Source organism: Salinicola sp. MH3R3-1 (genome assembly GCF_001937155.1).
Taxonomy (GTDB): domain Bacteria; phylum Pseudomonadota; class Gammaproteobacteria; order Pseudomonadales; family Halomonadaceae; genus Salinicola; species Salinicola halophyticus.
Map to the genome: position 1 here is coordinate 1 of NZ_MSDP01000014.1, position 57,133 is coordinate 57,133.

Genomic DNA, 57,133 nt, shown 5'->3' on the forward strand with positions numbered 1-57,133 from the left:
ACTAGCTACGAGCTACGAGCTACGAGCTACGAGCTACGAGCTACGAGCTACGAAAAGGGCCAGCGACTGACGTCGCTGGCCCTTTTCTCGCAATAAGCCCATTTTGGCTTTCGCGGCTCGCCGCCCATCACTCCAGATAGGTATAGCCGCTCAAGCCTTCCGACAGCTCGTTCACGAACAGCTCGCGCTCTTCGACGGTCAGGGGGCTGGCGATCAGCTGTTCGGTGAGCTTGCGCTTGAGTGCCACGGCGTCGAAGTTAACGTAGCCGAGCACGTCCGCCACCGCATCGCCCTGCTGGACGTGGGAAAGGCGCCATTCGCCGTTCTCGTCGAGAGCGACGTCGACCGAATCGGTGTCGCCGAACAGGTTGTGCAGGTCGCCGAGAATCTCCTGATAGGCGCCGACCAGAAACAGCCCGATCAGTTTGTCATCGTCATCGTCCCACTCCGGTAGCGGCAGGGTGCTCTCGAGCCCCTGGCCGTCGACGTAGAGATCGATCCGGCCGTCGGAGTCGCAGGTAATGTCCTGAATCACGCCGCGCCGGGTCGGTTCGCGATCCAGACCGGTCAGCGGCAGCACCGGGAAGACCTGATCGATCCCCCATACGTCCGGCAGCGACTGGAACAGCGAGAAGTTGGCGAACAGCTTGTCGGCGAGCTTTTCGGCCAGTTCGTCGGCGATCTCGCGATGGGCGCGATTGCGATTGTCGAGCCGCTTGTGAAGGCGCTGGCAGGCGGCGAAGTAGACCGACTCGCCCTCCGCGCGGGCCTGCATGTTGGCCAGCCCCAGCACGAAACGATCCTGCAGTTCGCCCACCGCCTGGACCACATCGTGGTAGGCCTCGACCAGGTCGCGGGGTTCGCGCATTCCCTCGAGCCGGTCATAGACGCGCCACAGTTCGGCCACGTGGGCGTCGCCCTCGACCCGGCGTTCCGGCTCGATGTGGCCCAGGCGCTCTTCGCCGATCACGTTGGTGACCAGCACCGCGTGATGCGCGGTCAGCGCGCGGCCGGATTCCGAGATTAGCTGCGGATGCGGCAGGTTGTGGGTCTCGCAGATCTGACGGAACGCCCACACCACGTTGGTGGCGTACTCCTGCATCGAATAGTTGATCGAGCAGAAGCTCTGCGAGCGGGTGCCTTCGTAGTCGACGCCCAGGCCGCCGCCGACGTCCACCGTGTCGATCGGCGCGCCGAGATCGCGCAGGCTGTGATAGAAGCGGGCGCATTCGCGCAGGCCACGCTGGATGTCGCGAATGTTGGCGATCTGCGAACCGAGGTGGAAGTGCACCAGCTGCAGGCTGTCCAGCGCATCCGCGTCACGCAGCCGTTCGGTGATGGCCAGCAACTGGCTGGCGGTCAGCCCGAACTTGGATTTCTCGCCACCGGTATCCTGCCACTTGCCCTTGCCCACCGAGGAGAGCCGCGCGCGCAGGCCGATGCGCGGTTTCACCTTGAGGTTTTCGGCCTCTTCCAGGATCAGGCTCAGCTCCGAGTACTTCTCGACCACCAGGTAGACCTTGTGGCCGAGCTTTTCGCCCATCAGGGCCAGGCGAATGTACTCGCGATCCTTGTACCCGTTGCAGACGATCAGCGACGAACCCTCGTCGCCGGAAAGGGCGAGTACCGCCATCAGTTCCGGCTTGCTGCCCGCTTCCAGCCCGACCCGGCCTCGGCCGCGCTCCTGGGTGGCGAGAATCTCCTCCACCACGCGACGCTGCTGGTTGACCTTGATCGGATAGACCGCGGTGTAGCTGGCCTGGTAATCCTCCTCCTTCATCGCGTTGTCGAAGGCCATGCAGAGCTGCTCGACGCGATCGTGGAGGATATCGATGAAACGCACCAGCACCGGCAGCCGTAGCCCGGCATCGCGCAGCCGGTCGACCAGGGTGTCGAGCACCAGCGTGGGTCCGGGAATTTCACTGCCCAGCGGACGGACCAGCGTGCGGCCCTCGTCATCGACATCGAAATAGCCGCTGCCCCACTGATCGATATTGTAGGTACGGCGAGCTCGTGCAGCGGGTGAAGGATTCGTCATGACGCTCTCCGGTCGGCCGGCAACAAAACAGAAAACAAGTAGCCCCCGGCGTGAATGGTGACGAAAAGGCCGGGAACGCGAATGGCGCGCATTATGACGGCGCGGGAACGCGACGACCACTGAATGTCAGGGAAAAACTAGTCGAAAGTCGCTATCGGCACAGCCTTTTAGGCGAAAATCGTGATTCATTCGGCGGCGATTGGCAGCGTCGGCACGGCACCTTCGAGACGTCTGCCCAGCAGGGTGCGAAAGCGCGCCGGGTCGTGGGGCGTGATGTCGTGGGCCGGCGGATCGACGTGGATCACCAGCAGTCGCGACAGCCAGTAGCGCAGCGCCGTCAGCCGCAGCATGGTCGGCCACAGCTCGCGCTCCTGCTCGGTCAGCGGGCGATGCGCGAGATAGGCGCCGAGGATGGCGGCGTAGCGCGCCTCGTCGATGTCGCCGGCATCGTCACTGGTCCAGTCGTTGATCACGATCGCCAGATCGAACAGCAGCTCGCCGCTGCAGCCGTTGTAGAAGTCGATGATGCCGCCGAGGCGGTCGCCGTCATAAAGCGTGTTGTCACGGAACAGGTCGCCGTGGATGGCGCCCTGTGGCAGCCCGACATCCGCGAATGCCTGGGCATAGTCGGCAATCTCGCGGCTCATCAAGGCCTGGTCGTCCTCCGACAGGAACGGCAGCACTTCGCGATGACGGCGCTGGAGCCAGGCGAGATCGCGCGGATTGGCGCGTTCGCCGGTAAAGTCCTGCGAGGCCTGATGCATCCGTCCCAAGGCATCGCCGAGCGCGGCGCACTGGGTGAGATTGGGGGCGCTGGGGTGGCTGCCCGGCATCCGCGGAAACAGCAGCGCGGGGCGCCCGGCCAGGCGCTGCAGCGCGACGCCGTCGCGATCATGAACCGGGCCCGGCACCGGCAGTTGCCGTGCGGCCAGGTAATCCAGCAGATCGACGAAGAACGGCAGATCCTCGAATCCCCCCTGCTCGAACAGTGTCAGAACCCACTCGTCCTGCTCGGTGGTGACGAAGAAGGTGCTGTTCTCGGTGCCGTGCGGCACGCCCTTGAGCGTCTGCAGGCGGCCGACAGAGTAGCGTTCGAGAAACTCGGCGACCTGATCGTCGCTCAACGGGGTGAATACGGCCATGGGATCTCGGAATCGGGGGCGGACATTAGGGGTAAAGAACCGCTGATGAAAAACCGCAGGATAAAAGACAGCGCGCATTGTAGCGGCTAGCGGGGCGCTCTCCTACCGGCTGTCGGGCGCCAGCAATAAGCGACGAGCGGCACCGGCCGTGATGGAACTGTCGAACGGCGCCGAATCTCGCTTCAATCGATCAACGCAATCGATCAAAGCAACCGATCAACACGATCGATCACTCGTTCTGGACCCATTTCGGCACCGGCACGCTGGGCGCGTCGACGCGCTTGAAGTCGCCGTCGCCATTGTCGTCGTAGAGAAAATAGATGGCGCCCTTGTCGTTGCCACCGCCGGGGACGATACGAATCGCATAGAGCTTGCCGTTGACGCGGTACTCGTCGATCGTGCGCTGACCGTCGTGGTGGGAGGTAATGCTGGGCTGAACCGCGGACTGCGCCAGGGCGGGCAGCGATACTCCCCCGATCAGCAGCGCCGCCAGCAGGGCGGGCAGCCACGTCTTCATTCGCGCCCATGAGGTCATTCGCGACCCAATTCTCATCGCAGACTCCTTCGCTCGCTGTGGGTTGCGGATTCACCGGTATCTGACCGGTATCTGAATCGTCCCATTGTATCGCTTTCCGCCATCCGGACGCATGGGGCCAGCTTGGAGTCGCGAGGCGGATGCCCTGACGCCGAGCCGTGGCTTGCGTATCATGAGGGCATCGAAAGCCAGCCACGGATCACGCAGCTCATGGCAGATGCCCCCATCGTCCTCGTCGACGGATCGTCCTACCTCTATCGTGCTTTCCATGCATTGCCGCCGTTATCGACCTCCGACGGCCAGCCCACCGGCGCCGTGCGCGGCGTGCTGTCGATGCTCAAGAGCCTGATCAAGCAGTACCCGCAGAGTCCCATGGCGGTGGTGTTCGACGCCAAGGGCAAGACCTTCCGCGACGAGATCTACGCCGAGTACAAGGCCCACCGGCCGCCGATGCCGGACGACCTTCGCCCGCAGGTCGAGCCGCTGCACGACTGCGTCCGCGCGCTCGGCCTGCCGCTTCTGTGCATCGAAGGCGTCGAGGCGGATGACGTGATCGGCACGCTGGCACGACTGGCCACCGAATCCGGCCGCGATGCGGTGATCTCCACCGGCGACAAGGACATGGCCCAGCTGGTCAACCAGCACATCACCCTGGTCAACACTATGAAGAACGAGACGCTGGACGTGGCCGGCGTCGAGGCCAAGTTCGGCATTCCGCCCTCGTTGATCATCGATTATCTGGCGCTGATGGGCGACAAGGTCGACAACATTCCCGGCGTGCCCGGCGTCGGCGGCAAGACGGCGCTGGGACTGCTGCAGGGCATCGGCGGCGGACTGGATGCGATCTACGCCGACCTGGAGAAGGTCACGACGTTGAGTTTCCGCGGCGCCAAGACGATGCCCAAGAAGCTCGAGGAAAACCGCGAACAGGCGTTCCTCTCCTACCAGCTGGCGACGATCAAGACCGACTGCGAGCTGCCGGTGGGGCTCGACGATCTGCATCTGGCCGAACCCGACCGCGAGGCGCTGAAGGCGCTCTATCAGCGGCTCGAGTTCAAGAACTGGCTGACCGAACTGCTCGAGGGCCGGGACGAGGGCGTCGACGATGTGGGCGCCGAGAACGCCGGCAAATCGGAAATCGACGAAGACGTGACGCTGACCAAACCGGCGCGTCATGACCAGACGCTGCTGACCCAGGCGGAATTCGACGCCTGGCTCGAGCGGCTGAAAACCAGCGAGGCGTTCTGTTTCGATCTCGAGACCACCAGCCTCAACTACATGGAAGCCGATATCGTGGGTATCGGCCTGTCGCTGGAACCTGGCGAGGCGGCCTACATCCCGGTCGGCCACGACTACCTCGACGCCCCGGCGCAGCTCGACCGTACGGCGGTGCTGGCGGCGCTCAAGCCGCTGCTGGAAAACCCCGGGATCGGCAAGATCGGCCAGAATCTCAAGTACGATATCTCGGTGCTGGCGCGCTATCAGATTCGGGTCGCCGGGGCGCTTAACGACACCATGCTCGAATCCTACGTGCTGAACTCCATCGCCACCCGGCATGACATGGATTCGCTGGCGCTCAAATATCTCGGCGAGAAGACCATCAGTTTTCAGGATATCGCCGGCAAGGGCGTCAAGCAGTTGACCTTCAACCAGATCGCCCTCGAAGAGGCCGTTCCTTACGCCTGCGAGGACGTCGATATCACCCTGCGCCTGCACCAGGCCTTGCGGCCCAAGGTGGAAGAAGCCGGGCGGCTGGCCGAGGTGCTCGATACCCTCGAGCGGCCGCTGATTCCGGTGCTGTCGCACATGGAGCGTGGCGGCGTAGCATTGGACGCCACGCGCCTGCATACCCAGAGCCAGGAGCTGGAAGGGCGGATCCGCGAGCTGGAGCGTGAGGCGTTCGAGCTCGCCGGCAAGGAGTTCAACCTCGGTTCGCCCAAGCAGCTGGCGGAGATTCTGTTCGAGGAGCAGAAGATCCCGGTGATCAAGAAGACGCCCAAGGGCGCGCCGAGCACGGCGGAAGCGGTGCTCGAAGAGCTGGCATTGGACTTCCCGCTGCCCAAGCTGATCATGGCGCATCGCGGCATGACCAAGCTCAAGTCGACCTATACCGACAAGCTGCCGCGGCTGGTCAATCCGATGACCGGCCGGCTGCACACCAGCTATCACCAGGCGGTGACGGCGACCGGGCGGCTGTCGTCTTCCGATCCCAACCTGCAGAACATCCCGATCCGGACGGAAGAGGGGCGCAAGATCCGTCAGGCGTTCGTGGCTCGCGAGGGCTACCGGATTGTCGCGGCGGACTACTCGCAGATCGAGCTGCGGATCATGGCGCATCTCTCCGACGACAAGGGCCTGCTGGACGCTTTCGCCAACGATCGCGACATTCACGCCGCCACCGCCGCCGAAGTCTTCGGTGTTGAGCTGGACAAGGTCACGACCGATCAGCGCCGCAGCGCCAAGGCGATCAACTTCGGCCTGATCTACGGCATGAGCGCCTGGGGCCTTTCCAGGCAGCTGCACATCGAAGCCAAGCAGGCCAAGGTCTACATCGACCGCTACTTCGATCGTTATCCGGGCGTGGCCAAGTTCATGGACAACATTCGCGCCCAGGCCGGCGAGGATGGCTTCGTCGAGACCGTGTTCGGTCGCCGGCTCTATCTGCCGGAGATCAAGGCCCAGAACCATGCCCGGCGTCAGGCAGCGGAACGCACCGCGATCAACGCGCCGATGCAGGGTACCGCCGCCGATATCATCAAGCTGGCGATGATCGATGTGCACCACTGGCTCAACCCGGTCAAGGAAGAGGCGGAGTTCGATGCCTGGATGGTGATGCAGGTTCACGACGAACTGGTGTTCGAGGTCAAGGAGAGTCAGACCCAGGACTTCCTCGGCGCCATCAGTGGGCGGATGCAGAACGCTGCCCAGCTCAATGTGCCGCTGATCGTGGAGGCCAATAGTGGGGCCAATTGGGACGAAGCCCACTAGGAAACACCGAATACATGTCTGCGCGGGCAATACGCTGCGTTGTGCGGTGCCGGGGCGCCGGTCCGATCGGAATCCTCACCTATACCCCATAGGCTCCGGTTCCTGTGCTCCGTACGCCTTGCGTCTTACTCCGCTCGACGATGTCTTCAGCGCTTCCCGCCTCGCAGCGTGAAATCGGAAGATCGGACGCGATTCGGATGATTCGCGTCTGTGGCTTACACTATCGTTATCGTTTATCGCCGCGTGACGGCTTTATTTTCGCAAGGAGCACAAGATCATGGCCAAACAGCAAATCGGTGTCGTCGGCATGGCCGTCATGGGCCGCAATCTGGCGCTCAACATCGAGAGCCGGGATTACACGGTGTCGATCTTCAACCGCTCGCGGGAGAAGACCGATGAAGTCATGCAGGAAAATCCTGACAGTAAGTTGGTGCCGTTCTACAGCGTCGAGGAGTTCGTCGCGTCTCTCGAGACGCCGCGGCGCATTCTGCTGATGGTCAAGGCGGGCGACGCCACCGACAAGACGATCGAGTCGCTCAAGCCGCATCTGGACAAGGGCGATATCCTGATCGACGGCGGCAACACGCCGTTCGAGGACACCATTCGGCGCAACAAGGAGCTCTCGGAAGCGGGCTTCAACTTCATCGGCACCGGCGTCTCCGGAGGCGAAGAGGGCGCGCTGAAAGGCCCGTCGATCATGCCGGGCGGCCAGAAAGAAGCCTACGACATGGTCGCGCCGATCCTCGAGAAGATCGCCGCGCGCGCCGACGACGGCGAGCCGTGTGTCACCTATGTCGGCCCGGACGGCGCCGGCCATTACGTCAAGATGGTCCACAACGGCATCGAGTACGGCGACATGCAGCTGATCGCCGAAGCCTATTCGATTCTCAAGGGTTCGTTGGGGCTCTCGAACGCCGAGCTGGCCGACATCTTCAGCGAGTGGAACGAAGGCGAACTCGACAGCTACCTGATCGACATCACCGCCAGGATCTTCACCAAGAAGGATGACCAGAGCGACCAGGACGTGGTCGACATCATTCTCGATTCCGCAGGTCAGAAGGGCACCGGTAAGTGGACCAGCAAGAGCGCCATGGATCTCGGCGTGCCGCTGCCGCTGATCACTGAGTCGGTCTTCGCGCGCTTCATCTCGGCGCTGAAAGACGAGCGCGTCGAAGCCTCCAAGGTGCTCACCGGCCCCAAGGAAACGCCGCTCCAGGGCGACAAGCAGGAATTCATCGAAAAAGTGCGCAAGGCGCTATTCTTCAGCAAGATCGCCTCCTACGCCCAGGGCTTTGCCCAGATGCGCGCCGCTTCCGAGCACTACGACTGGAACCTGAACTACGGCGAAGTCGCCAAGCTGTTCCGCGCCGGCTGCATCATTCGCGCCCGCTTCCTGCAGAAGATCACCGACGCCTATAAAGAGAATCCCGAGCTCAAGAACCTGCTGATGGCGCCGTACTTCGGCGAGATCGCCGGCAACTATCAATCGGCGCTTCGGGACGTGATTTCCCATGCCGTCCAGAACGGCATACCGGTGCCGACCTTCTCCTCGGCGATCGCCTACTACGACAGCTATCGCAGCGAGAAACTGCCGGCCAATCTGATCCAGGCCCAGCGCGACTTCTTCGGCGCACACACCTACAAGCGTGTCGATCGGGAAGGGACGTTCCACACCGAGTGGCTGCAGGACTGACGGAGACGGATCGATGGCGGAATTGGAGCGGGATCGGGTTCGCGAGCACTTGGCGGGTAACACGCCGCCTGTGCTCGACGAGAGCGCCAAGGCGCACTATCGGGAGCGTATCGCGGCGCAGTTGAAGGCCCGCAACGCGGTACTGGTCGCGCACTATTACACCGATCCCGAAATCCAGGCGCTGGCGGAAGCGACCGGCGGCTGTGTGGCCGATTCGCTGGAAATGGCGCGCTTCGGCAAGGATCATCCGGCGATGACGCTGATCGTCGCCGGCGTGCGCTTCATGGGCGAGACCGCCAAGATCCTGAGCCCGGAGAAGCGGGTCTTCATGCCGACGCTGGAAGCGACCTGCTCGCTGGATATCGGCTGCCCGGCGGACGCTTTCTCCGCCTTCTGCGATCAGCATCCGGACCGCACCGTGGTGGTCTACGCCAATACTTCGGCGGCAGTGAAAGCCCGCGCCGACTGGGTGGTGACGTCTTCCATCGCGGTCGAACTGATCGATCATCTCGATCGGCAGGGCGAGAAGATCCTGTGGGCGCCGGATCGCCACTTGGGCAACTATGTCCGCGAGCGAACCGGAGCCGACGTGCTCTGCTGGGACGGCGAGTGCATCGTCCATGACGAGTTCAAGGCCAAGGGCATTGTCGATCTCAAGGCGCTGCATCCAGAAGCGGCGGTACTCGTGCACCCGGAGTCTCCGGCGTCGGTGGTGGAAATCGCCGACGTGGTCGGCTCGACGTCGCAACTGATCGCGGCGGCGCAGCAGCTCGACAATCCCAGCTTCATCGTCGCCACCGATCGCGGCATCTTCTACAAGATGCAGCAGCTGATGCCCGACAAGACCTTCATGGCTGCGCCCACGGCAGGCAACGGTTCGACGTGTCGCAGTTGCGCCAACTGCCCGTGGATGGCGATGAACGGGCTGGAGAACACGCTGGCGGTACTCGAAGACGCCAACGGCTGCGGTCAGGAGATCCACGTCGATCCGGCGATTGCCGCGCGTGCGCTGGTGCCACTGGATCGGATGCTGGAGTTCGGGGCCGAACTCAAACGCCGTTAGGTTTTTCCCACTTCTTTCTCCAAGAAACGACAGCGCCCGCCCCGGCTGACACCGGGGCGGGCGCTTTTACGTCTCTATGTTTTACGTTTCTGTGATTTATATCTCTACGACTTAAAAGTGATAATTGACGAAAGCACCCGCCCGCCACTGGGTCGCATCGCCCTCATCATCGACGATCGAGCTGTCCGCGGCATCGCCGGTCAGGCGCGAGACGCCGACCAGGCCGGTGATCGACCACTGCCGCGTGAGATAATAGCTGAGCGAGGCGTCGCCACCGATGGCGAAATAGCCGTCGTCCGGATCGTAAGCGTCGATACCTGAACGCGCGCTCTCGCGATTCGAGACGCCGAACATGTCGTCGGTCCAGGCGGCGCTGGTGTACTCGAAGCGCGGCCCGATGGTAAAGACCGCGCGCTCGCCGAGCTTGGTGATATGAGTCGCCTTAAACTTGACGCGGTAGCCGTCGATGTCGCCGCTGAACGGCGTTTCCGCGGCGCCACTGTAGCGCCACGCCTGATCGACATAGCTGACCCGCAGCCCGCCGGTGACGCCGCCGTCGACCTGGTCGAGATCGTCGATGTCGCCGGTATCGTCACGGCCGAAGGTGTAGCCGATGAACGGCGCGACCCGCCAGTTATCCTGCTTGATCACGTTCCAGCCGATGCCGTCGGTGACGCTGACGAAGAACGTATCGCCGTAAGTGGCATCCAGTGACGGCCAGGCGTTCCATTCGTAATCGTCGCTGCCCAGATAGTCCGGGCTGTAGATCGCCCCGGCTCCGACGGTGCCCTCCCACTCGGGCTGTGCGGCGAAGACCGCCGAGCTGATAGCGACACTGCCTGCGGCAAGCGCGAACTGCCAGGCCAATTTCCGTGAATCGATCATGTCATTCATCCTTGCGGCGGACTCGGGAGATGGCGAAAACATACGGCAGGCTCGGGCAAAAGGCCAGCTCAGGCAAGGCTGGAGGACGCCGAGCCCCGACGTCTTGCCAGCCACTGGTAGCCCAACAAGGCAATGACGATAGCAGAACCCACGAGAGTTCCTGTCATCCCGGGTACCAGAATGGTGATGGCGGCTAACACCATCAGGAGACGTATCGGCCAACGGGTTCGGCAAAAACCCTGTCCGACCATGGCGATGTTGAGTGCGATCATCGCCAGTACGCTCACCGCCGTCACCCAGATCTGGTCAAGTAGACTTCCCTCGATCAACAATAATTCCGGCCGTGCCACGAACAGAAAAGGCAGGAAAAAGCCGGGAAGACCGAGTTTGACGGCCTGCATCGACGTCGCGAAATAAGGTGCCTCGGCAATTCTTGCGGCGATCAGAGAGGCGACGGCTACAGGGGGCGTCAGCGCCGAGAAGATCGCGAAGTAAAGCACGAACATGTGCGCAGCCATGGTACTCAGGCCCATATCGATCAGTGCCGGTGCGGTAAGCAGTGCCACCAGAATGTAGGCGGCCGAAGTCGGTAACCCTAGGCCGAAGGCCAGGCAGGCGAGGGCAGCTATCACCAGCATGATGGCTACATTGCCGTTGGCGACACCGAGCATCAGATAGGAGAGTTTCTGGGCAAAGCCGGTGGCGGTCAGTACCTCTACGAAGATACCGATGACAGCGACGATCACGGAAATTGTTGCGCCGCTGAAGCCGCCTTCACGGAGGCCATCTACGACACGGATCGCGGCGGCTTTGAGCCCTTGCAGAGGGATTCGACGATCTCGGATGAGCGTGCTGATCAGTTCGAGGGCGATGATCGCCACGCAGCCATAGGCGGCAGCGTATGCCGGCGGCATCTGGGTCACCAGCAGATAGACGAGCACCGCTATCGCGATCAACAAATGACCGTAGCGTGCCAGCAGTGTCTTGGACGGCGGAATATCGATGATCTTTTCGGTCGAAACCTGGTCCTGATCGCGGACCGCCTGCAGATGGATCGAAAACAGCAGGTAGAAGTAATACAGGGCGGCGGGAATGGTCGCGGCGAGAATGACTTCGTCATAGGGAATGCCGGTGACACCCACCATCAGGAACGCCGTCAGCCCCATTACCGGTGGTGTCATTTGTCCACCAGTAGAGGCCACCGCCTCGACGGCGCCTGCAAACGGGGCTTTGAACCCTGTTCGTTTCATCAGCGGGATAGTCATGGTGCCGGTACTGGCGATGTTGGCGACGGTACTGCCCGAGATCATTCCCATGAAGGCGCTGGAAAGCACTGCTATCTTGGCTTGTCCTCCGCGCGAATTGCCCGCCAGCTTGGTGGCGAAGCCCATGATGAAATCGATGCCGCCGGTCGATTTCAGCAGACCGGCAAAGACCATGAAAACGAAGATCGTACTGGCGGAAAGAGCGGTCAGAGAGCCGAGCACGCCCTGAAAGTTGGGAATCGAGGCGTAGGAAATCAGACGCTCGAAGCCGAGACCCGAATGGTGTAGAACCTCGGTCGGCATCAGATTACCGTAATACCCGTAAAGTAGCCCCAGTACTCCGATGATAGGAATCGTCGCGCCCCACTGCTGCCAGGCGGCCGCCAGACAGACGGCGATTAGCGCGCATCCGGCGATCACATCCGATGGTTCCGGCCCGAATACGCGCTCGGTAATCAGACCCTGATATTCGACCAGTACGTAGCCCGTGCTGCCCCCAGCGACGAGAAACAGAAGCGTAAAGCCAAGCCGCCCCAGCACATGACGTGCCTGACTCATGGCGTAAGCGAAGACGATCAGTAGCGAGAGGCCCAGATGCAAAGCCTTGAATTGCCCTGAGGGCAGATAAAACAGGAAGGTCTGCGCCAGGTGAGTGGCGACCATGAACAGCGTCAGCACCAGCACGAGATTGTGCGCGTTGCAGTAGCCGCGTTCGGCGCGAAGTATTTGTGGATTCATGAGCGTCGGTCGTTCCAAGGGAGAGAACGGCGCCATCGACCGGCCGGGGCGGGCAATGGCGCCAAGATCAGGCGGTGACGGGATCGGCGATCGTCAGATCGTCACGCCATACCCCACGCTCCTTGAAATAGCGTGCCGCGCCGGCATTGATCGGATAGTTCGACATCAGGTATTGCGCCGCGAAGTCGGCACTGACATCGCGGAGCTGGCTGCCAACCTTGCGGACTTCCTCGCTGTTATCGAAGATCGCTTTGCAAACGGTATAGGCTTCGTCGTCGGTTACGCTTGGACTGGCCGCCAGGACGCCTGAAATGGCGGGAATCAGCATTTCACCGTCGATCTTCGCCCACTGGTCATGGCTGACCGTACTGTCCAGCAGGCCGCCATTGATGGTCTTGGCCTCGTCCAGTGTGGCTTGCTCGATGGGCAGGACCCGGAATGGCGTCGAGGTACCAATTTCTTCCAACGACGGTGATGCGCGTCCATTGGTGAGTACGGCGGGTATGGCATCGACCGCGCCGGACTTGAACGCGTTGAAGGTGTCGTTCCAGGAGCCATAGGTCCAGTCGATGCTGTCGGCGACACCGGCCGCCTGCAGCAGCGCCTGATACATGATGGCCGTCGCGCCCCCCGCGGAGGAGGGCATGATGCGTTTGCCGGCGAGATCGGCATAGCTCTGGATGTCGGAATCGGCGCGCACGATGAGTGGAATGTTCCAGACGGTATAGGCGCAGATCTGTCTGGCATCCACCGGCTCCCGGAACGGTTTCTTGCCCTGGGTCGCAACCGGCCAGTCGGTGGAAGTGGTCTGGCCGAAATCGATCTCGCCGCGCTGAATCAACGCCATGTTCTCGGCGCCGCCGGAAGTGGAGAGCGTCGAAGTGGGAATGTCGCTATGGCGTTGCACCGTCTGGGCCAGCGCTTCGATGATGATGTAACCGGTGGAGCCGAGCGATGCCGACCCCCATTTCATTTCCCGCTGATTGCTGGCGGCCCTCACCAGGCCCGGGAACATCATGACACCAGCACCGGCGAGACTGAGCTTGAGAAGCTGCCGTCGCTGCAGGTTGGTCAGATTGCCCTGAGACGTGGTTCGTTGAAACATGGTTCGTTGAGACATGGTTCGTTTACCTCTGCATTGTTGTTGCTGGATATGAGGTTTGCCGGATGTCAGCGGTCGAGTTGGGTTTTCAGCTCGATCGGCCGATGTCCAGGCTGTAACTCGAAGCATTGAAACGTGGCGGGTTTTCCCTCTCGCGTATAACCGTGGACCCGCCACTGCATCCCAGCCGTCGTTTGGTCATCGAGGTTGAGGGCTCGGCGGGCGGCATTGCTGAATTCACCGACATTGAGATGGTGATCGAAACGTGTCGTGAGTAGTTGGCGCGAGCGGTGCAGATATTCGTGAATCGAGAAGCCGTCAAAATCGGCAGGTGCCATCTCCAACAGTTCCTCCGCCAGCTTCAGGGGCAGATAGAAGGCGTTGAAGGTCCAGGGTTCATTTTCGACCTGGACCAAGCGCTCGATCACCACGCACTCGTCTCTTTCGAAGAACTTGGCGATCTCACCGTCGATATCGACGCGTCGAACGCCGACGCCCTGCAAGGTCAGCGGTAGAGGTCTGCCCTGATCGAGAAAGCGAAAGACGCGTATCTCCTCGTAGCGCAACTCCTGATCGCGGATGAAGGTGCCGCGACCATGCTGACGCACGATGATGCCGTCGTCGGCCAATGCCTTGAGCCCTCTCTGTAGCGTGCCCAGGCTGGCCGGCAGTCGCGACGACAGTTCCTGCTCGGAAGGAAGCTTGTCACCTGCAACGAGGCGCCCGCTCTCGATGGCGTCCCGGATGGCGTTATAGAAACGTGCATACTTTGGAACGCCGAGTCGCTCATTCTCGAAATGCGGGAGGCAAGCCTCGACGATCGTTTCCAGTGTCATGGGGAACTCATGAGTAATTGGCTAAATAGCTATATAGCTATGATAGTGCCGAGTTGTCATGCTATCTTCAAGTCCTTTCCATGAACGTCGGCCGGGCATCCTTCGAGGCGCTAGGCTGGCAACCATAATTCGAGAGAGTCGATGGCGATGTTCGCGCCTTTCACCACCCGCCCTGAGATCAAGGGCACTTTCGGAGCCGTCAGCAGCACGCATTGGCTGGCATCCAGCGTGGGAATGGCCATGCTGGAACGGGGCGGTAATGCCTTCGACGCCGCCGTCGCGGCAGGTTTCGTACTGCAGATCGTCGAACCGCATCTCAACGGGCCAGGCGGTGAAGTGCCGATCATCATCAAGCGTCCTCAGGACGACGCGCCACGGGTTATCTGCGGCCAAGGAGTGACGCCTGCAGCCGCAACGCCGGAGGCCTTCGCCGAGCTCGGGCTCAAGACCGTCCCCGGTACGGGGTTATTGCCGGCCGTCGTGCCGGGTGCCTTCGACGCCTGGATGCTGTTGCTGCGCGACTATGGTTCGCTGCCGCTGGAGACGGTATTGGAGCCGGCCATCGGCTACGCTCGAGACGGTTACCCGTTGCTGGGACGTGCCGTGTCGTCGATTCTTCCCGTCACCGATTTTTTCCAGAAAGAGTGGCCTAGCTCGGCCGAACAGTGGCTGATCAACGGCCGTGCTCCGAAGCCGGACGCCTTGTTTCGATCGCCGGCCATCGCCGCGACCTATCAGCGGATCGTCGATGAAGCCAAGGCTGTGGGTAGCGACCGTGAAGCGCAGATCGAGCGGGCGCGAGTCTGCTTTTATGAGGGATTCGTCGCCGAGGCGATCGATACCTTCTATCGTGATCAACCCCTGATGGACAGCTCCGGCAAGCCGCATCGCGGCCTGCTGACCGGCGACGATATGGCGGCGTGGCGAGCAAGCGAGGAGGCCAGCACAAGCTACGACTATGCTGGTTATACGATTCACAAGACCGGTCCCTGGGGGCAGGGACCGGTTTTTCTGCAGCAATTGGCGTTGCTCAAGAAAGTCGATTTCAGTGTCGTTGCGCCAGACAGCGCAGACTTCGTTCACATCGTTACAGAAGCCGCCAAGCTTGCATTTGCCGATCGAGAGGCATGGTATGGCGACCCCCATTTCGTGGATGTACCGCTATCCCAATTGCTTAGCGACGACTACAACGACGTACGCCGTCAACTGATCGGCGAGAGGGCCTCGACCGTCATGCGCCCTGGGCTGGCAGGAGGCGAGAAGAATATTGCTGAGATGCTGGCATTGGCAGGTAGTGAACCCACGATTGGCCCCGGCGGTGGCGAGCCTACATTCGCGCCATTGCCAGAGGTCGAAGGCGATACCGTGCATCTCGACGTGGTCGATCGTTTCGGCAACATGGTCTCGGCGACCCCCAGCGGGGGTTGGTTGCAAAGCTCCCCGGCCGTGCCAGGACTTGGCTTTTCGATTTCCACGCGTGCGCAGATGACCTGGCTGACGCCAGGTTTGCCAACCTCTCTTCGTCCACGCATGCGTCCTCGTACGACACTGACTCCGACGCTGGTCACCCGGAATGGCGAAGGCTATATGGCTTTGGGCTCCCCCGGGGGCGACCAGCAGGATCAGTGGAGTCTGATCGTGTTTTTGCGGCACGTACATTACGGTCTGGGATTGCAGGCATCGATCGATGCTCCGCTTTTCCAGATGCGCCACTTTCCTGCCTCCTTCCACCCTCGGGAGTGTGTCCTCAATCGGCTACTAATCGAGGGCCGCTTCCCCGTGGAGACCCTGGGATCACTTGAGCAACGTGGGCACGAAATTCGGGTTCAGGATGACTGGTCCTTGGGGCGTGTCTGCGCCGTTTCGCGCAAAGACGGGATGGTTCATGCCGGTGCCACACCCCGCCATATGCAAGGCTACGCCGTCGGACGCTGACGCCAGACCCGATTTGCCCATTTCTCCGCAATCGCGGTGGGATACTCCTGAATCCGCCGCCGGGCTTTGCACCGCCTCGTTTCCTCCCCTAACTTAAATAAATCTCCGTCGCCTGACACGACGGTGTCTACCGACTTCCCGGCCAGCGAATTCTCGCTGCCTTCGTCGTCTCGCGCTGCGAGGCGCACCCGTTCCGAACGATACCGATAGCCACAACGAAAACGACCGGGCAGAAACTGATGAGGACGATTCCATGGACGATAACCAGCGTTCGAGTTCGAGCGTAGCCATCTACGATCCCGACGATCACGCGACGCGACCGAGTTCGCCCGGCCGCCGTCGCTTCCTGCAGACCGCCGGTATTTCCGGGTTGGCCGTAGCGGCGGCGCCGGCGCTTTCCCAGGTGAGCTACGCCGGCTCGCCGGACCAGCCAGAAACGCAGACTGACGCGCCGCCCGCCGAGGGCAAGCAACGTATCACGTTGGTCGTCAACGGCCAGCGCCAGCAGCTGGACGTGGCGCCCAACGTCATTCTGCTTGATGCGCTGCGTCACGGGCTCAAGCTCACCGGCACCAAGAAGGGCTGCGACCACGGCCAGTGCGGCGCCTGCACGATTCTGGTCGACGGCACCGCAATCAATTCGTGTCTGAGCCTGGCGGTGACCCACGACGGCGACGAGATCACCACCGTCGAAGGACTCGAGAAGAACGGCCAGCAGCATCCGATCCAGCAGGCGTTCCTTGAACACGATGCCTATCAGTGCGGCTACTGCACGGCGGGTCAGATGATGAGTGCCGTGGCGATCCTCCAGGATGATGACATCGGCAAGAGTGACGCTGACGTGCGCGAGGCGATGAGCGGCAATATCTGCCGCTGCGGCGCCTACAAGAACATCGTGGCGGCGATCCAGTCAGCTCGAGGCGCCGTGAAGGGAGGCAACGCATGAGACATTTCGAATACGCCCGCGCCGACAGTGCGCAACAGGCGGTCGCCGCGCATGGGAGCGACCGCGAGGTCTCGTTCCTGGCCGGTGGCACGACACTGCTGGATCTGGTCAAGCTCGACATCATGCAGCCGAACAAGATCGTCGATATCAACGGCGTCGCTCTGGACGAGATCGAGCGGCTCGACGACGGCCGCCTGCGTATCGGCGCGATGGTGACCAACACCGCCCTGGCGCGGGACAAGCGCGTGGTCGATAACTACGCCGTGCTGTCACAAGCTCTGCTGGCCGGCGCCTCGACCCAGCTGCGCAACAAGGCGACCACCGGCGGAAACGTGATGCAGCGGGTGCGCTGTCCCTATTTCCGCGATGGTGTCTCCGACTGCAACAAGCGCGAGCCCGGCAGCGGCTGTGCGGCGATCGGCGGCGTCAACCGCACCGTTCATGCAGTGCTCGGCACCAGCGATGACTGTATCGCGTCGCACCCGTCTGACATGTGCGTCGCCATGATCGCGATCGGCGCCACCGTGGTCGTTCAAGGGCCGGAAGGCTCGCGCGAGATCGACTTCGCCGACTTCCACCTGCTGCCCGGCAAGACGCCGGCGCGAGAGCATGCGCTGGAACCGGGTGAGCTGATTACCCACGTCGTTCTCGACGCGCCGCTCGAGGGCAGCCGATCGGCCTATCTCAAGCTGCGCGATCGTCAGTCCTATCAGTTCGCGCTCGCCTCCAGCGCGGTGATCGTTCAGATGGATGGCAACACCATTCGCGAGGCGCGGGTGGCGATGGGCGGTGTCGGCACCAAACCCTGGCGCGCGCCGGAAGTGGAAGCGGCGCTCAAGGGCAAGGCCGCGAGCGAGCAGCTCTTTGCCGACGCCGCAAAGCTCGCTTTCGAGAATGCCGTCGCCTACGCCCACAACGGCTACAAGATTCCGCTCGGCCAGCAGGCCATCGTGCGCAATCTTTCCGATCTGACCGCCGCCTGATCGCCCGCGAGGAGAATCGACCATGAGCGACAAACAGCAAAGCATCATCGGTGCCGGCGTGCCGCGCATCGACGGCCCGGACAAGCTCTCCGGCCGCGCCAACTATGCCGCCGACAATCTGCCGCCCAATCTGGCCTACGGTTACGGCGTCTTCAGCACCATCGCCAGTGGCAAGGTTTCGCAGTTGAGCGTCGACGAAGCCCGCAAGATGCCGGGCGTCATCGATATCTTCCACCACAGCCACTTCCCGTCGCTGTACCGGACGCCATCGAGCTTCGCCCAGGGCAACAAGGTCGAGGAGACCCGGCTGCCGTTCGAGGACGAACGCGTCTACTACGAAGGGCAGTTCGTGGCACTGGTGATCGCGGACACTTTCGAGAATGCCCGAGCGGCGGCGCGGCGGGTCAAGGTGACTTACTCGACCGACAAGACCGTGGCCAATCTTGACCAGGGCGTCGAGGCCAACGGCACCCAGGCCGGCAGCGGCAATCATGATCGCGGAGACGCGGCCTCGGCGTTCGATAGCGCGGCGACCACCATCGATGTGACCTACCGCACGCCGGTTGAGACCCACAATCCGATGGAGATGCACGCTTCCACCGCCTGGTGGGACGACGAGCATCTGACGATCTTCGATGCCTCCCAGGGCGTCGTGGTGGCTCGAAACGCGCTCTCCAAGATATTCGCCATTCCGCCGGAGCGGATCACCGTGCACGCGCCCTACATCGGCTCCGGTTTCGGCAGCAAGCTGTGGACCTGGCCGCACGCCATCGCCACGGCGGCGGTGTCCCGGGAACTCGGGCGTCCGGTGCAGCTCGTGGTGCCGCGTCAGCAGATGTTCACCACCACCGGGCATCGGCCGGAAACACGTCAGCGCCTGCGCCTGGCGACGGACGGGAACGGCAAGCTGGTGTCGCTGCGTCATGAAGCGATCAACACTACGTCCTATACCGATCAGTACGTCGAAACCTGCGGCAGCGTGACCAAGAGTCTCTACAGCTGTTCTAACCTCACGGTCAGCCACGAGACCACCCAGGTGAATCGCGGCACGCCGACCTCGATGCGCGCACCGGGCGCCGCGCCGGGGCTGTTCGCACTGGAATCGGCGATCGACGAGATGGCCGACGCTGCCGGTGTCGACCCGGTGCAGTTCCGGCTCGACAACTACGCCGAGCGTGACGAAAGCCAGGATCTGGATTTCTCCAGCAACCATATCGTCGAAGCGACGAACCGGGCGGCGGAGAAGTTTGGCTGGGCCGACCGCAATCCCGAGATCGGCAGCATGCGCAAAGGCCGCGAGATCGTCGGCTACGGCATGGCAGCCTGTAACTGGGAAGCGCTGAAACGCCCCTGCGACGCGCGTGTCTCGATTCGTGCCGACGGCACGGCGTTTGCCTCCTGCGCCACCCAGGATATCGGTACCGGCACTTACACTATCGTCGCCCAGGCGGTCAGCGACGTGACCGGCATCCCGATCGATCGCATCACCGTCAAGCTGGGGGATTCGTCCTATCCGGACGGGCCGGTTTCCGGCGGCTCCTGGGCGACGGCGACCACGCTACCGGCGATTGCCGGGGCGGCGCGCAAGGCGCTCGATGAGATCAAGCGCTATGCAACTGGCAGCAACGGCGCCTTCGCCGGAGCGTCCAGCGACGATCTGGAAGTCGCCGACGGCGGCCTGCGCAATGCCGACGGCAAACAAACGAGCTTCGCCGATATTCTCGAGGCGGGACGCTACGGTAGCGCTGACGGGGAAGCGCATACCGAAGGGGCGGATTCGAAGTACTCCTACCGATCCTTCGGTGCTCACTTCGTCGAGGTGCGCTGGGATCCGGGCATCTCGCATCTTCGGGTGGCGCGGGTGGTCAGCGCCATCGACGTCGGCAAGGTGATCAACGAAACCACCGCGCGCAATCAGGTCGAAGGTGCCGTGGTGATGGGCATCGGCATGGGCCTGTTCGAGGCCACCGAATATGACGAGCGCAACGCCCGCCCGGTCAATAACGACTACGCCGAATACGTGGTGCCGGTGCACGCCGACCAGCCGGAAATCGACGTGATCCTGCTCGACCATCCGGACCTGGCGTTCAACGAATACGGCGCCCGCGGCATCGGCGAGATCGGCGTCACTGGCCTTGCAGCCGCGGTTGCCAATGCGGTCCATCACGCCACCGGCAAGCGCATCCGCGAACTGCCGATCACCCTCGACAAGCTGATGGACGACGTGCCCCAGGCACAAAGCGCCTGACACGATCTCGATGGTGAAACGAAGCAGCGGCCTCTAGCTGATCAACACTCAGCTAGAGGCCGCGTTTTTTTGACGTGTGCTCCTACGTGGATATCCACCTGTCACAGAAACATCAGGGAAATACTGGGAACGTAGGCAAGAATTAACAAGCCGATGAGGGAGACGATGAGAAATGGGACGACGCCTCTGGCGATTGTGCCAAGGGGTAAATTGGTGATATTGGCAGCGACGAACAGGTTGATACCTACCGGTGGCGTAATTAACCCAATAGATAGCGCCGTCATCAACGCAACGCCAAACCAGGTCGGGTCAAGATTGAGTTGGTGAATGACTGGTAGGAAAATTGGCAAAGTGATGAACATGATCGTGATGGCGTCCATGAACATGCCTGCCAACAGCAGGATGACCAGCATCATCAGTACGACGACCCAGGGGCTGCTGCTGATGTTGAGCAAGGCATCCGAATAATCGCTGACCAATCCGTCGACCACGACTACCCAGCCAAACAGACTGGCGAACGCGACTACCAGCATGACGACAGCGGAGGATCCGGCGGATGCGACGACGCATGAAAACAGGGAAGATGGCGTCAGCGTACGGTAGATGAAGAAACCGACGAACATGGCGAACACCGTGGCCACGATGGCAGCTTCGGTAGGCGTAAAGATGCCGCCGTAGATTCCCCCCAAGATGACCACAGGGGTCAACAGCCCCCAGAATGCCTCGCGGAAGGATTTGACCAGCCGCGCCGCATAGGGGAGGTGGGTATTCTGATCGAGATGACGTTCAAAGCTCTCTTCCTCTTTGGCGCTTTCGCTCGTTGAGGGAGTTGGCAGTAACTTGGCAAAAGGCAGGGCGCACAACATCAAGCATCCCAGCATCAGGCCTGGAACAATCGATGCCAAAAACAGGTCGGAGATGGAGGTGCCGGCAAGGATGCCGTAGATCACCAGGCCAATCGAGGGTGGAATGATAAGCGAAAGCGCGGCTCCGGTGCAGACCAAACCGGCTGAAAAAGCACGGGAGTACCCATCGGCAACCATCCCGCGAATGATCAACGGTCCGATCGCCGCCACGGACGCTGGGCCGGAACCACTCACGGCACCCCAGAACAGACAGACAACGGTGCCGACTAGCCCCATGCCGCCGGGCAACCCACCGACCAGCGTGCGGAAGAAATTGATCATTTTTTCAGCAATGCCGGTGATGCCCATGATGTTGCCGGCGAGGATGAAAAAGGGAATGGCGAGCAGTGAATATTTCGCGATCCCCGAGACGATGAGATCGCCGACCATATCCAGACCAAAGCCCATTTGATACATGGCGGCCATGGCAGACAGCGCCAGACTGAATGCTACAGGCACTCTGATCAAGACGAGGGCGAAAAACAGAATGATCATCTGGGTGCCGGCTGATAGATCCATCATGAGAGCGCCTCCGGCTTCCTGATTTCGGCAATGGCCAGTTCGATCTGGCGGATCATCAGCATGACGAAGCCGAGAGGAACGATCAGGGTGTAGTACCACTGCGGTATTTGTAGCGCGCTGGATACGACGCCGCTGGAATACTGGTTATCGAGAAGATTGACCGTGAAAACGGTGCATAGCACGAGCGTGAAAATGATCAGCAAAGTCGAGAGTAAAACCAGCGCGCGTTTGAAGGGTCGCGGTGCGATATCGTAGAGCACGGTGACAGCGAGATGCTGGCCTTTCTTGGCCGCAATGGCGGCCCCGAAGACGGTCAATAGCACCATGCCGTTGATCACCAGTTCCTGTGTCGAGGCCAGCGAGTAATTTGACAGGTTGCGTACCACGACATTGATGAATCCCAGAAGCGTCATGAGCAGAAAGACGGTGCCGCAGACAGCCTCTTCGAAATGGCGCCATAAATACATCATATCCAACCTTCCTTTTGACTCGCCGGCCCGGCCGCTCAGGTTTTACTGCGATGAGGTATCATCGACGGCCTTCTCGAAATCGCTTACGAGGTCTTCGCCAACCTTTTTACCCCAGGCGTCGTAGACCGAGCGTGTGGCGTCACGGAACTTCTGCAGCTGGTCATCGCTCAACGTCGTTACTGTCATACCGTTGTCTTCGAGTGTCTTGATTCCGGACTTGGTCTGTTCTCGAGATAGGTTGATCTGATACTGCATGGCTTTATTGGCAGAATCCTGAACCACTTCCTGTGTGTCTTTGTCCCAGCTGTTCCACAGCTCTTCGCTGACGCCGATGAAAATCGGGTCGTAGGAGTAATGCCACTCAGTCAGGTAATTCTGTACTTCATACAGGCGCTGCGGAACGATAATGGAACCCACCGGGTTTTCCTGACCATCGACGACACCCTGCTGAAGCGCCGAAAAGGTCTCGGTCCACTGGATCTGCTGCGGATTCGCCCCCAGCGCATCGAAGACATCGATGTACATCGGGCCAGCCACACGAATCTTCATCCCTTTGAGATCATCCGGGCTCTCGACGGGTTTGACACTATTGGTCAGTTCTCGAAAGCCGTTCTCACCCCAGGCGAGTATTTCAATACCATGTTCCCTGGCGATATCCTTCATCTTGTCACCAGGAGATCCCTGAATGGCATTGTCAACCTGTTGGTAGTTGGAGAAGAGGTAAGGAAGCGAGAAAACCGCCATTTCCGGAATTAGAGGTGTGACGTTGATTGCCGATGTGATGACAAAGTCGATGTCGCCACGCCCGACCATTTCCGACTGCTTCATCTGATCACCGCCGGAGAGAACGGCGTTGGGGAAAATTCGAACGCCCAGATCGCCATCTGACTCTTCTTTGAGAAGCTCGTTGAACTTCTCTGCGCCCTTTTGCCAGGAAGTGGCGTCGGAGGTGTTATGAGTCAGCCGGTATGTGTCCGCAACTGCCGCCGTCGACATCAGCGAGACCAAGACCGACGCTACTACAGAAATCTTCATGCGAATTTTCATATTTCCATCTCGTTGTTGATTTTGTTCCGTAAAGTGGAATGTGTCTTTGTCCAATGGTTAGAGAATGGGGCAGAGTCTTAGCCGTAGCCATTGGACAATGGTTGTAATTAGCATTCGTTGGTCGAAGCGTAACCTGCCCCGATTATCTATGAAATTTAAGCTAGTATTAGTTCGTAAGCAGTTCTATCTCCAACGGAAATCATTTTATGGTCTTCATGTAGAGGTGGTACTGGTTCGGTCTGGCGTCAATTTTCTTTTTTCCATAATATGGAATGATATACGTAGGTCGTATTGTTCATGTTGGTCATTGTTCCGATTCTCGTTGAGCCGAAGCAATATCGCTACCGATTCGCGAGGAAGAAAAATGTTGATAAAGAGGCGAGCTCTGATAGCACTTCTTGGAGGCATCCTGATAACTGCTTCGCTGGCTGCTAGCGCAGATACGCTGAGGTTGTCTAGCGAGACTAGTGACTCCACCAGTCGAAATATGGGGGCGAAACGCTTTGCCGACTTGGTGGAAAAGGCGTCGGGTGGTGAGACCCAGGTTCGGGTTTTTGCCAATGCCGTTCTTTCTGGCGGCGACCAGCTGAAGCAGGCCGAGATGGTGGGTAGGGGTGATATCGATTTTGTGTTATCGACAGCGATATCGATTTCTCCATTGATTCCCGAAATGTCAGTTTTTTCATTGCCTTACCTCTATCGAAATTACGACGAGGTTGACGCAACGCTCGTAGGAGAACCTGCTGAAAAGATGACCGATATCATGGCTGAGCATGGGCTCGTCGTGCTGGGTTGGGGGGAAAGTGGATTTCGAGAGCTAACCAATAGTGTGAGGCCTATCAAGAGCCCGGATGATCTCAAAGGGATGAAGATTCGTGTGGCTGGCCCGATGTTCATTGACGTCATGGAGGAGTTGGGAGCCAACCCGCAGCAAATTCAGTGGACCGAGACCTTCTCAGCACTCCAGCAGGGGGTAGTGGACGGCCAGGAGAATCCGGTGGGAGCAATCATCGTGCCTCAGCGCATTTATGAAGTGCAGAAGTATCTAACACGCTGGCATTACTCTTACGACCCTGCGTTTCTCGCCGTTAGTCAGGAGAAGTGGAATTCCTGGAGTTTGGAGAAGCGCGAGATGATACGCAAGTCAGCACAGGAGGCCATGGAGTATCAGAAGCGTATCACCCGTCAGCAGACACAGACGGGCTATGAGACGTTGAAAGATAAAGGTATGGAAATCTACAAGCCGAATGCGGGCGAACTGGAGGCGTTTCAACAAGCTACTCGTCAGACGTTCGATCAGTGGTCTGCGAAGGTCGGTCCTTCTCTTGTCGATACTTTCCAAGACGCTATTGATGAAGTCCGGGAGGAAGATTGAATCGATGTGGCATGCGCCAGGCGCGTGTCACTGTAGCGAAGAGCGAGGAGGAGCTATGAAAGCGCTACTGACAAATAAGCGGGTCATCGTGGTCGGTGCTGGCTCTTGCGGGGAAGGCTGGGGCAATGGGAAGGCGGCTGCGGTAGCTTACGCAAGAGAGGGTGCCAAGGTGTTAGCGGTTGATCGCGACCTACAGGCGGCTGAAGCAACGCGCCAACTGATTCTTGGCGAAGGCGGGGTTTGTGAAGCAATGAGTGCTGACGTCACAAAAACTACCGATGTGGCTCAAATGATGCATGCCGCCATGGATCATCTTGGAGGTATTGATGTTCTGCACAATAACGTCGGTATTTCTGTTACCGGTGGGCCGGAGGAAACTTCCGAAGAGGAGTGGGAGCGGTTGATACGTGTGAATCAGACCAGTGTATTTCTTACTTGCAGGCAGGTGTTGCCGATCATGAGGCGTCAGGGCTCAGGCAATATCATCAACATCTCTTCTATTGCGGCGCTGCGCTGGATTGGGTTTGCCTATTCTGCTTACACAACCTCGAAAGCGGCGATCATCGCATTTACCGAGAATCTTGCCGCTCAATATGCGCCTGATGGCATTCGTGCCAACTGCATACTCCCTGGGCTCATGGATACGCCAATGATCTACGCACCGTTGACGGCTGCTTATGGGGGGGACGTCGGAATCATGAGAGATGCTCGTAACCGGCAGTGTCCGATGGGGTTTATGGGAGATGCGTGGGATATTGCTAACGCCTCCTTGTTCTTAGCTTCGGATATGTCGCGTTACGTCACCGGCACCAGCTTGATTGTGGATGGCGGATTGTCGTTACGCGCCGCTACCGGCTGAATCGATAACATTGTTTATCGTCGGGTTCTCTGAGCTTGCTGGATCTTGGATTCCAGTGCTTTGGCTTCGCGAACCAGTAGTGGGCCGAACTGCTGCTGTCGATCCGGCTGTAGACGGCTATCAATCGCGGCGATAGATAGCGAGCCAATCACTCGATCGGCTTCGTCCCTGACGACGGCGCCTACGCCCCAAGAACCGGAGACGACGGAGCCGCGATTGATTCCATAGCCTAGTGCCCGGCACTCCGCGACACGTGGCAAGAGATCGCTTCGCTGGTCGTGAGGGAAGCGGGTTGCGCATTCTTCGGCGTTGGCGTCCAGGCAGCGCTCGATCTCGTCATCGTCCAATGCTGCCAGCATGGCAATGCCGCCACCGCCAACGCCCAGCGGGAGGCGGGTTCCGGGCTGCAATACGTGGGTCTTGATGGGATAGTTGCCGTCTTCTCTGATCAGGCAGATCGAGTGCCACTCGCTACGCAGCGAGAAGAAGGCACTGTCGCCGCATTCCTCGGCGATCCTTTTTACCGGCGTTGAGGCAATACGGCTCAACCCATAGCGCTGATCGGCAATGACACCTAACGCGTAGCATTCCGGGCCCAGAAAATACCCTTCCTCTTCCGACCTATCGACCATGCCTTCGGCCATGAGTGCCTGCAAAAGACGATGAACTGTCGGTTTGGTCAGTTCAGTTTGGTGGGTGATATAGGCGAGCGAAACGCCTCGTCCGAGTTGGCCTGCGATAGCTCGGAGCACCTGCAGGGTTCTTGAAACGGATTGAGCGCCCTGAATGGGAGAAACTTTCATAGGGGGTTTTCCAATATTCCACATTGTGGCCTAGTAATTTAGTCGAGATAGGCATTATTCATGTTGATACCTTTTTTAGCCTCGCATAGCTTGATTATTAACGCACACTATAAGTTCCGTATTATGGAATATGGAGTCTAAATGTCAACTCAAGCCAGAATAGTCGGTTGGGCGCATCTGCCTTTCGGCAAGCGCCCGGAGCCTGATACAGAAGCCATGATCGGGCAGGTGGTAAAAGATGCGTTGGGACACGCCGGGGTACCGGCAGCCGATGTCGATGCCATTTATCTAGGCGTCATGAACAACGGGTTTTCGAAGCAGGATTTCCAAGCCGCATTGGTAGCGATGGCAGATGAAAACCTCATGCATACACCGGCCACGCGGCTTGAAAATGCTTGTGCCACCGGGTCGGCCGCCTTGCATGCTGGACTGGACTTCATCGAGTCGGGGCGAGGAAAAATCGCCTTGGTGGTAGGGGCAGAAAAGATGACTGCGCTTCCCACATCGGAAGTCGGTGATGTCTTGCTGGGGGCGAGTTACCGCAAGGAAGAGATGACGGAGGGCGGATTTCCTGGCGTCTTCGCTAAAATCGCCGACGAGTATTTCCAGCGTTACGGCAATCGACGTGAAGAGCTCGCACTGATCGCCGCCAAGAACCACGGCAATGGCGTTGCCAATCCTTTCGCCCATGTGCGCAAGGATCTTGGATTCGAGTTTTGCAATACCGTGAGTGACCGAAACCCCGTCGTGGCGGGGCCTTTAAGACGCACGGACTGTTCCATGGTCTCCGACGGAGCCGCGGCTATTCTTCTGGCCGACGAGGACACCGCGAGAACACTGGAACGGGCCATCGCCTTCCGCGCTCGCGTGCAAAAAAACGACATCATGGCGCTGAGTCGGCGCGACCCGTTGGCCTTTGCCGGCGCGGCCGGCGCCTGGCGTTCGGCGTTGGATCACGCTCGGATTTCGCTGGATGATCTTGATTTCGTGGAGACCCATGACTGCTTCACGATTGCCGAGTTGATCGAGTACGAGGCTATGGGCCTGACGGCACCCGGCGAGGGCTACCGTGCGATCCGAGAAGGCTGGACCTATAAGGACGGCCGCCTGCCGGTGAACCCGTCTGGCGGGCTCAAGGCCAAGGGGCATCCGGTAGGCGCCACGGGGGTTTCGATGCATGTGATGGCATGCCTGCAGTTGATGGGAGAGGCCGGCGATATGCAGATCCCCGATGCCAATCTGGCGGGTGTCTTCAACATGGGCGGTGCCGCCGTGGCGAACTACGTCAGCATCATGGAGCGCAGCCGATGAGTGAAACGATTCGGGTACCGGCAGGAGGCGTCACGCCGGTCAGCAAGCGAGTCATGAACCTGGCCAACTTTCTGGACCAAGCCAGACGGCGTTACCCCGACGCACCCGCGTTAGTGATGGGCGGTGACGGACTTTCTTGGCGCGAGTTGGATCAGCGTGTCAGTGCGTTGGCATTGGCACTGCGCGCTCAAGGCTTGACCAAAGGCGATCGGCTTCTTGTCCACAGCCGCAACGGCTTCGAAATGGTGGAGACCCAACTGGCCGCCTTTCGGTTGGGCGCTGTCTGGGCGCCGGCCAACTTTCGAATTTCTCCCGATGAATCACAGTGGCTTGCCGAGCTGACTGAGGCCAAAGTTCTGATTATCGGGGCGGAGTTCGAGCATCATTACCAGGCAATCCGGGATATCAGCGAGAATCTTTCTTTCACCGTGCGGATTGGCGATGCAGCGTTCGGCGATGCGGTCTACGAAGACTTTCTGCGGGAATACGAAGGCCAGACTTGCGTCAACGTCGATGTCGAACACGACGATCCCTGCTGGTTCTTCTTTACCTCGGGCACGACAGGGAAATCGAAGGCGGCGGTGCTGACTCATGGCCAAATGGGGTTCATCACCACCAACCATCTTTGCGATCTCATGCCCGGTACGGATCAGGCCACCGACGCCAGTCTGGTCGTTGCGCCGCTGTCTCACGGTTCGGGCATTCATTATCTGACTCAGCTGGCGCGCGGGGTCAAAACCGTATTGCCGGCCTCCAGCGGATTCGACGCCGATGAGATCTGGGGGCTGGTCGAAACCCATCGCATCACCAACCTGTTTACCGTGCCGACCATCGTCAAGATGTTGGTCGAGGATCCTGCCTCCGAGCGCCACGACCATTCGTCGTTGCGCTACATCATCTATGCAGGCGCTCCCATGTACCGGGCCGATCAGAAGCGTGCGCTGGAGCGGCTCGGCAAAGTCCTTGTGCAGTATTACGGCCTGGGTGAAGTGACCGGCAACATTACCGTGCTGCCGCCGAGGCTTCATAGCGCCGATGATGACGGCGACTTCAAGGTTGGCACCTGCGGTTATGACAGAACCGCGATGCAAGTGTCGGTGCAGGATGATGAGGGCCAGGAACTGCCACCGCATGCAACGGGCGAGATCTGCGTCTGTGGTCTCGGCGTCTTCGCCGGGTATTACGCCAATCCCGATGCCAATGCGAAGTCGTTTCGCAATGGCTGGTTCCGCACGGGAGATCTGGGGCATCTCGATGATGAGGGCTTCCTCTACATCACCGGGCGCGCGTCCGACATGTTCATTTCCGGAGGCTCGAACATCTATCCCCGGGAAATCGAGGAAAAGATGCTGACCCATCCCGAGATTCGCGAAGTGGCGATTGTCGGCATGCCGGACGAGCGGTGGGGCGAGATTGGTGTGGCAGCGGTAGTCCCGATTGAGGGACGGCAGTTGGATGCCGAAGCGTTGCAGGCATGGGTCAAGGAGCGTGTCTCGGGCTACAAGGTGCCCCGGCGTTATCACTTCTTCGAGACTTTGCCGAAATCCAATTACGGCAAGATCACCAAAAAGATCATCAGGCAGGCGATCGAGGAACGGGAGGCACGGCCATGAGCCGCACGCTGCAGTCCGGATACCATCGCCCCCGCATGCTGCGCCACGTCGGCCGCTTCAGTCCGGTGCGTATCCAGAGCATGCACTATCAAAGCGGCCGCCATATTCGACTGCTGCTTCAGCCGGGACGCTCGCTTTATGACGCGTTGGTCGAACCGCTGCGGGATATCGGGGTGACCAGCGCCTCCACCACCATTCTGGGTGGGTATTTCGAGCACCTCGAGTACTGTGTCGCGCCCCCGGATCCGACCGGCAATGCTGTCATTGCCTATTCCAAGCCAATCGATGCGGGCGCGTCATTCATGGTGTTTGGCAACGCCACCCTGGGCAAGGATATGGAAGGGCGGCCGCTGGTCCATTGCCACGCCTCCGTTCGCGTCGCGGATGGCTGCGTCAAGGGTGGTCATATCGTGCCCCAGGCCTCGATCATTGGTGCCACGCCGCTATCCGTTCTGGTCACGGCGCTGGAAGGGTTCGAATTGCGCCAGGCTTTTGACGATGAAACCAACATTCCCTTGTTGAAGCCTTTCAAGGAGTCGTGACATGCCGACTGCAGAAACTACCCAGGCCGTGACCACCCGAGTCGTGACCACAGAATCGGGGCGTATGGGGCGCGTCGCCTATGCCCGCATTGCGCCGAACGAGGATCTGGTTCAGGGCGTCGAAAAGATGTGTCTGGCCGAAGGATTCCGGAACGCCTTCGTGCGAGGCGGGCTGGGAAGTCTCGTCGATGCCAGCCTGGGCTGTCGCGACGGTAGCTACCAGCAGATTTCGGGTCCTGCCGTCGAAGTGGTCAGTATCGCTGGCGAAGTCCGTTCGGGCGAGGACGGTGTGCCCGTCGCCTCGCTGGCGGGGATCGTCGCGGACACTGATGGCAACGTCTACGGCGGCCCTTTCCTTGCCGGATGGAATCCCGTCTGCATGACCTTCGAGGTGACGCTGGAAGAGTGGATTCCGGAGGATGAAGAGCCGGCTTAAGCCTTTGAGTCAGTTAGTAAACCGAAAGACAACAAGGATAAGACCATGCAAAAGACCGTCGTGGTGACGGGAGGCGCATCCGGTATCGGATTAGCCGTGGCAAGAACGCTAAAAGCGCGGGGTTGGGCCGTGTGTCTCATCGATCGATCGGAAACCGGGCTGGCTGAGGCTTGTGCCGAACTGGCGATGCCTTTGCGGGACGGGATTGCCTGTGACGTCACCGACGAGGCAGCCATCGAGGCGGCCATTGCGTCCATATCCAAAAATTACCATCTGGCGGGCGTCGTCAATTGCGCCGGTATCGGCATCGATAAGTCGGCCATCGAGACGGAAGTGAGCGAGTTTCGCAAGATTCTCGATGTCAACGTCGTCGGCTCCTTCGTGGTGTCTCGTGAACTGGCACGCTACTGGACGCAACGAGACCTTCCCGGAAATATCGTCAATATCTCGTCGGTCTCAGGCCTTTGCGGCAACAAGGGGCGTAGTGCTTATGGCGCCTCCAAAGCTGGGCAAGACGCGCTGACCCGGGTGATGGCCTGTGAATTGGGCTCTAAAGGGATTCGGGTTAACTCCGTGGCACCCGGCCCAATCGATACCCCGCTGGCGCGCGCCATCCATACCGATGAAGTGCGTGAGCAGTGGCATGACCGCGTCTCGTTGAAGCGCTATGGTCAGCCTGAGGAAGTTGCCAGTGTGGTCGCTTTCCTGCTCTCGGACGAGGCTTCCTACGTCACGGGTCAAGTATTGGCCGTCGATGGAGGGTTCGTCAGCGCGGGCTTGAGAGCCTAAGCGTGAGCCACAAATCGTCTCGAAGCCGCCACTCCGCTCACATCTCATTAGCGGCGCGGCGGCTTTTTTTTCGCGACACTACTGCTGCAGCGTCGCTTTCACCAGTTTCTGCATTGTCTGCTGCAGCGGTTTGACCGCCGGGCAGTCATCGGCGCCGTGGCGTTCGGCGATCCAGGTGGGATCGTTGTAGCCGAGCCAGGTCTGGCCGTCGTCGTCCTGCCAGATCAGCGCTTTCATCGGCAGGTCGATGCCGGCGCTCGGCGCGCATTGCATCAACGGCGTGCCGCCCTTGGGATCGCCGAAGATGATCACTTCGTTGGGTAGCAGCGCCATGCTGCGCGACATCGCGCCTTGTCGGTGATCGACACGGGCGAACACGGTCATGCCGCTGGTGCGGGCCTGTTCGGCGAATCGAGACGCCGTATCGTGAACACTGGCGTCGCTCTTGGCGACGATCAGCCCCGGCACCGAGGGCGCTGTGTCCCCCGAAGCCGTCGACTCGGGCTCTTGGGCCGATGCGGAATTGACCAGCCCCAGTAGCGCGGCGGCGAACAATGCGGCACGTGCCGAGCGGGCGAGGAATCGAGGCATGCGAAGTCTCCAGGTGTTGGTATCTGTCGGCGTGTTGAAGGTATCGGCCAGTGCTGCGATCAATGATGGGCAGCGCTCTGATCGCCGGTCAGTGCGGCTTCGGCCAGGTCGACCTCGCGGACCAGCTTGCGGAGAACACTGTCGTTGATGTGATCCCGCTGGCGCAGTTTGTAGTACTGACGGCGTTCGGCGCGCAGGGCCTCCAGCCGGGTCTCGCGCTCCAGCTGGCGCGAAGCGGCGAGTTGGGGCGTTGCGGTATCGGCCGAGTGCAGCGTCAGGCGCTCGCGATAGTAGCTCATCAGCTGCGAGCTGATGTCGTTGAAGGCCATGATCGTCTCGTCGTTGGTCTTGTTGCGCGCGAACTCGCCGGTACGGTCATGATGGTAGCGCTCGATGTGATAGATCGCGGCCTCGGCGCCGGCGATGCGCGCCCTGCGCTCTTCCTCGAACTCGTGAGTGTCGGCGGGAATCTTGAGGTTGCGCAGCACCATTGGCAGACCAACGCTGCCGGTGACCAGCGTGAACAGGATGACGCCGGTGGCGAGAAAGATCAGCAGCTCCCGGCCGGGGAACGCGGTGCCATCGGCCATGACCTGCGGTAGCGACATGGCGGCGGCGAGCGTGATGGTGCCGCGAATGCCGGCGAGCGTGGCCGCCAGCATCAGCTTGAACGGCACCCGGCCGTCAGTGTCCGGCGAGCTCAGGCGAGACTGCCCGCGCAGCAAGGCGCTCAGCCGGGTCGCGCCACGCCCCACCTCTCTGGCGAGCCAGATCCAGGCGAAGCGCGAAGCGAGCAGGGCGATCGAGATCGCCGCGACGTAGCCCAGCAGGCGCAGGAATTCGAAATCCCCGATGTCGTGGAGTGAATGATCCAGTGCGCCGCTGATGATCGCCGGCAGCTGGAAGCCCAGCAGCAGAAAGACCAGTGCGTTGAGTATGAACTCGACCATCTCCCACACGCTCTGAGTCTGCATACGCGCATGCAATTGGCCGACGCGTTTGCTATCCGCGCGGTTCATCACCATGCCGGCGGCGACCGCCGAGAGAATGCCGGACATGCCCAGATGCTCGGCCAGCAGATAGGCGGCGAAAGGCAGCAGCAGCACCAGCAGAATGACCTGAATCGTAGTGGCCTCGCCCAGATGCCGCTCGATCAGGAGCGTGCGCAGGAAGTTGAAGCCGAAAGCCAGCAGACCGCCTACCACCAGGCCTCCCATCGAGATGACGATGAAGCTCAACGAGGCGTCGGCGAGCGAGAAGGTGCCGGTGATCGCCGCAGCGACGGCGAACTTGAACGCCACCAGTCCCGAGGCGTCGTTCATCAACGACTCGCCCTCGAGAATTCGCATCAGTCGTGGTGGCACGGGCAGGCGGCCGGAGATCGAGGAGACCGCTACTGCGTCGGTGGGCGAGAGGATCGCGGCCAGCGCGAAGCAGATCGCCAGCGGCAGCGCCGGGAGCAGCATGTGAATGAAGTAGCCGACGCCGACCACCGTGAACAGCACCAGGCCCAGCGCCAGCGCCAGGATCGGCCCGCGCAGGATCATGAACTCGCGCTGCGGGAAGCGTCTGGCATCGGCGAACAGTAGCGGAGCGATGAACAGCAGCAGAAAGATTTCCGGCTCGAGTTCGACATGCAGCCCCGACGCGGGCCATGCCAGCAGAGCGCCGAGGAATATCTGTACCAGCGGCGTGGGAAGCGTGGGGACAAAGCGCGTGATGACACCGGTCGCGGAGGCGACCAGCAGCAGAATCAAAACCAGTAACAGCGTATTCATCGACCCGATCAACCGGTTGGGAGCCATTGGCCGACGAGCTTAGCGGAAGTCGGATGCGTTGGGGGCGGGTGCGACAAAATTTCTTGATCTCTCGCCGGGCGAGATCGGGACCGGGTGTCTATGCTGTTGTCGATAGGCGGCATCGGCGTCCTGACAACGCTAGCCGCCCCATGACTTCGTGACAAAGTCCTGTGACAAAGTTCCGTGACAAAGTCCTGTGACAAAGTTCCGTGACGAAAAGCGCTTATTCAATCGCACGTCCACCACACCAGACGAACCAGACAACGAACCGTGGCATGGCGCAGTGACGCGCCTCGCTGCCGTGGTTTTCGATCCCCTGATGAGGAGCCGGCATGATGGATGATTCCGTGCATTCCCGGACCGCGTCTTCCGAGACGCAGTCACTCAATCTGACGCTCAACGGCGAGCCACTGACCTTGCAGGTGGCCCCTAACGCCGTACTGCTGGATGTACTGCGCGAGCAGCTCGGGCTCGGTGGTACCAAAAAAGGCTGCGACCATGGCCAGTGCGGCGCCTGTACCGTGCAGATCGACGGCCAGGCGATGAACTCCTGCCTGCGGCTGGCGGTGATGTGCGAAGGGCAGCACGTCACCACCGTCGAAGGGCTGGCGCGAGACGGTGAGCTGCATCCGGTGCAGCAGAGCTTCCTCGAGTGCGACGCCTTCCAGTGTGGCTACTGCACCCCGGGCCAGATGATGTCCGCGGCAGCGCTGCTGGAAGATGAGCGCATCGGCACCGATGACGCCTCGGTCAAGGAGGCGATGAGCGGCAACATCTGTCGCTGCGGCGCGTACAAGAACATCCTGACGGCAATTCAGCAGGCGCGAACGCAGTTGGCCCACGACGCGACCGCGCCGCGCAAGGAGGGCGTTGCATGAGAACTTTTGCCTTTTCCCGCGCCGATGATGTCGCACAGGCTGCCCATCAGACGGCACCCGAAGCGGCATTCGTAGCTGGTGGCACGACCCTGCTGGATCTGGTCAAGCTCGACGTGATGCGCCCCAGCGAACTGATCGATATCAACCGTCTTCCGCTCAAGAACGTCGAGTGGCTCGATGACGGCCGGCTCAAGATTGGCGCGTTAGTGACCAACACCGATCTGGCCCACCATCCCGAGGTCAAGCAGCACTATCCGGTGCTGTCTCAGGCGCTGCTGGCAGGCGCTTCGACCCAGTTGCGCAACATGGCGACCACGGCCGGCAACGTGATGCAGCGTACCCGTTGCCCTTACTACCGCGATCCCGCCGCGGCCTGCAATCGGCGTGAACCGGGCAGCGGTTGCGACGCCCGGCACGGTCTCAATCGGTTGAACGCCGTGCTGGGTGGTAGCGATGCATGCGTCGCGGTGCATCCTTCGGACATGTGCGTGGCGATGGCTGCCATCGGCGCAACGCTGACGCTGAGTGGGCCAGAGGGCGAGCGCGAAGTGGCGTTCAAGGACTTCCATCGCCTCCCCGGCGATACCCCGCATATCGAGCACGATCTGGCCGATGGCGAGCTGATCACGGCCATTACGCTGGACGCCCCGCTGGTCCCGGCGGGATCGTACTATCTCAAGTTGCGGGACCGGGCGTCGTACGAGTTCGCCCTGGCCTCGACGGCGGCGCAGCTGTCGCTGGATGGCGAGATGATCGGTGAAGCGCGGGTGGCGCTCGGCGGCGTCGGCACCAAGCCGTGGCGCTGTCCGGAAGCCGAAGCGGCACTGGTCGGCCAACCTGCCGAAATGGCGACTTTCGAGCGTGCGGCGGATATCGCCCTGCGTGATGCCGTACCGCTCGAGCACAACGCGTTCAAGATTCCGCTGGCGCGACAATCCATCATCCGTGCGCTGCGCGAGGCGACGCGTCTCGCCCGTCAGAGCGGAGAACAGGAGGGCCAAGCATGAACGATTTGACCCAATCCGCATTCAACAAGCCGCGCGTGGTCGGCCAGCGAACGCCGCGCATCGACGGTGAGTTCAAGTTGACCGGCCGCGCTGGCTACACCGGCGAACTGCTGGCCGAGGGCATGCTCTACGGCTATCCGGTGCCGGCGACGATCGCCAATGGCGTGCTCGAATCGCTCGAACTCGATGACGCCCTGGCCATGCCGGGCGTGGTCGATATCCTTCACCACGGTCACTTCGAACACTTGCACCGCTCGCCCAACTCCATGGCCCATGGCGATATGGTCAGCGAAGTGCGCCTGCCGTTCGAGGACGAGCGCATCTACTATCACGGCCAGTACGTGGCGCTCGTGGTGGCGGAAACCTTCGAGCAGGCACGGGCTGCCGCTTATCGTGTCATCGCCCGGTACAAGGAAGAGGACGGTGCCGCCATCGGGCTCCTGCACACCGACGCCCAGGGCGAACTGCAGGAGAGCGGAGGCACGTCTCGCGGTGACCCCGAGGCGGCGTTCGGGGGTGCCGAGGTGAAGATCGACTCGACCTATCAGATCGCGGCCGAAAGCCATCTGCAGATGGAGATGCACGCGACGCTCGCCGAGTGGCGCGACGACGGCAAGCGCCTGGTGGTGCACGAATCGACCCAGGGCGTCTTCTTCCAGCGCAACGCCATGGCGCGCATCTTCGGGCTCGCCCAGGAAAATCTCGAGGTCATCTCGCACTATATCGGCTCGGGCTTCGGCAACAAGCTGTTCATGTGGCCCCATGCCGTGGCGACCGCCGTGGCGGCGCGCATGGCCGGCCGGCCGGTCAAGGTGGTACTGCCGCGCCAGCAGGACATGACCGGTGGCGGCAATCGTCCCGCGTCGCGCCAGCGCGTTCGCCTGGGCGCCGATCGCAGCGGCAAGCTGACCTCGGTGATACACGACAGCACCACCGAGACATCGTTGGTGCATCAGTACGTCGATGCCTGCGGCAGTGCCACGCCGAGCTTCTACGCCTGCGACAACGTCTCGACCAGCCAGCGCGTGCTCGAAGTGAATCACGGCACGCCCTGCCCGATGCGCGCACCCGGTGAAGTCTCGGGTATCTTCGCGCTGGAAACGGCGATGGACGAACTGGCGGTCGAGCTGGGCATGGACCCGGTCGAGCTGCGCCAGAAGAACAACGCCGAGCAGGATCCGGCCAGCGGCTTGCCGTGGTCGAGCAAGCATCTCGACGAGTGCCTCACCAGTGCCGCCCGTCGGTTCGGCTGGGACAAGCGCAATCCGGCCGTCGGTTCGATGCGCGACGGTGACGAGATCGTCGGCTATGGCATGGCGTCGTGTACCTGGTCCGCCGGGCGCCAGCCCTGCGAGGCGCGGGTCGAACTGCGCGCCGACGGCTCGCTGTTCGCCGCCTGCGGCACCCAGGATATCGGCACCGGCACCTATACCATCGTGGCGCAGGCCGTCGCCGAGCTGACCGGTGCGGATCTCTCGCGTATCGAGGTCAAGCTGGGCGAGACCAGCCTGCCGGCCGGACCGCTCTCGGGCGGCTCCATGGCGACAGCCACGGTGCTGCCGGCGGTGGCCGCCGCGGTGCGCGACGCGCTGGATGCGATCAAGGAAGTGGCGACCGGCAGCGGCGGCGCTTTCGAAGGCAGCGATGCCGATTCGCTCGAGGCGGAGCAGGGCGGTCTTACCGATGGCCAGCGCCGCGTGAGCTTCGAGGAGATTCTCGAGACCGGCAAGCTCTCCAGCGTCAACGGCAAGGGGAGCGCGGCGCCGGGGGACGAACGAAGCGAGTACAGCTTCCGCTCGTTCGGCGCGCACTTCGTCGAGATCCGGATCGATCCCGAGATCTCGCGCGTGCGCGTGGCCCGGGTCGTCTCCACCATCGACATCGGCCGGGCGATCAATCCGCCGACGGCGCGCAATCAGGTCGAAGGCGGCATCGTCATGGGGCTCGGCATGGGGCTTCTCGAAAAGCTCGACTACGACCCGCGTGACGCCCGGCTGATCAATGCCAACGTGGCCGACTACATCGTGCCGACGCATGCCGATGCGCCGGACATCGATGTCGAGCTGCTCGACTACCCGGACTTCAAGCACAACGAATTCGGGGGCCGGGGCGTCGGCGAGATCGGTCTTACCGGGGTGGCGCCGGCGATCGCCAATGCGATCTATCACGCTACCGGCAAACGCTATCGGGATCTGCCGATCACGATAGAAGCGCTACTGGCTGCGTCCTAGCGGCGAGTGTCGCCTGTTCCGTTCAGGAACAGCTCGACGCAGCGTTTGACCCGGTTCTCGATCGCCGTCCGTGAGGGCGGCGATTCCAGTTGCAGAACCCGGATCAGATGCCATTCGCCCAGCAGCATGCCGAGAAAGATCCCGGCGAGTTCGACGCTGTCGCACGCCGGCAACAGCTGCCGTTGCACCCGGCGCTCGAGGTAGTCCGCCAGCGCGTGTCGAACGCGACCCGGCCCGCCGTCGAAGAACAGCCGCGCCAGCAACGGCTGGCGCGGGCTTTCGGCGACGACCTCGCGATAGATGCCCAGGGTTTCCTCGTCCATTATCTTGACCAGCAGATCGATGCCGAGACGTTCCAGCGCGACCTGGATCGGCAGCTCGTCGATGCCGTCGGCCGTCAGCGTGTCGTAGATATGATGGGAGCGTCGTTCGATCATCGCCTGGAACAGGCCTTCCTTGCTGCCGAAGTGCCGATAGAGCGTCGTCAGCGAGCCCCCGGCGTGGGCCACGATATCGTTGACGCTGACCTGGCCGTAGCCGCGTTCGAGAAATAGCCGCTGTGCGGCATCGAGCAGTGCGTCCCGGCGCTGGCGGCCGCGTTCGGTCGTTGGCGGTGAATCCTTGGGAGATGTCGATGACATGGCGCTTCCTCGTGCCGGCCCGGCCGGTTTTTTCTGATACGCGATGGCGTTTTTTAAAAGATAGTGTAGTCTACACTACACATTGAGTGAGCGTGCGCCACTGGCATGAAAAAAGGCTCTGCATGAAGATCAAGAAGAAAATCTATTCGGCGGTGATCGTTCTGGTGGTGCTGGTAGTGGCGCTGGTTCTCGTGTGGCGTTGGTGGCACACGGGGCGCTATTTCGTCGAGACGGACAACGCCTACGTGCATACCGACGCCGTGGCGGTGCGGGCCGAAGTCAGCGCGCGAGTGATGGAAGTGGCGGTGGACGACAACGAGCGCGTCGAACGAGGCGATCTGCTGGTCCGGCTCGACGACCGCGATACCCGCAGCCAGCTGGCGCAATCCCAGGCGCAGCTGGCCGTCAGCACTGCCAACGTGACCCAGGCCGAGCGTCAGGTCGATCTCGACCAGGCCAGCATCGACGAAGCCCAGGCGCAGGTGACAGCGGCACAGTCGGACGTGTCCCAGGCGCAACAGCATCTCCAGCGCTCGCAGTCGCTGGCGGCGAACAATTACGCCTCGCGCCAGCAGCTGCAGGACGATCAGGCCTCGCTGCGAGTCGCCCAGGCGACGTTGGCGGCGCGTCAGGCCAGTGTCGAATCGGCGAAACGCCGGCTGTCCGCCGATCGGGCGTCGATCGACAGCGCCAAGGCCAACCGCGATGCCGCCCAGGCCGATATCGATTACGCCCAGAGCCAGCTGGACAAGACCCGTATCGTCGCCAGACGCGATGGCGTGATCGGGAATCTGAGCGTCGAGCCCGGCGATCTGGCCCAGCCGTCGCTGACGCTGATGCAGCTGGTTCCGGTACAGACCGCGTACGTGGTCGGCAACTACAAGGAAACCCAGATCGGGCGGATGCGCGTCGGTCAGCCGGTGTCGCTGGAGGTGGATGCCTACCCGGATATCGAGTTCAAGGGCAAGGTCGACAGCGTGGCACCGGCCACCGGCACCCAGTTCAGCCTGCTGCCGCAGGACAACGCCACCGGCAACTTCAACAAGATCGTCCAGCGCGTGCCGGTCAAGATTCGCGTCACGGAGCCCAAGGATCAGCTATGGCGGCTGCAGTCCGGCCTGTCGGTGGTGCCCTCGGTGGATACCCGCAGCGTTGACGGCCAGGCGATCTACTTTGATCCCGGCCCGCATCTCGACGACGGTTCGGACCGCGCCGTCGACGATAAGTCGTGAATCAGCGCCGTGCGTGTCGATCATGCCTATCGTTCATGAGTGCTGTCGCGAATGTCTGTCATGAAAATGTCTGCCGTGAGTATCGGTCATGAGTGTCGGTCATGAGTGTCGGTCATGAGTGAAGTGGCACCGCCTTCGGGGGCTGGTCCGCAGGAGATGCCCTCCTGGCATTACCGCTTCGGTTTCATCGCGGCGGTGTTCGGCATGTTCATGGCGATCCTGGATATCCAGATCGTCGCCAGCTCGCTGAACGAGATCCAGGCCGGCGTCTCGGCTTCGAGCGACGAGATTTCCTGGATCCAGACCTCCTACCTGGTGGCGGAGATCATCATGATCCCGCTCTCCGGCGTGCTGACGCGCTGGCTTTCGACCCGTGTCGCCTTCGTCGTTTCCTGTGCCGGCTTTACCCTGGCGAGTCTCGGCTGCGCGCTGGCCTCCAGCATCGAACAGCTGATCGTGCTGCGCGCCATCCAGGGCTTCATGGGTGGCGCGATGATCCCGATCACCCAGGCGGTCAGCTTCACGCTGTTCCCGCGCCGGGCGATGGGCGCTGTCCAGGGCGTGATCGGCATGGTGGTGACCATGGCACCGTCGATCGGCCCCACGGTGGGCGGCTATGTCACTGAGCTGTTCAGCTGGCATTGGCTGTTTCTGGCCAACGTCATCCCCGGCATCTGCGTCACGCTGGCCGCATGGCGCTTTCTCGATATCGACGAGGGCGACAAGAGCGTCGCCAAGCGCCTCGATTTCCGCGGTCTGTTTTTGATCGCACTGTTTCTCGGCAGTCTGGAGTTCGTGCTCGAGGAAGGCCCCGGCGACGACTGGTTCGCAAGCCAGTTGATCGTGTGGATGACGCTGCTCTGCGCGGCTTCCTGCATCGGCTTCTTCTGGCGCGTGTTCACTTATGCGCACCCGATCGTTGATCTACGCGCCTTCCGCAACATCAATTTCTCGATCGGCACCGGCCTGGTGTTCGTGGTCGGGATCGCGATGTACGGACTGGTCTATCTGATGCCGCTGTTCCTGGGCAACGTTCGCGGTTACTCGAGCCTTCAGATCGGCGAGGTGATGTTCGTCACCGGGGTGGCGATGTTCTTTACCGCGCCGATCGTGGGGCGGCTGACCAACTCGGTCGACCTGCGCGTGCTGCTGTTCTTCGGCCTGACGCTGATCGGTATCGGCACGGCGATGAACAACAATCTGACCAGCGAGTCGGGTTTCTGGCAGTTCTTCTGGCCGCAAATCGTGCGCGGCATCGGCATGATCATGTGCATCATCCCCGCCTCTCGCATTGCCCTGGGCACGCTGCCGCCGCAGGAGCTGGGCAACGCGGCGGGGCTCTTCAGCGTGATGCGCAACCTCGGCGGCGCGGTGGGACTGGCGATGCTCGATACCGTGCGCGACTGGCGCGAGGACTATCACTGGAACCAACTGATACCCGCGCTCGACCAGGGTCGCCTCGCGGTGCAGCAGCAGATCGACAACTATCAGGCGATGCTGATCGGCCACGTCGCCGACCCTTACCACAGCGCGGTGGCGCTGCTCGGCCAGCGCTTCGGCGTTCAGGCCCAGGTGCTCGCCTACAACGACATCTTCCTGTGGCTCGGCTGCATCTATCTGCTCTGCGTGCCGCTGGTGTTCCTGCTCAAGAAGATCGAGCATTAGAGGCGCCCCCTGCGTTTCCTCTCGCGGTCCTGTCGGCTGGTAAGGCCTAGGCGCCAATGATTCAATGGCGTCATCTTCCGCTCGACGACCTTCAGGATTCTCACCATGCCTTCGCCCCAATCTTCCAAACCCGGCGCCGACGAACCCACCCGTACCGTACTGCGCCTGATCGGCAGTTTTGCCGCACCGGTGGTGATCTATCTGGTGGCCTGGGAGCTGGTGGCGCGGCTGATTTTGCCTGGCGTGGCGGCTAGTGGGCGCGAGTTCGTGATCAATCTGTTCAGCGTGCTGATTCCGTTCGCGGGCGTAATGGCCAGCGTCTATCTCGCCGGCATCAAGGCCGGTCGGCTGATGGGTGGCGGCGTGATGGCGGTGTTCTTCCTCTATCTCTACGTCTCCTCCGGCGTCGCGTTCAGCTGGCTGCCGGTGGCGTTGACGCTGGGCGGAATTGCACTGGCGGTGGTCGTCGCACGCTACTGCCCGACGATGAAACCCGATCTCGGCGGCGCTTTCGGCTAGGTCGCCCTCCATGTCGACGCCGATTTCCGTTCCAACGCCGCAGGCGGACCCTGCACTCACCCAGTGGCTGGCGGATCGCCGCGATGGCCTGAGCCGACGGCGCTGGCGCGGCGTGCTGTGGATTGCCGACGACGCTTCGAATGCGATCCGCAAGGCGATGGCCTGGATCGCATCGGCCGATTGGCAATCGCCGCTGTGGATCGGCCCCGAACTGCCGGAGTTGCCGGAAAGCCTGGCGCGATTGAGCGCTTCCCGCGCCCGCAGCCAACTGGGCAGCGAGCACGATCTGGTGGTGTTCGATACGGTTTCCGCACAATCCGGGTTCGACCCGGACGCCTTCGGGGCCATCAGCGGCACCGTCCTGGCCGGGGGCTGGCTGGTACTGCTGACGCCGAAGCACTGGCTAAAGCCCACCGGGGCAAACTGGCTGCCGGATGCCGACTATCGACGGATGGCGCACTGGCCCCATGATGCAGCAACCCTGTCAACGCACTACCTGCAACGCCTCGCCGGCAGGCTTCGAGACAGCGCCGATCTGGCGGTGAGGCCGCCTGATACCGCGTTGCCGCTTTCGTCTTCAGCGGTCTTCTCCGATTCAGAGTTCGAGCCGGACTCTCGCATCGATGCGCGCGTCGACGACCGCGACTGTCTGACTCGGGATCAGGCAGCGGCGGTGTCGCGGCTGACGCGCATGCGCCGCCGCCGCCCGGTGGTGCTGATCGCCGATCGTGGCCGCGGCAAGAGCGCCGCGCTGGGCATCGCGGCGGCGCGGCGTTTGATGCAAGGCGAACGCCGACTGTGGATCACGGCGTCGAGCCTCGTTGCGGTCGAGGCCGTGTTCGAACGTCTCGCGCAGCTGTTGCCCGACGGCCGTCGCGACTCGAATCGTTTCGAGGTCACCTTGGATGGCCGCGACTGCTGCGTGGAGTGGCTGCTCCCTGAGCAGGTAACGGCAGCGCTGGCGGCGGCCGATATCGACGCACAATCTCCACCGACGCTGTTCGTCGACGAGGCCGCAGCGATTCCCGCCGCGCGGCTGATCGCTTGGTTGCGCCACTTTCCACGCATCGCCTTCGCCACGACCGTGCACGGCTACGAGGGGACCGGGCGCGGGTTCGAGGTGCGACTGCGCGACGCGCTGTGTCGGCTGACGCCGGAGTGGAAGCGGCTGACGCTGCAGACACCGATCCGCTGGAATGCTGGCGATCCGCTGGAAAATCTGACTCAAGACCTGCTGTGTCTGGATGCCGAGATCGAGCCGGACGATTCCGTTTCGAACGCCATGCGCGAAGCATCGGTCAGCTATGAATGGCTGGACCGGGAATCGCTGGCTGGGGACGAGGCCTTGTTGAACCCGGTCTTCGGGCTGCTGGTGCAGGCCCACTATCGCACCTCGCCCAGCGATCTGCGTCAGCTGTTGGATGGGCCCGATGTTCAACTGCTGGCGGCTTTTGCCGGCGAGGCCGGGGAAAAGCACGTGGTGGGGCTGTGCGTGGTCCAGCAGGAGGGCGGCTTCGACGCCGAACTGGCCAACGCCATCTATCATGGGCAACGGCGTCCGCGTGGCCATCTGCTGGCACAGTCGCTGGCTACCCACGGCGGTTTCGAGGCCGCCGCGCTCGCGTGTTGGTGGCGCATCATGCGCATTGCCGTGCATCCCGCGGTTCGGCGCCGGGGGCTGGGTGCGGCAATGATCGAACAGGTTGCGAACGCGGTACGGGGTCATGGCCTCGATCGCCTGGGTGTGAGCTTCGGCGCCGAGCCGTCGCTGATTCATTTCTGGCGTCAGCAAGGTTTCAGCACGTTGAGAGTCGGGCTGACGCGGGAGGCCTCCAGCGGCGAACCGGCGCAGATGATGGGCCGCGGGCTGACGCTCGACGCCGAACAGGCCACGGCTCGCATGAACGCGGACCACGTCTGCCAGTTGCCGGATCTGCTGGCCGATACGCTGCGTGACATCGAACCCCTCGTCGCGGCGGCCTGGCTGCATGAGGGGGCGGCGGCATCGCTGCCGGCCGATCTGCCCGACCGCCTCGGCTGGTTTGCCGCGGGCGGCGGCGAACTGGCGCTGGTGCGACCCTGGCTGCGGCTTGCCTGGCTCGCTTGGTGGCGGCAACAGCCACCGACCAGCGTTCCGCAGGCGCTGGAGGTCGATCGCGCGGGCGGTCTCTCGGCTGATGGGGGAGAGAACCCGGACCTGACGGAAGCGCCTCACGTGGCCGCGGCGGTAGCGGCGCTGTTCCAGTATCGGGACGGCGCACTGTCATCGCGGGGGCGGCGTGAGCAGCAGGGCGCGGCGCGCCGGCTGGCGGCGACCCTGCAGGCATGGGTGGTGGAAAATGACGGAGAGAAGGCCGGGAAGAGCGCCGGCCGGCCGGATATGGTCAAGCCGCAACTAGACGAGTAAGGTGTTGGCACCTCAAAACGAGCCGCGGTTCGCGCCGCCGGCTTAGATTACATTCATCACTCTTTCGACACCCGTTGCGGCGCCACCCGCCGCGCGACGAGGCTGGAATCGACCATGAACGATCATCTGCTGCAACTCTCTCCCGAGCCCGTGTGGCGCCACTTCCGTACGCTCTGCAATACGCCGCGCTCCTCAGGTCACGAAGCGAAACTGGTCGAGATTCTGGAACGCTGGGCCGACGACAACGGCCTGACCCACGACCGCGACAGCTACGGTAATCTGCGGATCCGCCGGGCCGCGAGCCCCGGCTGTGAGTCGGTGCCCGGCGTGATCCTTCAGGGCCATCTCGACATGGTCACCCAGGCCAACAGCGATCACCCCCACGATTTCCTCAACGACCCGCTCGATACCTACGTCGAAGATGGCTGGCTGCATGCCCGCGGTACCACGCTCGGCGCCGACAACGGTCTCGGCGTGGCGGCGGCGCTGGCGATTCTGGAAGCGGATGATATCGACCACGGGCCGATCGAGGCGTTGTTCACGCTGGAAGAAGAGACCTCGCTGCAGGGCGCGCTGTCGCTGGACGAAGGCTGGTTGGAAGGGCGCTATCTGCTCAATCTCGATTCCGAGGATCGAGGCGAGGTCTACATCGGCTGCGCCGGCGGTGCCGACGTGGTCGTCGACGCCGACCTGCCGATGCGCGGATGCGACGAAGAAGAGGTGATGCGCAAGATCTCCCTGACCGGGCTGGTCGGCGGGCACTCCGGCGCGGATATCCACAAGGAGCGCGGCAACGCCAACCAGTTACTGGTCCGCGCACTGCGCGGGCTGAGCGATCTGGAAATTCGCCTGGTGGATTACCACGGCGGCACGCTGCGCAACGCGCTGCCTCGCGAGGCGTTCGCCACCATCGTCGTCGACGAGCATCATTTGCCGGCCATGGAAGAGACACTGACCACATTGCAGGCGCTCTATCGCGAAGAATTGGCGGGCGTGGACGACGGCGTGACGCTGTCGCTGTCACCTGCAGCGACCTCCTGCGAAGAGGCCGAAGCGCTGACCGATACCGCCACTCAGTTGCTGGTCGCCGCCCTGCACGCCGCGCCTCACGGCGTCGACCGCATGAGCGTCGAAGTGCCGGGCGTGGTCGAGACCTCCAACAATCTCGGCGTCGTCTCGCTGGAGAACGGGCGTTTCCATCTCTGCGCGCTGGTACGTTCGCTGCGCGATAGCGCGACGCTCAACCTGGCAGACCGTTTCACCGCGCTGTTCGGCCTGATTGGCGCCCAGACGCGGGTCGAAAACGTCTATCCAGGCTGGACGCCGAGCGCCGACAGCACGCTGCTGACGCGCTTCCGTCGCTTGCATCGAGAAGAACTGGGCGAGGATCCGGCGGTCAAGGTCATCCACGCCGGGCTCGAGTGCGGCATCATCGGCGGCAAGTATCCGCAGCTGGAAATGATCTCCTTCGGCCCGGTGATTCGCGGCGCGCATTCACCCACCGAGCGTACCGAGCTCTCATCCGTCGAAGAGTTCTGGAAAGTCCTCAAAGCCCTAGTGGCCGATATCGCCTCCGGCAAGGCCGCCTGAAGCTGAACATGACGAGCGGTTCTCTCGCAGCAATTCAAGAGAACCGCTCGCCACGGGTGAAAGCCCACTCCCTCAAGCGCCTTCCTGCCAAAGCGCTGTCCGTGCCGAATCCAGTGACCGGCCAGCACACTCTCGCCCCTCCCAGCGCAATATCCTCTAAACGCCAAGCCTCGTCGAAAATCATTTCAACACCCACCTTATGCTTATGTAGGTATTGCTCTCCATGTAACGGCTGGTTACGTTACGGTACAGTCGATTCAGGAAGACTTATGACCAATAAGCACGTTGAGAATATGGAACGGATGGCAACCGATCATCGCAGCATGCCAAAGTAGTGGCGGTCGCGTGCCCGAAGGCCTGACTAAGCTCAACCCAAAGTGCTGCGGACTCCGGCAAAGCCCTTGCTCAGCACATACATTCGCTCTTAAATGGGTTTACTGTATTTCTATGAACCAACATCAGATCCAGCAGAAAGCGCCGAACTTTTCTGAGTGTCATCTAAATTAATGGATTGAATGCGAAATCGTAGGCCAGATAAAATTAATAAACAAATACGCTATCTAATACCCTTTGGGTAAACCAGGAAGCGAAAAATGGCAGAGAAAAATAACGAAGCAAACGTCACGGTGAGACTGCGTGATGAAATTGATTTGGCCGGATTAGAAAGTTGGCACAACAAGCTCAGCGAGAAGTGCGGTACCTGCGGAGTCAGCATCGCCCGTCAAGTGAGCGAAGGGAATGGAATCGCTGCCGTTAAATTATCACTATTGCCTCTCGCTATTGACACACACGATGGAATGAATGTTCTCAATAGTTTATTTGAATTCGAAGATCCGAAATCACGCTCACCGCTTTTGTTTAGGCTACTTCAAGTACGGCGGAAATAACGTGATGTATGATTTGACCTGACAAATTGTTGCAGTTTGCCACCCAAAGCGCTGCTGCGTTATGGGTTTCCTCCGCGGGCTTCGCCTGCTCGGGTGTCAACTGAGTTAAGGTGTGAAATGCCAGAGAGATCATGTCAGAGGTAGTCCAAATCATGACTCGCCGTATTACATGGTCATTTTCAGTAGCCATCGCACCGAGGGAAACAATAGTTAAGGGGAAATGGAAGACGGGATGATTGAGTTGGTTTCAGCTCAATCTAGCTTCTTGGGTATGGAGTTCGTCCAGCGGATTTGGGCATCACTGTATCCTACTGGGGAAGCTGGGAGACCATTGCCAATTGGAAAAGAATGCAGAGCATCGAGAAGCTCAGCGACTTGCCACCAAAAAGTACTTTAACTTCGGGTTCGTGTTGCGAGATTAAAGCGAGAGTGCTGCATTTAAACAGTCAATAAGGATGCGTATGGCGATCAATTACATCATCTATGCTCTAGGTATGAAGGGTCAAGTGATTGACAGGGTATTCGTTCCTTACCGGGAGAGAGACGGTGGTTTTCCCATTTTCTCTGAAGAGCTTTACCGGAAAAACGGAAGCGACAGGATCCAGAAAGCGGAGAACAAAGTTTCCGGAATCATCGAGGTTGCCGAAGCAATTCACTACATGCGGCAGGGTGGTTATCGCTGGAGACTCAAGGAGTATGAGACTGGGCAATCCAACATTTTCAAACCCGAGCATCTTGTGGTACACGAGCTATGAGTTTGAATAAGGTGGGCACCGCGACGCCAAGCCGCTGTACTTCGTTGGCGCGCATTACTACTGGCTTTTGTGCGAATTGACACCTGATACGTTGCAGGGTACATTTAGGGCATGATCAGAAGCTTCAAACACAAGGGCTTGGCCAAATTCTTCGAGTCCGGTAGTACCGCAGGGATCCAGGCTGCCCATGCAAAGAGGCTTCGGCTTATTCTCGGTAGGCTCAATGCGGCGACAGGCGCCGAAGATATGGATTTGCCGGGCCTTCGACTCCACAAGCTTTCCGGTAATCGGACTGATGTTTGGTCGGTGACGGTAAGCGGAAACTGGCGCGTGACGTTCCGGTTTAACGATGGAGACGCCGAGATAGTGAACTATGAAGATTATCACTGAGGTGCTCTTATGTTGATGCACAACCCGCCCCACCCAGGTGAAGTCATACGAGAGCTTTGTCTGGAACCCCTTGGCCTATCAGTAACCGCAGCTGCGGAAGCGCTAGGCGTAACCCGAAAAACGTTAAGTGCCGTTCTGAATGGAAAGGCCGGCATTAGTCCGGAAATGGCGATCCGGCTTTCTATTGCTTTTAATACCTCGTCAGAGAGCTGGCTAATCCAACAGTCTCAATATGAGCTTTGGCATGCCGAGCAGCATCGAAAAGATCTTAGAGTCAAGAGGCTAGTTGCCGCATAGGAAAGCGATATCACCAAGTCTCGCGCCGTTTATGGCGCGTTAACTCGCATCAATTCATTTCCATAGACCAGACGCCCAGCAGTTGGGCTGGCCCCATTGTCTGCAAAAGGCGTTAATTCAGGGGCGGTAGTAAAGGCGGTGACAGCCGCTTATCGGTTGTCATTCTCCCCGCTGTTGGCGCGTGTCCTCGCGTACCGCCTCGCAACCTTGCTCAGAGATATATCCCTTCGAGAGCGCGTGCTCCGCCATGCTGACGCTGTCGTGGGCCAGTATCAGCTCGCACCCTGCCTGCTTGACCTCGTTGGCCAGCGCTTCGATCGCGGCATCTCGTTCCGGGTCGTTATCGACCTTGCGAATGTAGATGGCGCGTACGCGATCCGGATGTGCCTTGACGATTTCGGCGTAGACCTCGGGATCCCGTTGGCCGCTGTCGCCGATGAGGATGAACGGCAGCGTATCGTAGAGCGCCAGCATGTTGTTGATCACATCGGACTTGTGGTCCTGTGCTTTACGCGGCCAGGGGCGCTTCAGCGTCATGCCCCATTCGCGCAGGAACAGGATCGGCCCGACCGGAATATTGTTCATGTTGAAGAACGTCTCGAGCACTTCGTAGATGGCCCATGGCCCCCGCGATACGTAGAGCATGGGGCGCTTGCGATTCTCTTCGGCGCCACCGTAGAGCGCGCGATACAGGGCGGAGACGCCGGGAAAGGCCGTGCGTCGATCGGCCTTCTCCATGAACAGCCGATAGAGCATCTTCAGCTTGTTGGCGACACCGGTGTACATTACGGTGTCGTCGATATCGCTGATCACGATCAGGTCGGTGCTGGCCGGTGGAATGTAGATTTCGGTTTCGGTGCTGATGGCGTCGTCTTCCGAGACCACCTGCAGTTTGACCGTATGCCAGATCGCGTCGGCGGGAAGCGTGTGGGTGATATCGACATGGGCGTGGAAATAGCCATCACGGTCGGTGGTGACGGTGGCATGAGTCGCGCCCATCCGGATATCGACACGGGCATCTCTGACCCCGTGCCTGACGACGCGGCGGGCGACATCGACCAGGTCGCTGGCGACACCGCCTTGCTTCCAGCCAGCCAACCGGCCGGGTTGCCGAAACACGCGACCCATGATGAAAGCTTCCGAATGCGAGCCATAGCCGCGATACGGATGCACGATGACGCCGCCTTCACCCTTGTCTCCCCGCATGGGGCGGATGAAGATTCGAACCAGCTTCTTGGTGAAATGGACGAGCTTGGCGACGAACAGTCGGGGCAGCGAATTCGATTCCGAAGCGGAATCGGCGCTGAAACGCTCGTGGGATCGCTCTCTGGAACGGCTTCCGGAGCTGTCACCGCCAGCACTGCTACCGGCGCTTTCACCAGAATTGCCATCAGAACTGTCGCTTGAACTATTGGCAGAGGTGTCGGCGGATATGTCGGAAGAGTGGGGCACGATGAGAGGCAATCCTAGGTTTGGTTAACCGTGAGTATGGGAACTCGGGGGCCATCGTGCAAAGTCTGACGGAGAATCGGGCAAAATGAGAGAGCCTGACGCAAGAACGCCCACCAAAAGGCGGGCGTTCGTTCAGCCATGTCCGAAGACGATCAGGCGTGCTGTTTGCTGTGACGCCCTTCGGCCAGCTCTTCCAGCAGCTTGGCATTGAAGTCGTCGAGATCCTTCGGCGTGCGGCTGGTGACCAGGCCGCTGTCGACCACGACGGATTCGTCGACCCAGGCTGCCCCTGCGTTCTTCAGATCCTGCGCGACTGACGGCACCGAGGTCATCTTGCGACCCTTGACCACTTCGGCGTTGATCAGGATCCACGGCGCGTGGCAGATCGCGGCGACCGGCTTGCCGGCTTCGAAGAAGGCCTTGACGAAGCTGAGCGCGGTGTCGTTCAGGCGCAGAGTGTCCGGATTGAACAGGCCACCGGGAAGTACCAGCGCGTGATAGTCGGCGGCGCTGACGTCGCTGAGACTCTTGTCGGCTTCGTAGGTGTCGCCCCAGTCCGTTTCGGCCCAAGCGCGGATGCCCTTGCCGTCCGGCGTGATCACGTGGGTTTCGACACCCTGACTTTGCAGCGCGGCGCGCGGTGCGGAGAGTTCGGATTCCTCGAAGCCATCGGCGGCGAGAATTGCGACACGTTTGCCATTGAGTTGCTGAGCCATCTTGACCTCCTGGTCCTGGTAAATCGGCTCGATAAATCGGCTGGATATATCGGCTGATGTTTCCATAAATCACAAGCCCATGGGCCGTCCCGGTCCATGTCTCGGCTTACTCCTAAAGTTTGGGATAGTCTGAATAAAGTTCAAGGGAAAATCGGGGCTTTCGATGCCATGGCTTGCGCTGGGTCAATAAGTTGCGGATGGTGACGCCGCAATGGCGTCGAGGTCAGAGGAAGGCAAAGCGATGAGTAAGGCGAAACGATGAATGTAGCGGGGGAGTGGCTGTCGGGCGGTGGTCTTGTCATGGTGTCGCTGCTCGGGTTGATGGTAGTGGTGTTGGGCGTCGGTCTGCTGTGGCAGCGGCAGCGCTGCATGAGCGAGAGGGAAACGCTCCAGTCCCGTTTGCAGGCCAGCGAGGCTCAGTGCCTGCGCCTGGAGCACGAGCTGGCCCAGAGCGACAGCCAGCAGGACGATCTTCGCGAGCGTCAGGCCCAACTTCAGCAGCAGTTGGTCGCCCGCGAACAGCAGCTCGAGGCGCTCAATGAACGTCTGGCCACGCTGCGTGAGCAGTACGGTCGGTTGGAGACCCGCCACGAGCAGCAGCAGAACCAGCATGCCGAACAGCTTCAACTACTCGAGCAGGCAAAGACGCGGCTGGGCCACGAGTTCGAATCGCTTGCCGGGCGCATTTTCGACGAGCGTCAGCGCGCCTACAGCGCACAGAGCCGGGATAGTCTGGAGGCGCTGCTGAAGCCGTTTCGCGAGCAGGTCAGCGGCTTTCGTCAGCGTCTCGAAGAGATCCACGGTCAGGAAGTGCGCGAACGCACTACGCTCAAGGTGCAGATCGATCAACTCGCATCGCTCAACCGCCAGATCACCGAAGAAGCCGCCAATCTCACCCGCGCCCTGAAAGGCGACAAGAAGATGCAGGGCAACTGGGGCGAGATGATGCTGGAGTCGGTGCTGGAGCGCTCCGGTCTGCGGCGGGATATCGAATACCGGCGCGAGGTCTCGATCGACGGCGAGCACGGGCGTCAGCGTCCGGATGCGATCATCTATCTGCCGGACGACAAGCATCTGATCGTCGATGCCAAGGTCTCGCTCAACGCCTATGTGCGCTACGTCAACGCCGAAGACGAGGTCGAGCGCGAGCAGGCGCTACGCGCGCATGCGCAGGCGGTGAGAAGCCATATCGAGTCGCTTTCCGGGCGTGACTATCCGCAGCTGCCGGGACTGCGCTCGCCGGATTTCGTGTTCCTGTTCATGCCGGTCGAACCGGCCTTTGCGGTCGCCTTCCAGCATGACGAAAGCCTGTTTCAGGACGCGTTCTCTCGCGACATTATCGTGGTCACGCCGACCACGCTACTGGCCAGCCTGCGCACGGTGGCGAGCCTGTGGAATCTCGAGCGCCAGAACGAGAACGCGCGGCATATCGCCGAGCGTGCCGGCAAGCTGCTCGACAAGTTCCAGGGGTTCGTTTCGAGCCTCGAGGATGTCGGCCGGCATCTGGGGAGGGCGCAGGGCAGTTACGATCAGGCGATGGGGCGACTGGCGACCGGCCAGGGCAGCCTGGTCGGCCAGGCGCTGGCGCTCAACAAGCTGGGCGTGCGGATGAAGCGCGATCTACCGGCGCATTTGGCTCGCGATGCCGAGGACGATATCGACAACGAGCCGGGCGAACCGGAAGGCGACGACGAATCACGGCAGGTCGAGGATTCCAGCCGCGATCCGCGCTCGCCTGATGACGGCTCGGCCTCGTAAACGCAGACCGCCGCCCGGGTGGGCGGCGGTCATCAACAGCGATCGGTTCGCGCGGAAGAAGATCAACCCAGGTAGGCGTTGAGCATCCACACGGTCTTTTCCTGCTCGCGGATGTAGTCGCTGGCCAGAGAGGCGGTGCCTTCGTCATCGGCATCGCTGGCCTGGGAGAGCAGTTCGCGCTGGAGCTCGATCAGCACCTGAAAACCTTCCACCAGCCCGCGCACGCACTGCTTGCCGTCGGCGACCTGCTTGTCTTCCTGGATCTGGGAGATCTTGGCGTAGTCGCTGTAGGCATGCAGCGGCTGGTAGCCCAGGGTCAGAATACGTTCGGCGACTTCGTCGACCTTGGTCAGCAGATCGGTGTAGATTTCCTCGAACTTAGCGTGAAGCTCGAAGAACTGCTCGCCCTTGACGTTCCAGTGATAGCCGCGGGTGTTCATGTAGAACACCTGATAGTTGGCCAGCAATCCGTTGAGTCGCTCCGCGAGCTGCTGGGCGCTGGACGCGTGCAGACCTATCGCATTGGTATCGGTATCGGACATGGTATCTCTCCTGGAAAGTGATGGTGAGAGTGTAACCGGGCGCTCTCCGCAGACCCATCCAAGTGTCGGTATGGCTTGGATAGCGTCGTTCTATCAGGATGTTAAGCGCGTTTCGAAGCGTGTTTCGTATCTACCTATATCAGGGCTACATGACCAAAAGACAAGCCTCGCGTGAGTTCGTCCGACGGTGCCTCATCGGTTGGTGTCGGCCCGCCAGAGCCTGGCCAGCGTGCGCGCGCGATCGCTCAGCAGTTCGCCGCAGCGGGCCAGTGCCTCCTCCAGCGTGATCGGGCCGTCCGCCAGGGCGAACGCGGCGGTGATGCCGTGTTCGAACGCGTCCTGCCACTGATCGCCGAGGCGCCCGACCAGCGCGACGGTGGGTACGCCGAAGCGCTCGGCTCGACGGGCGATGCCGATCGGCGTCTTGCCGGAAAGGCTCTGGCCATCCAGCTGGCCCTCGCCGGTGATGACCCAGTCGGCATCGGCCAGCAGCGTGTCGAACTCAACCTGCTCCATCACCAGCTCGATGCCGGGGCGCAGGGTGGCGCCGAGGAAGGCGCGAGCGGCGAAGCCCATGCCGCCGGCGGCACCGGCGCCGGGTAGTTCGCGGAAATCCTCGTCGAGTGCGCTGGCGGCAAGATCGGCGAAATGCGCCAGCGCCCGGTCGAGCCGGGCGACATCGGCTTCCGTCGCTCCCTTCTGGGGGCCGAAGATGGCACTGGCGCCGCGCGGCCCGAGCAGCGGGTTGTCGACGTCGACCGCCGTCTGCACTTCAAGCTCGGCCAGCCGCGGGTCGAGGCCGTCGAGATCCAGCGTCTCCAGGTCGGCCAGTGCCGCCCCGCCCGGGGGAAGCGGCTGACCTTCGCGATCGAGCAGGCGCGCACCGAGCGCGGCCAGCATGCCGGCACCGGCATCGTTGGTGGCGCTGCCACCCAGCGTCAGCACCAGCGACCGGGCGCCGGCATCCAGCGCGGCCAGAATCAACTGACCGACCCCGAAGGTGGTGCTGTGGAGCGCGGTACGCTCGCCGCGCTCGAGCTGCTGCAGGCCGCTGGCCTCGGCGAGTTCGACGAATGCGGTGCGCGAGGCTTCGTGCCAGCCCCAGGCCGCGGTGGCTTCACGACCCAGCGCATCCTGCACGGTCGCTGTACGCCGCTCGGCATCCGTCGCCGCCAGCAGCGCATCCAGCGTCCCCTCGCCGCCGTCGCCCATCGGGCACTGATGGAGGGTGGCGTCGGGCAGTTCCTGCCGCAGGCCGGCGGCGATGGCGGCGGCGGCATCGCGGGCGGAGAGCGCATCCTTGAAGCTATCGGGGGCGATGACGATGTTCATGGCATCCTCGGCTGGAAGTGAATCGGGGCGGATTGTGGCTCTGATCAGCATAACGTCGTTCGCGGTTGGCGGCGACGGGCGCTTCAGGGCGCCGCGATCGAGATGCACGCAAGACACAAGCGGACTTGAGCAAGAGACAAGCACGACTTATGCGAGAGACAAGCGGGACTGAAGCGAAACACTAGCGAGACGCAGACGTCGTGCCTCCCCGGCGCTGGATGATGGAGGTTCGACGACATCGAAAAGCGCCGGGGACCGTGGATTGGCAGGCGGGAAAATGGCATGCTGAACACTGTTCGCAATCCCTGCGAGGTGGCTGTCATGAACGATCGATTTCGTCGAGCTAGGCGTTGGTCGAGTCTCTGCATCGGGCTCGCGATGCTGAGCGGATGCCAGGCGCTGTCGGCGCCGGGACCTACCTCGTCAGCGGGCGGCAACGTGCTGCCGAGCGCCTGTCGCTGGCCTGCCAGCGGTGACTCGCTCGAACGTCTGCGGGCGACCCGCGACGCCCTCGAAAGCCAGGGCTACGCGATCCTGGACACCGATGCCACCCTGGGCCTGGTCAGCGCCGAGCGCAAGACCGCACAGCCGGGCCTCGGCGCCGTGAACAGCCCGTTCGGGCGTACCGGCTTCTGGGGCGGTTTCGGTCTGGGTGGCCGGCACGGTTATTCGCTAGGTCTGTTCCAGAACTTCGGCGGCGGCTACAACACCGATCCGGTCCAGATCGAGCGTGTTTCGGTGGTGACGCCGGACGCGACCACCCTGGTCGATCGTGACTCGGTGGTGGTCGACTACAACGGCTATCTGATCGATGCGCGCAGCTACAACCAGCCCTCGTTCTGCCAGCAGCTACATCAGGATATCGAATCTCGCCTGAACCAGCCCACTGCGGGAGCGGCCCCATGAGCCATCGTGAAATGACGACACGGCATGACGCCATCAATGGGCGATTCCGGGTTCGACGAATCGTCGGGCCGGGTCTGTTGTTCGGAAGCCTGCTGATCGCAAGCCTGTTGCTGACGGCCTGCGCGGTGTCGCCCCAGGCGCAGCCGAGAAGCATCGCGGTGCAGGCGACCGCCGACGAGACGCTCAAGGCGACACTCGCGATGCTGGCGGAGCGCGGGTTCGTGATTCGTCATGGCGATGGCGACCTGGGCCAGATCGATGCCGTGCTGGCGTCGCGCTCCGGTTACGAGATGCACGCCAAAGTCACCAGCGGTGGCGAACGCCCGCCGGGGCTGGTTCTGCAGAACGGCAATACCTATCTGACCTTGAGCGGTCGGCGCGGCGGGCATCCGCTGGAAGCGGTCGAGCTCGATCCTCTTTTCATCGATGTTCAGAATCGGCTGGGGTTGTTGCCTTGAGAAAATGGACGCTGCTGCGCGGCTGGCGTGGCCTGGGAATTGGCGTGGCGATCGGGCTCTCGGCAGGGGCCCCTTCGACGGCCATGGCGCATCCTCATGGCTGGGTCGACCTGAGCGTCGAAGGCGTCTTCGACGGCCAGGGCGATCTGACTGCTCTGCGCCAACGCTGGCGCATGGATCCGTTCTACAGCCAGGTGGTGATGGAGGACATGGCGCAAGTGAAAGGCGAGACCACGATGGCGCAGCGGCTCGACGCGCTGGGTGTCGAGATCCGCAACAATCTCGAGACGAACGATCATCTCACCCATATTACGCTGCACGGCAAGCCGGTGGTCCAGGGAACGGTGACCGATACCAATACCGAATATCGCGACGAGCGACTGATCTTCAGCTTCGTGCTGCCGTTGGCCAAACCCCAGCCGATGGCGGGACAGACGTTGCGCTATCGGATATTCGACTCGACCTACTACATCGAAATGCTGCACGAGGCCAATGCCGACGGCTCCCAGCCGCTGCCCGAAGCGCTGACGCTGGAGAATGCCCCTCAGGGGTGCCATACGCGGATTCTCAAGGCCGATCCGGATCCCGACAAGGTGATGGAGGCCTCGATGCTGGATACGACCCAGCAGGGCGAGCCCAACCTGGGCCAGTTCTTCGCCGAAACCGGAGAGATCACGTGTCCCGGTTGAGCGTGATGGCCAGATTGCTGATCCCGCTGGCGCTGATGGTTGCCATCGGCATCGCCGGCTATGCGCTGGGGTGGTGGCAACAGGTCGCGGTGCAGATCGTGCTCTGGCAGGGCAAGCTCTACCACGCCCTGGTCGAAGCGGTCAGCGCGCTGAATCGCGCGCCGAGTGTCACCACCTGGAGCGTGCTGCTCGGCGTGAGCTTCGGCTATGGCGTCTTCCACGCGGCGGGGCCGGGTCACGGCAAGGTGGTGCTGAGTACCTACCTGGCCTCTCAGGGCGGCGCCTGGCGCCGCGCGCTGGGGCTATCGGTGCTGGCGGCGCTGCTTCAGGGTGTCATGGCGATCTCGATCATCGGCGTGCTGGTGTTCGGGCTGGGATGGCTGACCCGACAGGCCATGGGCAGCATCGATCAGGCGGAATTGGCGAGTTTCGTGATCGTCTCGCTGGTCGGACTCTGGCTCTGCGTGCGCTCGCTACGCCGGCTATGGCGTTCGCGTCATATCGGCGCCGCCCCGGCGACCGTGACCTCGGCCTTCACGCCGGTCACGCCCGGCTCGAGATCGAGTCAGTCGTCGCTTGGGCCGGTGTTGCCGTCGCGCCACGCCCATGACGCCCATTGCGGCTGCGGGCACGACCACCATATCGATCCCCGGCAAGCGGGAGACTGGCGGGTGGCAATGCTGACGGTGCTGTCGATTGGGATCCGGCCCTGCAGCGGCGCCGTGCTGCTGCTGGGCGCCGCTGCGCTGCTGGATCAGTTCGGCAAGGGAGTGGTGGCGGTACTGGCGATGTCGCTGGGCACGGCGCTGACCGTCTCCTCGCTGGCCCTGCTCAGCGTGCTGGCACGGGACTGGGTCAAGCGTCATCTCAAGCCCACCGCCGCCAGCGGTCAGTGGCAGGCCTGGGTCGGTCTGGCGGGGGGCGCGCTGATACTGGTACTGGGCCTGTCGCTGACTCTGGCCCAGTGGCAGCAGGGACCGGCCGCCGCGCCACCCTTGCTGGGCGGGTCGATCTCCGGTGTCTCCAGCGCACAGCAGTCCGGTCAAATACCCGGTCCGTTTGGCCCTGGGCGAGGTTGACCCGCCGACTCGGCCCATGGAATCGCAGAGCCCTCTAAACGTCGTCGTCTAACGCGCGAGACCCGCTTCTTTCGCCAGCCGAGCGATCTCCGCACGGCGCTTCTCGAGCGCTTCGTCAGTATAGGCGGCGGCGCTGCCCTGGCCCCAGACCGGCCCGGGCCAGGCTGCGTCATTCTGAAAGCGCACGATCACATGGAGATGACATTGCGCCACCACATTGCCGAGCGTGGCGATGTTCAGCTT

General features: G+C 61.6%; 50 protein-coding genes (1 of these 50 cut by a window edge). 31 read left to right on the forward strand and 19 right to left on the reverse strand.

Annotation, left to right across the window (positions count from 1 at the left end; genetic code table 11):
* Positions 1–127: 127 nt before the first annotated feature.
* From speA to BTW08_RS08850, 3 genes are all read right to left on the reverse strand, one after another.
* Complete coding sequence (speA, locus tag BTW08_RS08840) at positions 128–2,038, reverse strand: biosynthetic arginine decarboxylase (RefSeq protein WP_075562162.1); 1,911 nt, start codon at positions 2,036–2,038, stop codon at positions 128–130.
* Positions 2,039–2,223: 185 nt separating this feature from the next.
* Positions 2,224–3,180: a homoserine kinase gene (locus BTW08_RS08845; RefSeq protein ID WP_075562163.1), complete on the reverse strand. Its 957-nt coding sequence runs from the start codon at positions 3,178–3,180 to the stop codon at positions 2,224–2,226.
* A gap of 229 nt (positions 3,181–3,409) precedes the next feature.
* Positions 3,410–3,697, reverse strand: a complete 288-nt coding sequence (locus BTW08_RS08850) for a DUF2782 domain-containing protein (protein WP_075562248.1) — start codon at positions 3,695–3,697, stop codon at positions 3,410–3,412.
* A 228-nt stretch (positions 3,698–3,925) separates the two neighbouring features.
* On the opposite strand from BTW08_RS08850, the gene polA reads away from it, so the two are divergent.
* The 3 genes from polA (at position 3,926) to nadA (ending at position 9,459) form a co-directional block, all read left to right on the forward strand.
* Entirely contained in the window at positions 3,926–6,703 is a 2,778-nt protein-coding gene (gene polA / locus BTW08_RS08855) for a DNA polymerase I (RefSeq protein ID WP_075562164.1), read from the forward strand.
* 277 nt (positions 6,704–6,980) lie between these two features.
* On the forward strand, positions 6,981–8,396 hold the full coding sequence (gene gndA, locus BTW08_RS08860) for an NADP-dependent phosphogluconate dehydrogenase (RefSeq protein ID WP_075562165.1): 1,416 nt from the start codon (positions 6,981–6,983) through the stop codon (positions 8,394–8,396).
* A 13-nt stretch (positions 8,397–8,409) separates the two neighbouring features.
* Positions 8,410–9,459, forward strand: a complete 1,050-nt coding sequence (nadA, locus tag BTW08_RS08865; RefSeq protein ID WP_075562166.1) for a quinolinate synthase NadA — start codon at positions 8,410–8,412, stop codon at positions 9,457–9,459.
* A gap of 111 nt (positions 9,460–9,570) precedes the next feature.
* On the opposite strand, the gene BTW08_RS08870 is transcribed toward nadA, so the two are convergent.
* The 4 genes from BTW08_RS08870 to BTW08_RS08885 form a co-directional block, all read right to left on the reverse strand.
* Entirely contained in the window at positions 9,571–10,344 is a 774-nt protein-coding gene (locus tag BTW08_RS08870) for a MipA/OmpV family protein (RefSeq protein WP_075562167.1), read from the reverse strand.
* 68 nt (positions 10,345–10,412) lie between these two features.
* Positions 10,413–12,347, reverse strand: a complete 1,935-nt coding sequence (locus BTW08_RS08875) for a TRAP transporter fused permease subunit (protein WP_075562168.1) — start codon at positions 12,345–12,347, stop codon at positions 10,413–10,415.
* Between the two features lie 67 nt (positions 12,348–12,414).
* Positions 12,415–13,467, reverse strand: a complete 1,053-nt coding sequence (locus BTW08_RS08880) for a TAXI family TRAP transporter solute-binding subunit (RefSeq protein ID WP_168170649.1) — start codon at positions 13,465–13,467, stop codon at positions 12,415–12,417.
* Positions 13,468–13,517: 50 nt separating this feature from the next.
* A complete protein-coding gene (locus BTW08_RS08885) occupies positions 13,518–14,285 on the reverse strand; it encodes a GntR family transcriptional regulator (protein WP_075562170.1) in 768 nt (255 codons plus the stop codon).
* A 141-nt stretch (positions 14,286–14,426) separates the two neighbouring features.
* Here BTW08_RS08885 and BTW08_RS08890 point away from each other — a divergent pair, with 141 nt between their 5' ends.
* From BTW08_RS08890 to BTW08_RS08905, 4 genes are all read left to right on the forward strand, one after another.
* A complete protein-coding gene (locus BTW08_RS08890) occupies positions 14,427–16,220 on the forward strand; it encodes a gamma-glutamyltransferase family protein (RefSeq protein ID WP_075562171.1) in 1,794 nt (597 codons plus the stop codon).
* Between the two features lie 253 nt (positions 16,221–16,473).
* A complete protein-coding gene (locus tag BTW08_RS08895) occupies positions 16,474–17,166 on the forward strand; it encodes a (2Fe-2S)-binding protein (protein WP_083627773.1) in 693 nt (230 codons plus the stop codon).
* Positions 17,163–18,149, forward strand: a complete 987-nt coding sequence (locus BTW08_RS08900; RefSeq protein ID WP_075562172.1) for a xanthine dehydrogenase family protein subunit M — start codon at positions 17,163–17,165, stop codon at positions 18,147–18,149. Before BTW08_RS08895 ends, BTW08_RS08900 begins: the two co-directional genes overlap by 4 nt.
* A 22-nt stretch (positions 18,150–18,171) precedes the next feature.
* Positions 18,172–20,397, forward strand: coding sequence for a xanthine dehydrogenase family protein molybdopterin-binding subunit (locus tag BTW08_RS08905; protein ID WP_075562173.1), 2,226 nt, complete (start codon positions 18,172–18,174; stop codon positions 20,395–20,397).
* 101 nt (positions 20,398–20,498) lie between these two features.
* On the opposite strand, the gene BTW08_RS08910 is transcribed toward BTW08_RS08905, so the two are convergent.
* Genes BTW08_RS08910 through BTW08_RS08920 form a run of 3 tightly spaced genes read right to left on the reverse strand, consistent with a single transcriptional unit; the run spans position 20,499 to position 23,341 of the window.
* Positions 20,499–21,824, reverse strand: a complete 1,326-nt coding sequence (locus tag BTW08_RS08910; RefSeq protein WP_075562174.1) for a TRAP transporter large permease — start codon at positions 21,822–21,824, stop codon at positions 20,499–20,501.
* Entirely contained in the window at positions 21,821–22,294 is a 474-nt protein-coding gene (locus BTW08_RS08915) for a TRAP transporter small permease subunit (protein WP_075562175.1), read from the reverse strand. The genes BTW08_RS08910 and BTW08_RS08915 overlap by 4 nt, the downstream gene beginning before the upstream one ends.
* A 42-nt stretch (positions 22,295–22,336) precedes the next feature.
* The gene (locus BTW08_RS08920) at positions 22,337–23,341 is read right to left on the reverse strand and encodes a DctP family TRAP transporter solute-binding subunit (protein ID WP_075562176.1); all 1,005 of its coding nucleotides are present in this window, start codon (positions 23,339–23,341) and stop codon (positions 22,337–22,339) included.
* A 364-nt stretch (positions 23,342–23,705) separates the two neighbouring features.
* Between BTW08_RS08920 and BTW08_RS08925 the strand changes: the two genes are divergently transcribed.
* Together BTW08_RS08925 and BTW08_RS08930 are read left to right on the forward strand one after the other, a co-directional pair.
* Positions 23,706–24,716 carry a DctP family TRAP transporter solute-binding subunit gene (locus BTW08_RS08925; RefSeq protein WP_075562177.1) on the forward strand — a complete coding sequence of 337 codons (1,011 nt, stop codon included), beginning with the start codon at positions 23,706–23,708 and terminating at the stop codon, positions 24,714–24,716.
* A gap of 55 nt (positions 24,717–24,771) precedes the next feature.
* A complete protein-coding gene (locus tag BTW08_RS08930) occupies positions 24,772–25,575 on the forward strand; it encodes an SDR family NAD(P)-dependent oxidoreductase (RefSeq protein ID WP_075562178.1) in 804 nt (267 codons plus the stop codon).
* A gap of 14 nt (positions 25,576–25,589) precedes the next feature.
* Here the strand turns inward: BTW08_RS08930 and BTW08_RS08935 are convergent, their stop codons facing one another.
* Positions 25,590–26,402, reverse strand: a complete 813-nt coding sequence (locus tag BTW08_RS08935) for an IclR family transcriptional regulator (RefSeq protein ID WP_210403227.1) — start codon at positions 26,400–26,402, stop codon at positions 25,590–25,592.
* A gap of 117 nt (positions 26,403–26,519) precedes the next feature.
* On the opposite strand from BTW08_RS08935, the gene BTW08_RS08940 reads away from it, so the two are divergent.
* From BTW08_RS08940 to BTW08_RS08960, 5 genes are read left to right on the forward strand one after another with little or no spacing between them, the layout of a single operon-like run.
* A complete protein-coding gene (locus BTW08_RS08940) occupies positions 26,520–27,689 on the forward strand; it encodes an acetyl-CoA acetyltransferase (RefSeq protein WP_075562179.1) in 1,170 nt (389 codons plus the stop codon).
* Positions 27,686–29,302 (forward strand): acyl-CoA synthetase, encoded by a 1,617-nt coding sequence (locus BTW08_RS08945; RefSeq protein WP_075562180.1) that lies wholly within the window; start codon positions 27,686–27,688, stop codon positions 29,300–29,302. Before BTW08_RS08940 ends, BTW08_RS08945 begins: the two co-directional genes overlap by 4 nt.
* Positions 29,299–29,844 carry a DUF296 domain-containing protein gene (locus BTW08_RS08950; protein WP_075562181.1) on the forward strand — a complete coding sequence of 182 codons (546 nt, stop codon included), beginning with the start codon at positions 29,299–29,301 and terminating at the stop codon, positions 29,842–29,844. Before BTW08_RS08945 ends, BTW08_RS08950 begins: the two co-directional genes overlap by 4 nt.
* Before the next feature lies 1 nt (position 29,845).
* Positions 29,846–30,280 carry a PPC domain-containing DNA-binding protein gene (locus BTW08_RS08955; RefSeq protein WP_210403228.1) on the forward strand — a complete coding sequence of 145 codons (435 nt, stop codon included), beginning with the start codon at positions 29,846–29,848 and terminating at the stop codon, positions 30,278–30,280.
* 45 nt (positions 30,281–30,325) lie between these two features.
* Positions 30,326–31,069 (forward strand): SDR family oxidoreductase, encoded by a 744-nt coding sequence (locus BTW08_RS08960; protein WP_075562182.1) that lies wholly within the window; start codon positions 30,326–30,328, stop codon positions 31,067–31,069.
* Between the two features lie 78 nt (positions 31,070–31,147).
* On the opposite strand, the gene BTW08_RS19225 is transcribed toward BTW08_RS08960, so the two are convergent.
* Entirely contained in the window at positions 31,148–31,660 is a 513-nt protein-coding gene (locus BTW08_RS19225) for a DUF302 domain-containing protein (protein WP_075562183.1), read from the reverse strand.
* A 59-nt stretch (positions 31,661–31,719) separates the two neighbouring features.
* Positions 31,720–33,438, reverse strand: coding sequence for a Na+/H+ antiporter (locus BTW08_RS08970; protein WP_075562184.1), 1,719 nt, complete (start codon positions 33,436–33,438; stop codon positions 31,720–31,722).
* Positions 33,439–33,791: 353 nt separating this feature from the next.
* Between BTW08_RS08970 and BTW08_RS08975 the strand changes: the two genes are divergently transcribed.
* From BTW08_RS08975 to BTW08_RS08985, 3 genes are read left to right on the forward strand one after another with little or no spacing between them, the layout of a single operon-like run.
* Positions 33,792–34,337 (forward strand): (2Fe-2S)-binding protein, encoded by a 546-nt coding sequence (locus BTW08_RS08975; protein WP_075562185.1) that lies wholly within the window; start codon positions 33,792–33,794, stop codon positions 34,335–34,337.
* Entirely contained in the window at positions 34,334–35,344 is a 1,011-nt protein-coding gene (locus BTW08_RS08980) for a xanthine dehydrogenase family protein subunit M (protein WP_075562186.1), read from the forward strand. The genes BTW08_RS08975 and BTW08_RS08980 overlap by 4 nt, the downstream gene beginning before the upstream one ends.
* Positions 35,341–37,575, forward strand: a complete 2,235-nt coding sequence (locus BTW08_RS08985) for a xanthine dehydrogenase family protein molybdopterin-binding subunit (protein ID WP_075562187.1) — start codon at positions 35,341–35,343, stop codon at positions 37,573–37,575. Before BTW08_RS08980 ends, BTW08_RS08985 begins: the two co-directional genes overlap by 4 nt.
* Here BTW08_RS08985 and BTW08_RS08990 read toward each other — a convergent pair.
* Positions 37,572–38,216, reverse strand: coding sequence for a TetR/AcrR family transcriptional regulator (locus tag BTW08_RS08990; protein ID WP_075562188.1), 645 nt, complete (start codon positions 38,214–38,216; stop codon positions 37,572–37,574). The genes BTW08_RS08985 and BTW08_RS08990 overlap by 4 nt on opposite strands.
* 122 nt (positions 38,217–38,338) lie before the next feature.
* On the opposite strand from BTW08_RS08990, the gene BTW08_RS08995 reads away from it, so the two are divergent.
* The 9 genes from BTW08_RS08995 (at position 38,339) to BTW08_RS09030 (ending at position 47,958) form a co-directional block, all read left to right on the forward strand.
* Positions 38,339–39,448 carry an HlyD family secretion protein gene (locus BTW08_RS08995; protein ID WP_075562189.1) on the forward strand — a complete coding sequence of 370 codons (1,110 nt, stop codon included), beginning with the start codon at positions 38,339–38,341 and terminating at the stop codon, positions 39,446–39,448.
* A gap of 114 nt (positions 39,449–39,562) precedes the next feature.
* A complete protein-coding gene (locus BTW08_RS09000; RefSeq protein ID WP_075562190.1) occupies positions 39,563–41,113 on the forward strand; it encodes a DHA2 family efflux MFS transporter permease subunit in 1,551 nt (516 codons plus the stop codon).
* A 105-nt stretch (positions 41,114–41,218) separates the two neighbouring features.
* Positions 41,219–41,632, forward strand: a complete 414-nt coding sequence (locus BTW08_RS09005; protein ID WP_075562191.1) for a hypothetical protein — start codon at positions 41,219–41,221, stop codon at positions 41,630–41,632.
* A 10-nt stretch (positions 41,633–41,642) separates the two neighbouring features.
* Positions 41,643–44,039: a GNAT family N-acetyltransferase gene (locus tag BTW08_RS09010; RefSeq protein ID WP_075562192.1), complete on the forward strand. Its 2,397-nt coding sequence runs from the start codon at positions 41,643–41,645 to the stop codon at positions 44,037–44,039.
* Positions 44,040–44,153: 114 nt separating this feature from the next.
* On the forward strand, positions 44,154–45,629 hold the full coding sequence (locus BTW08_RS09015) for an aminoacyl-histidine dipeptidase (RefSeq protein ID WP_075562193.1): 1,476 nt from the start codon (positions 44,154–44,156) through the stop codon (positions 45,627–45,629).
* Between the two features lie 593 nt (positions 45,630–46,222).
* On the forward strand, positions 46,223–46,516 hold the full coding sequence (locus tag BTW08_RS18920; RefSeq protein WP_139313607.1) for a hypothetical protein: 294 nt from the start codon (positions 46,223–46,225) through the stop codon (positions 46,514–46,516).
* Between the two features lie 461 nt (positions 46,517–46,977).
* Complete coding sequence (locus BTW08_RS09020) at positions 46,978–47,271, forward strand: hypothetical protein (protein WP_075562194.1); 294 nt, start codon at positions 46,978–46,980, stop codon at positions 47,269–47,271.
* A gap of 111 nt (positions 47,272–47,382) precedes the next feature.
* A complete protein-coding gene (locus BTW08_RS09025; protein ID WP_075562195.1) occupies positions 47,383–47,661 on the forward strand; it encodes a type II toxin-antitoxin system RelE/ParE family toxin in 279 nt (92 codons plus the stop codon).
* A gap of 9 nt (positions 47,662–47,670) precedes the next feature.
* Entirely contained in the window at positions 47,671–47,958 is a 288-nt protein-coding gene (locus BTW08_RS09030; RefSeq protein ID WP_075562196.1) for a HigA family addiction module antitoxin, read from the forward strand.
* 159 nt (positions 47,959–48,117) lie between these two features.
* Here the strand turns inward: BTW08_RS09030 and BTW08_RS09035 are convergent, their stop codons facing one another.
* Positions 48,118–49,410: a phosphatase domain-containing protein gene (locus BTW08_RS09035; protein ID WP_348638911.1), complete on the reverse strand. Its 1,293-nt coding sequence runs from the start codon at positions 49,408–49,410 to the stop codon at positions 48,118–48,120.
* Between the two features lie 152 nt (positions 49,411–49,562).
* Entirely contained in the window at positions 49,563–50,126 is a 564-nt protein-coding gene (locus BTW08_RS09040; protein WP_075562253.1) for a type 1 glutamine amidotransferase domain-containing protein, read from the reverse strand.
* A gap of 258 nt (positions 50,127–50,384) precedes the next feature.
* Between BTW08_RS09040 and rmuC the strand changes: the two genes are divergently transcribed.
* Complete coding sequence (gene rmuC / locus BTW08_RS09045; RefSeq protein ID WP_075562197.1) at positions 50,385–51,884, forward strand: DNA recombination protein RmuC; 1,500 nt, start codon at positions 50,385–50,387, stop codon at positions 51,882–51,884.
* Positions 51,885–51,946: 62 nt separating this feature from the next.
* Here rmuC and BTW08_RS09050 read toward each other — a convergent pair whose 3' ends face one another.
* Positions 51,947–52,426 (reverse strand): Dps family protein, encoded by a 480-nt coding sequence (locus BTW08_RS09050; RefSeq protein WP_075562198.1) that lies wholly within the window; start codon positions 52,424–52,426, stop codon positions 51,947–51,949.
* Positions 52,427–52,618: 192 nt separating this feature from the next.
* On the reverse strand, positions 52,619–53,758 hold the full coding sequence (locus BTW08_RS09055; protein ID WP_075562254.1) for a glycerate kinase: 1,140 nt from the start codon (positions 53,756–53,758) through the stop codon (positions 52,619–52,621).
* 282 nt (positions 53,759–54,040) lie between these two features.
* Here BTW08_RS09055 and BTW08_RS09060 point away from each other — a divergent pair, with 282 nt between their 5' ends.
* Genes BTW08_RS09060 through BTW08_RS09075 form a run of 4 tightly spaced genes read left to right on the forward strand, consistent with a single transcriptional unit; the run spans position 54,041 to position 56,890 of the window.
* The gene (locus BTW08_RS09060) at positions 54,041–54,664 is read left to right on the forward strand and encodes a hypothetical protein (protein ID WP_075562199.1); all 624 of its coding nucleotides are present in this window, start codon (positions 54,041–54,043) and stop codon (positions 54,662–54,664) included.
* Entirely contained in the window at positions 54,661–55,122 is a 462-nt protein-coding gene (locus BTW08_RS09065) for a hypothetical protein (protein ID WP_075562200.1), read from the forward strand. The genes BTW08_RS09060 and BTW08_RS09065 overlap by 4 nt, the downstream gene beginning before the upstream one ends.
* On the forward strand, positions 55,119–55,811 hold the full coding sequence (locus tag BTW08_RS09070; RefSeq protein WP_075562201.1) for a DUF1007 family protein: 693 nt from the start codon (positions 55,119–55,121) through the stop codon (positions 55,809–55,811). Before BTW08_RS09065 ends, BTW08_RS09070 begins: the two co-directional genes overlap by 4 nt.
* Entirely contained in the window at positions 55,799–56,890 is a 1,092-nt protein-coding gene (locus BTW08_RS09075) for a nickel/cobalt transporter (RefSeq protein WP_246837682.1), read from the forward strand. The genes BTW08_RS09070 and BTW08_RS09075 overlap by 13 nt, the downstream gene beginning before the upstream one ends.
* Before the next feature lie 48 nt (positions 56,891–56,938).
* Here BTW08_RS09075 and BTW08_RS09080 read toward each other — a convergent pair whose 3' ends face one another.
* Positions 56,939–57,133: the end of an HIT domain-containing protein gene (locus tag BTW08_RS09080; RefSeq protein WP_075562203.1), read on the reverse strand. Its footprint extends 231 nt past the window's final position; only the last 195 of its 426 coding nucleotides appear in the window; the start codon falls outside the window, past its right edge; it ends in the stop codon at positions 56,939–56,941.

Bases quoted from the DNA above. Each gene is read 5' to 3' on its own strand.
- speA (WP_075562162.1), bottom strand. From the start codon at position 2,038: ATGACGAATCCTTCACCCGCTGCACGAGCTCGCCGTACCTACAATATC.
- BTW08_RS08845 (WP_075562163.1), bottom strand. From the start codon at position 3,180: ATGGCCGTATTCACCCCGTTGAGCGACGATCAGGTCGCCGAGTTTCTC.
- BTW08_RS08850 (WP_075562248.1), bottom strand. From the start codon at position 3,697: ATGAAGACGTGGCTGCCCGCCCTGCTGGCGGCGCTGCTGATCGGGGGA.
- polA (WP_075562164.1), top strand. From the start codon at position 3,926: ATGGCAGATGCCCCCATCGTCCTCGTCGACGGATCGTCCTACCTCTAT.
- gndA (WP_075562165.1), top strand. From the start codon at position 6,981: ATGGCCAAACAGCAAATCGGTGTCGTCGGCATGGCCGTCATGGGCCGC.
- nadA (WP_075562166.1), top strand. From the start codon at position 8,410: ATGGCGGAATTGGAGCGGGATCGGGTTCGCGAGCACTTGGCGGGTAAC.
- BTW08_RS08870 (WP_075562167.1), bottom strand. From the start codon at position 10,344: ATGATCGATTCACGGAAATTGGCCTGGCAGTTCGCGCTTGCCGCAGGC.
- BTW08_RS08875 (WP_075562168.1), bottom strand. From the start codon at position 12,347: ATGAATCCACAAATACTTCGCGCCGAACGCGGCTACTGCAACGCGCAC.
- BTW08_RS08880 (WP_168170649.1), bottom strand. From the start codon at position 13,467: ATGTCTCAACGAACCATGTTTCAACGAACCACGTCTCAGGGCAATCTG.
- BTW08_RS08885 (WP_075562170.1), bottom strand. From the start codon at position 14,285: ATGACACTGGAAACGATCGTCGAGGCTTGCCTCCCGCATTTCGAGAAT.
- BTW08_RS08890 (WP_075562171.1), top strand. From the start codon at position 14,427: ATGGCGATGTTCGCGCCTTTCACCACCCGCCCTGAGATCAAGGGCACT.
- BTW08_RS08895 (WP_083627773.1), top strand. From the start codon at position 16,474: ATGGACGATAACCAGCGTTCGAGTTCGAGCGTAGCCATCTACGATCCC.
- BTW08_RS08900 (WP_075562172.1), top strand. From the start codon at position 17,163: ATGAGACATTTCGAATACGCCCGCGCCGACAGTGCGCAACAGGCGGTC.
- BTW08_RS08905 (WP_075562173.1), top strand. From the start codon at position 18,172: ATGAGCGACAAACAGCAAAGCATCATCGGTGCCGGCGTGCCGCGCATC.
- BTW08_RS08910 (WP_075562174.1), bottom strand. From the start codon at position 21,824: ATGATGGATCTATCAGCCGGCACCCAGATGATCATTCTGTTTTTCGCC.
- BTW08_RS08915 (WP_075562175.1), bottom strand. From the start codon at position 22,294: ATGATGTATTTATGGCGCCATTTCGAAGAGGCTGTCTGCGGCACCGTC.
- BTW08_RS08920 (WP_075562176.1), bottom strand. From the start codon at position 23,341: ATGAAAATTCGCATGAAGATTTCTGTAGTAGCGTCGGTCTTGGTCTCG.
- BTW08_RS08925 (WP_075562177.1), top strand. From the start codon at position 23,706: ATGTTGATAAAGAGGCGAGCTCTGATAGCACTTCTTGGAGGCATCCTG.
- BTW08_RS08930 (WP_075562178.1), top strand. From the start codon at position 24,772: ATGAAAGCGCTACTGACAAATAAGCGGGTCATCGTGGTCGGTGCTGGC.
- BTW08_RS08935 (WP_210403227.1), bottom strand. From the start codon at position 26,402: ATGTGGAATATTGGAAAACCCCCTATGAAAGTTTCTCCCATTCAGGGC.
- BTW08_RS08940 (WP_075562179.1), top strand. From the start codon at position 26,520: ATGTCAACTCAAGCCAGAATAGTCGGTTGGGCGCATCTGCCTTTCGGC.
- BTW08_RS08945 (WP_075562180.1), top strand. From the start codon at position 27,686: ATGAGTGAAACGATTCGGGTACCGGCAGGAGGCGTCACGCCGGTCAGC.
- BTW08_RS08950 (WP_075562181.1), top strand. From the start codon at position 29,299: ATGAGCCGCACGCTGCAGTCCGGATACCATCGCCCCCGCATGCTGCGC.
- BTW08_RS08955 (WP_210403228.1), top strand. From the start codon at position 29,846: ATGCCGACTGCAGAAACTACCCAGGCCGTGACCACCCGAGTCGTGACC.
- BTW08_RS08960 (WP_075562182.1), top strand. From the start codon at position 30,326: ATGCAAAAGACCGTCGTGGTGACGGGAGGCGCATCCGGTATCGGATTA.
- BTW08_RS19225 (WP_075562183.1), bottom strand. From the start codon at position 31,660: ATGCCTCGATTCCTCGCCCGCTCGGCACGTGCCGCATTGTTCGCCGCC.
- BTW08_RS08970 (WP_075562184.1), bottom strand. From the start codon at position 33,438: ATGAATACGCTGTTACTGGTTTTGATTCTGCTGCTGGTCGCCTCCGCG.
- BTW08_RS08975 (WP_075562185.1), top strand. From the start codon at position 33,792: ATGATGGATGATTCCGTGCATTCCCGGACCGCGTCTTCCGAGACGCAG.
- BTW08_RS08980 (WP_075562186.1), top strand. From the start codon at position 34,334: ATGAGAACTTTTGCCTTTTCCCGCGCCGATGATGTCGCACAGGCTGCC.
- BTW08_RS08985 (WP_075562187.1), top strand. From the start codon at position 35,341: ATGAACGATTTGACCCAATCCGCATTCAACAAGCCGCGCGTGGTCGGC.
- BTW08_RS08990 (WP_075562188.1), bottom strand. From the start codon at position 38,216: ATGTCATCGACATCTCCCAAGGATTCACCGCCAACGACCGAACGCGGC.
- BTW08_RS08995 (WP_075562189.1), top strand. From the start codon at position 38,339: ATGAAGATCAAGAAGAAAATCTATTCGGCGGTGATCGTTCTGGTGGTG.
- BTW08_RS09000 (WP_075562190.1), top strand. From the start codon at position 39,563: ATGAGTGAAGTGGCACCGCCTTCGGGGGCTGGTCCGCAGGAGATGCCC.
- BTW08_RS09005 (WP_075562191.1), top strand. From the start codon at position 41,219: ATGCCTTCGCCCCAATCTTCCAAACCCGGCGCCGACGAACCCACCCGT.
- BTW08_RS09010 (WP_075562192.1), top strand. From the start codon at position 41,643: ATGTCGACGCCGATTTCCGTTCCAACGCCGCAGGCGGACCCTGCACTC.
- BTW08_RS09015 (WP_075562193.1), top strand. From the start codon at position 44,154: ATGAACGATCATCTGCTGCAACTCTCTCCCGAGCCCGTGTGGCGCCAC.
- BTW08_RS18920 (WP_139313607.1), top strand. From the start codon at position 46,223: ATGGCAGAGAAAAATAACGAAGCAAACGTCACGGTGAGACTGCGTGAT.
- BTW08_RS09020 (WP_075562194.1), top strand. From the start codon at position 46,978: ATGGCGATCAATTACATCATCTATGCTCTAGGTATGAAGGGTCAAGTG.
- BTW08_RS09025 (WP_075562195.1), top strand. From the start codon at position 47,383: ATGATCAGAAGCTTCAAACACAAGGGCTTGGCCAAATTCTTCGAGTCC.
- BTW08_RS09030 (WP_075562196.1), top strand. From the start codon at position 47,671: ATGTTGATGCACAACCCGCCCCACCCAGGTGAAGTCATACGAGAGCTT.
- BTW08_RS09040 (WP_075562253.1), bottom strand. From the start codon at position 50,126: ATGGCTCAGCAACTCAATGGCAAACGTGTCGCAATTCTCGCCGCCGAT.
- rmuC (WP_075562197.1), top strand. From the start codon at position 50,385: ATGAATGTAGCGGGGGAGTGGCTGTCGGGCGGTGGTCTTGTCATGGTG.
- BTW08_RS09050 (WP_075562198.1), bottom strand. From the start codon at position 52,426: ATGTCCGATACCGATACCAATGCGATAGGTCTGCACGCGTCCAGCGCC.
- BTW08_RS09055 (WP_075562254.1), bottom strand. From the start codon at position 53,758: ATGAACATCGTCATCGCCCCCGATAGCTTCAAGGATGCGCTCTCCGCC.
- BTW08_RS09060 (WP_075562199.1), top strand. From the start codon at position 54,041: ATGCTGAACACTGTTCGCAATCCCTGCGAGGTGGCTGTCATGAACGAT.
- BTW08_RS09065 (WP_075562200.1), top strand. From the start codon at position 54,661: ATGAGCCATCGTGAAATGACGACACGGCATGACGCCATCAATGGGCGA.